At 47.8% G+C, this 56,755-nt stretch carries 58 protein-coding genes (2 of these 58 only partly in view); 24 read left to right on the top strand and 34 right to left on the bottom strand.

The features are described 5' to 3' along the window. The 5 genes from MHM93_RS09755 to ccoG all read left to right on the top strand — a co-directional run. Window positions 1–52, top strand: partial view of a DUF1315 family protein gene (locus MHM93_RS09755; protein WP_022943608.1) — the 3' portion only. Its footprint begins 230 nt before the window's first position; only the last 52 of its 282 coding nucleotides appear in the window; its start codon lies off the left edge, out of view; the stop codon is at window positions 50–52. Further along, window positions 42–2,750 carry a DUF349 domain-containing protein gene (locus MHM93_RS09750; RefSeq protein WP_239448994.1) on the top strand — a complete coding sequence of 903 codons (2,709 nt, stop codon included), beginning with the start codon at window positions 42–44 and terminating at the stop codon, window positions 2,748–2,750. Before MHM93_RS09755 ends, MHM93_RS09750 begins: the two co-directional genes overlap by 11 nt. After that, on the top strand, window positions 2,747–3,310 hold the full coding sequence (locus MHM93_RS09745) for a DUF1439 domain-containing protein (RefSeq protein ID WP_239448992.1): 564 nt from the start codon (window positions 2,747–2,749) through the stop codon (window positions 3,308–3,310). Before MHM93_RS09750 ends, MHM93_RS09745 begins: the two co-directional genes overlap by 4 nt. 73 nt (window positions 3,311–3,383) lie before the next feature. Further along, a complete protein-coding gene (locus MHM93_RS09740; protein WP_239448990.1) occupies window positions 3,384–4,811 on the top strand; it encodes a sigma 54-interacting transcriptional regulator in 1,428 nt (475 codons plus the stop codon). A 164-nt stretch (window positions 4,812–4,975) separates the two neighbouring features. Next, window positions 4,976–6,355 (top strand): cytochrome c oxidase accessory protein CcoG, encoded by a 1,380-nt coding sequence (gene ccoG / locus MHM93_RS09735; protein WP_239448981.1) that lies wholly within the window; start codon window positions 4,976–4,978, stop codon window positions 6,353–6,355. Between the two features lie 83 nt (window positions 6,356–6,438). On the opposite strand, the gene MHM93_RS09730 is transcribed toward ccoG, so the two are convergent. Then, on the bottom strand, window positions 6,439–7,353 hold the full coding sequence (locus MHM93_RS09730; protein ID WP_239448972.1) for a M14 family metallocarboxypeptidase: 915 nt from the start codon (window positions 7,351–7,353) through the stop codon (window positions 6,439–6,441). Window positions 7,354–7,441: 88 nt separating this feature from the next. Beyond that, window positions 7,442–7,861: a hypothetical protein gene (locus MHM93_RS09725; RefSeq protein WP_239448970.1), complete on the bottom strand. Its 420-nt coding sequence runs from the start codon at window positions 7,859–7,861 to the stop codon at window positions 7,442–7,444. A 184-nt stretch (window positions 7,862–8,045) separates the two neighbouring features. On the opposite strand from MHM93_RS09725, the gene MHM93_RS09720 reads away from it, so the two are divergent. The 5 genes from MHM93_RS09720 (at window position 8,046) to MHM93_RS09700 (ending at window position 12,877) form a co-directional block, all read left to right on the top strand. Next, window positions 8,046–8,603 carry a MarR family transcriptional regulator gene (locus MHM93_RS09720; RefSeq protein WP_022943615.1) on the top strand — a complete coding sequence of 186 codons (558 nt, stop codon included), beginning with the start codon at window positions 8,046–8,048 and terminating at the stop codon, window positions 8,601–8,603. 287 nt (window positions 8,604–8,890) lie between these two features. Next, complete coding sequence (locus MHM93_RS09715) at window positions 8,891–11,050, top strand: prolyl oligopeptidase family serine peptidase (RefSeq protein WP_239383868.1); 2,160 nt, start codon at window positions 8,891–8,893, stop codon at window positions 11,048–11,050. 66 nt (window positions 11,051–11,116) lie between these two features. Further along, window positions 11,117–11,644, top strand: coding sequence for a GNAT family N-acetyltransferase (locus MHM93_RS09710; protein ID WP_239448968.1), 528 nt, complete (start codon window positions 11,117–11,119; stop codon window positions 11,642–11,644). Window positions 11,645–11,742: 98 nt separating this feature from the next. Continuing rightward, window positions 11,743–12,306 carry a cytochrome b gene (locus MHM93_RS09705; RefSeq protein ID WP_239448966.1) on the top strand — a complete coding sequence of 188 codons (564 nt, stop codon included), beginning with the start codon at window positions 11,743–11,745 and terminating at the stop codon, window positions 12,304–12,306. Continuing rightward, window positions 12,299–12,877 carry a YceI family protein gene (locus MHM93_RS09700; RefSeq protein ID WP_045978641.1) on the top strand — a complete coding sequence of 193 codons (579 nt, stop codon included), beginning with the start codon at window positions 12,299–12,301 and terminating at the stop codon, window positions 12,875–12,877. Before MHM93_RS09705 ends, MHM93_RS09700 begins: the two co-directional genes overlap by 8 nt. A gap of 10 nt (window positions 12,878–12,887) precedes the next feature. Here the strand turns inward: MHM93_RS09700 and MHM93_RS09695 are convergent, their stop codons facing one another. Continuing rightward, window positions 12,888–13,784, bottom strand: coding sequence for a TIGR02285 family protein (locus MHM93_RS09695; protein ID WP_239448964.1), 897 nt, complete (start codon window positions 13,782–13,784; stop codon window positions 12,888–12,890). A 105-nt stretch (window positions 13,785–13,889) separates the two neighbouring features. Between MHM93_RS09695 and MHM93_RS09690 the strand changes: the two genes are divergently transcribed. Beyond that, on the top strand, window positions 13,890–14,429 hold the full coding sequence (locus MHM93_RS09690) for a dienelactone hydrolase family protein (RefSeq protein ID WP_239448962.1): 540 nt from the start codon (window positions 13,890–13,892) through the stop codon (window positions 14,427–14,429). Here the strand turns inward: MHM93_RS09690 and MHM93_RS09685 are convergent. Beyond that, the gene (locus MHM93_RS09685) at window positions 14,401–15,249 is read right to left on the bottom strand and encodes a hypothetical protein (RefSeq protein ID WP_239448953.1); all 849 of its coding nucleotides are present in this window, start codon (window positions 15,247–15,249) and stop codon (window positions 14,401–14,403) included. The two genes, MHM93_RS09690 and MHM93_RS09685, sit on opposite strands and share 29 nt — an antisense overlap. A 101-nt stretch (window positions 15,250–15,350) precedes the next feature. Between MHM93_RS09685 and MHM93_RS09680 the strand changes: the two genes are divergently transcribed. After that, on the top strand, window positions 15,351–16,550 hold the full coding sequence (locus MHM93_RS09680) for an isocitrate/isopropylmalate family dehydrogenase (RefSeq protein ID WP_239448943.1): 1,200 nt from the start codon (window positions 15,351–15,353) through the stop codon (window positions 16,548–16,550). Here MHM93_RS09680 and MHM93_RS09675 read toward each other — a convergent pair. Together MHM93_RS09675 and MHM93_RS09670 are read right to left on the bottom strand one after the other, a co-directional pair. Further along, window positions 16,524–16,913: a hypothetical protein gene (locus MHM93_RS09675; protein WP_239448941.1), complete on the bottom strand. Its 390-nt coding sequence runs from the start codon at window positions 16,911–16,913 to the stop codon at window positions 16,524–16,526. The two genes, MHM93_RS09680 and MHM93_RS09675, sit on opposite strands and share 27 nt — an antisense overlap. 101 nt (window positions 16,914–17,014) lie before the next feature. Continuing rightward, the gene (locus tag MHM93_RS09670) at window positions 17,015–17,950 is read right to left on the bottom strand and encodes a LysR family transcriptional regulator (protein ID WP_138510187.1); all 936 of its coding nucleotides are present in this window, start codon (window positions 17,948–17,950) and stop codon (window positions 17,015–17,017) included. 163 nt (window positions 17,951–18,113) lie between these two features. Between MHM93_RS09670 and MHM93_RS09665 the strand changes: the two genes are divergently transcribed. Continuing rightward, window positions 18,114–18,512 (top strand): hypothetical protein, encoded by a 399-nt coding sequence (locus MHM93_RS09665; RefSeq protein WP_239448940.1) that lies wholly within the window; start codon window positions 18,114–18,116, stop codon window positions 18,510–18,512. A gap of 34 nt (window positions 18,513–18,546) precedes the next feature. Here MHM93_RS09665 and MHM93_RS09660 read toward each other — a convergent pair whose 3' ends face one another. Beyond that, the gene (locus MHM93_RS09660) at window positions 18,547–19,791 is read right to left on the bottom strand and encodes a DNA-binding protein (protein ID WP_239448938.1); all 1,245 of its coding nucleotides are present in this window, start codon (window positions 19,789–19,791) and stop codon (window positions 18,547–18,549) included. A gap of 175 nt (window positions 19,792–19,966) precedes the next feature. On the opposite strand from MHM93_RS09660, the gene MHM93_RS09655 reads away from it, so the two are divergent. Further along, window positions 19,967–20,950, top strand: coding sequence for an NAD(P)H-quinone oxidoreductase (locus tag MHM93_RS09655; protein ID WP_239448936.1), 984 nt, complete (start codon window positions 19,967–19,969; stop codon window positions 20,948–20,950). Window positions 20,951–20,998: 48 nt separating this feature from the next. Here the strand turns inward: MHM93_RS09655 and metG are convergent, their stop codons facing one another. After that, complete coding sequence (metG, locus tag MHM93_RS09650) at window positions 20,999–23,032, bottom strand: methionine--tRNA ligase (RefSeq protein WP_239448929.1); 2,034 nt, start codon at window positions 23,030–23,032, stop codon at window positions 20,999–21,001. Between the two features lie 172 nt (window positions 23,033–23,204). On the opposite strand from metG, the gene apbC reads away from it, so the two are divergent. The 3 genes from apbC to MHM93_RS09635 all read left to right on the top strand — a co-directional run bounded on the left by apbC (window position 23,205) and on the right by MHM93_RS09635 (window position 27,475). Beyond that, window positions 23,205–24,290: an iron-sulfur cluster carrier protein ApbC gene (gene apbC / locus MHM93_RS09645; RefSeq protein ID WP_239448921.1), complete on the top strand. Its 1,086-nt coding sequence runs from the start codon at window positions 23,205–23,207 to the stop codon at window positions 24,288–24,290. Window positions 24,291–24,292: 2 nt separating this feature from the next. Beyond that, window positions 24,293–24,883 carry a dCTP deaminase gene (gene dcd, locus MHM93_RS09640; protein WP_022943631.1) on the top strand — a complete coding sequence of 197 codons (591 nt, stop codon included), beginning with the start codon at window positions 24,293–24,295 and terminating at the stop codon, window positions 24,881–24,883. 90 nt (window positions 24,884–24,973) lie between these two features. Beyond that, on the top strand, window positions 24,974–27,475 hold the full coding sequence (locus tag MHM93_RS09635) for an EAL domain-containing protein (protein ID WP_239448919.1): 2,502 nt from the start codon (window positions 24,974–24,976) through the stop codon (window positions 27,473–27,475). On the opposite strand, the gene MHM93_RS09630 is transcribed toward MHM93_RS09635, so the two are convergent. Further along, window positions 27,417–28,208, bottom strand: coding sequence for a CLCA_X family protein (locus tag MHM93_RS09630; RefSeq protein WP_239448914.1), 792 nt, complete (start codon window positions 28,206–28,208; stop codon window positions 27,417–27,419). The genes MHM93_RS09635 and MHM93_RS09630 overlap by 59 nt on opposite strands. Further along, complete coding sequence (locus MHM93_RS09625) at window positions 28,205–28,795, bottom strand: tRNA-uridine aminocarboxypropyltransferase (protein WP_239448913.1); 591 nt, start codon at window positions 28,793–28,795, stop codon at window positions 28,205–28,207. Before MHM93_RS09625 ends, MHM93_RS09630 begins: the two co-directional genes overlap by 4 nt. Window positions 28,796–28,911: 116 nt before the next feature. Here MHM93_RS09625 and MHM93_RS09620 point away from each other — a divergent pair, with 116 nt between their 5' ends. The 3 genes from MHM93_RS09620 to MHM93_RS09610 all read left to right on the top strand — a co-directional run bounded on the left by MHM93_RS09620 (window position 28,912) and on the right by MHM93_RS09610 (window position 31,576). Then, on the top strand, window positions 28,912–29,253 hold the full coding sequence (locus MHM93_RS09620) for an Hpt domain-containing protein (RefSeq protein WP_239448912.1): 342 nt from the start codon (window positions 28,912–28,914) through the stop codon (window positions 29,251–29,253). An 88-nt stretch (window positions 29,254–29,341) separates the two neighbouring features. Beyond that, entirely contained in the window at window positions 29,342–30,559 is a 1,218-nt protein-coding gene (locus MHM93_RS09615) for a pyridoxal phosphate-dependent aminotransferase (RefSeq protein WP_239448911.1), read from the top strand. Between the two features lie 126 nt (window positions 30,560–30,685). After that, window positions 30,686–31,576 (top strand): DMT family transporter, encoded by an 891-nt coding sequence (locus MHM93_RS09610; protein ID WP_239448910.1) that lies wholly within the window; start codon window positions 30,686–30,688, stop codon window positions 31,574–31,576. Here the strand turns inward: MHM93_RS09610 and MHM93_RS09605 are convergent. From MHM93_RS09605 to MHM93_RS09575, 7 genes are all read right to left on the bottom strand, one after another. Next, window positions 31,545–32,228, bottom strand: a complete 684-nt coding sequence (locus tag MHM93_RS09605) for a M15 family metallopeptidase (protein ID WP_239448909.1) — start codon at window positions 32,226–32,228, stop codon at window positions 31,545–31,547. The genes MHM93_RS09610 and MHM93_RS09605 overlap by 32 nt on opposite strands. Next, complete coding sequence (gene dapE, locus MHM93_RS09600) at window positions 32,225–33,355, bottom strand: succinyl-diaminopimelate desuccinylase (RefSeq protein ID WP_239449016.1); 1,131 nt, start codon at window positions 33,353–33,355, stop codon at window positions 32,225–32,227. The genes MHM93_RS09605 and dapE overlap by 4 nt, the downstream gene beginning before the upstream one ends. Next, window positions 33,355–33,708 carry an ArsC family reductase gene (locus MHM93_RS09595; protein WP_239448907.1) on the bottom strand — a complete coding sequence of 118 codons (354 nt, stop codon included), beginning with the start codon at window positions 33,706–33,708 and terminating at the stop codon, window positions 33,355–33,357. Before MHM93_RS09595 ends, dapE begins: the two co-directional genes overlap by 1 nt. A 5-nt stretch (window positions 33,709–33,713) precedes the next feature. Then, a complete protein-coding gene (locus MHM93_RS09590) occupies window positions 33,714–34,208 on the bottom strand; it encodes a PTS glucose transporter subunit IIA (protein WP_275444194.1) in 495 nt (164 codons plus the stop codon). Further along, window positions 34,205–34,588 (bottom strand): ACT domain-containing protein, encoded by a 384-nt coding sequence (locus MHM93_RS09585; RefSeq protein WP_022943642.1) that lies wholly within the window; start codon window positions 34,586–34,588, stop codon window positions 34,205–34,207. Before MHM93_RS09585 ends, MHM93_RS09590 begins: the two co-directional genes overlap by 4 nt. 250 nt (window positions 34,589–34,838) lie before the next feature. Next, window positions 34,839–37,004: a phosphate acetyltransferase gene (gene pta, locus MHM93_RS09580; protein ID WP_138510216.1), complete on the bottom strand. Its 2,166-nt coding sequence runs from the start codon at window positions 37,002–37,004 to the stop codon at window positions 34,839–34,841. After that, complete coding sequence (locus MHM93_RS09575) at window positions 37,004–38,206, bottom strand: acetate kinase (protein WP_239448903.1); 1,203 nt, start codon at window positions 38,204–38,206, stop codon at window positions 37,004–37,006. Before MHM93_RS09575 ends, pta begins: the two co-directional genes overlap by 1 nt. Before the next feature lie 177 nt (window positions 38,207–38,383). Here MHM93_RS09575 and yfbV point away from each other — a divergent pair, with 177 nt between their 5' ends. Continuing rightward, window positions 38,384–38,830 carry a terminus macrodomain insulation protein YfbV gene (gene yfbV, locus MHM93_RS09570; RefSeq protein WP_022943645.1) on the top strand — a complete coding sequence of 149 codons (447 nt, stop codon included), beginning with the start codon at window positions 38,384–38,386 and terminating at the stop codon, window positions 38,828–38,830. On the opposite strand, the gene rlmA is transcribed toward yfbV, so the two are convergent. From rlmA to xthA, 3 genes are read right to left on the bottom strand one after another with little or no spacing between them, the layout of a single operon-like run. Further along, a complete protein-coding gene (rlmA, locus tag MHM93_RS09565; RefSeq protein WP_239448902.1) occupies window positions 38,815–39,624 on the bottom strand; it encodes a 23S rRNA (guanine(745)-N(1))-methyltransferase in 810 nt (269 codons plus the stop codon). The two genes, yfbV and rlmA, sit on opposite strands and share 16 nt — an antisense overlap. Then, window positions 39,621–40,244 (bottom strand): energy-coupling factor ABC transporter permease, encoded by a 624-nt coding sequence (locus tag MHM93_RS09560; protein ID WP_130144894.1) that lies wholly within the window; start codon window positions 40,242–40,244, stop codon window positions 39,621–39,623. Before MHM93_RS09560 ends, rlmA begins: the two co-directional genes overlap by 4 nt. Before the next feature lie 8 nt (window positions 40,245–40,252). Then, window positions 40,253–41,056, bottom strand: a complete 804-nt coding sequence (gene xthA / locus MHM93_RS09555; protein WP_045978660.1) for an exodeoxyribonuclease III — start codon at window positions 41,054–41,056, stop codon at window positions 40,253–40,255. A 316-nt stretch (window positions 41,057–41,372) separates the two neighbouring features. On the opposite strand from xthA, the gene MHM93_RS09550 reads away from it, so the two are divergent. Continuing rightward, window positions 41,373–41,810: a hypothetical protein gene (locus tag MHM93_RS09550; RefSeq protein WP_026110933.1), complete on the top strand. Its 438-nt coding sequence runs from the start codon at window positions 41,373–41,375 to the stop codon at window positions 41,808–41,810. 115 nt (window positions 41,811–41,925) lie between these two features. Here the strand turns inward: MHM93_RS09550 and glsA are convergent, their stop codons facing one another. The 4 genes from glsA to MHM93_RS09530 form a co-directional block, all read right to left on the bottom strand. Next, the gene (glsA, locus tag MHM93_RS09545) at window positions 41,926–42,933 is read right to left on the bottom strand and encodes a glutaminase A (RefSeq protein ID WP_130144898.1); all 1,008 of its coding nucleotides are present in this window, start codon (window positions 42,931–42,933) and stop codon (window positions 41,926–41,928) included. Between the two features lie 140 nt (window positions 42,934–43,073). Beyond that, complete coding sequence (locus MHM93_RS09540; RefSeq protein ID WP_239448900.1) at window positions 43,074–44,462, bottom strand: DcaP family trimeric outer membrane transporter; 1,389 nt, start codon at window positions 44,460–44,462, stop codon at window positions 43,074–43,076. 8 nt (window positions 44,463–44,470) lie between these two features. Continuing rightward, on the bottom strand, window positions 44,471–45,562 hold the full coding sequence (locus MHM93_RS09535) for a DUF481 domain-containing protein (RefSeq protein ID WP_239448898.1): 1,092 nt from the start codon (window positions 45,560–45,562) through the stop codon (window positions 44,471–44,473). A gap of 89 nt (window positions 45,563–45,651) precedes the next feature. Continuing rightward, window positions 45,652–46,947 (bottom strand): anti-phage deoxyguanosine triphosphatase, encoded by a 1,296-nt coding sequence (locus MHM93_RS09530; protein WP_239448896.1) that lies wholly within the window; start codon window positions 46,945–46,947, stop codon window positions 45,652–45,654. Between the two features lie 161 nt (window positions 46,948–47,108). Between MHM93_RS09530 and MHM93_RS09525 the strand changes: the two genes are divergently transcribed. Together MHM93_RS09525 and MHM93_RS09520 are read left to right on the top strand one after the other, a co-directional pair. Beyond that, entirely contained in the window at window positions 47,109–47,924 is an 816-nt protein-coding gene (locus MHM93_RS09525) for a glucosaminidase domain-containing protein (protein WP_239448895.1), read from the top strand. Next, a complete protein-coding gene (locus tag MHM93_RS09520) occupies window positions 47,917–48,567 on the top strand; it encodes a DUF2987 domain-containing protein (RefSeq protein WP_239448891.1) in 651 nt (216 codons plus the stop codon). The genes MHM93_RS09525 and MHM93_RS09520 overlap by 8 nt, the downstream gene beginning before the upstream one ends. Before the next feature lie 42 nt (window positions 48,568–48,609). On the opposite strand, the gene ttcA is transcribed toward MHM93_RS09520, so the two are convergent. The 10 genes from ttcA to ccoO all read right to left on the bottom strand — a co-directional run. Then, window positions 48,610–49,521 carry a tRNA 2-thiocytidine(32) synthetase TtcA gene (gene ttcA, locus MHM93_RS09515; RefSeq protein WP_045978666.1) on the bottom strand — a complete coding sequence of 304 codons (912 nt, stop codon included), beginning with the start codon at window positions 49,519–49,521 and terminating at the stop codon, window positions 48,610–48,612. Window positions 49,522–49,642: 121 nt separating this feature from the next. After that, complete coding sequence (gene uspE / locus MHM93_RS09510) at window positions 49,643–50,566, bottom strand: universal stress protein UspE (protein WP_045978667.1); 924 nt, start codon at window positions 50,564–50,566, stop codon at window positions 49,643–49,645. Between the two features lie 103 nt (window positions 50,567–50,669). Further along, the gene (locus tag MHM93_RS09505; RefSeq protein WP_022943658.1) at window positions 50,670–51,425 is read right to left on the bottom strand and encodes an FNR family transcription factor; all 756 of its coding nucleotides are present in this window, start codon (window positions 51,423–51,425) and stop codon (window positions 50,670–50,672) included. Window positions 51,426–51,462: 37 nt separating this feature from the next. Continuing rightward, on the bottom strand, window positions 51,463–52,134 hold the full coding sequence (locus tag MHM93_RS09500) for a sulfite exporter TauE/SafE family protein (RefSeq protein ID WP_239448890.1): 672 nt from the start codon (window positions 52,132–52,134) through the stop codon (window positions 51,463–51,465). Next, window positions 52,121–52,294 (bottom strand): cbb3-type cytochrome oxidase assembly protein CcoS, encoded by a 174-nt coding sequence (gene ccoS / locus MHM93_RS09495; RefSeq protein ID WP_022943660.1) that lies wholly within the window; start codon window positions 52,292–52,294, stop codon window positions 52,121–52,123. Before ccoS ends, MHM93_RS09500 begins: the two co-directional genes overlap by 14 nt. After that, entirely contained in the window at window positions 52,291–54,675 is a 2,385-nt protein-coding gene (locus tag MHM93_RS09490) for a heavy metal translocating P-type ATPase (RefSeq protein ID WP_239448888.1), read from the bottom strand. Before MHM93_RS09490 ends, ccoS begins: the two co-directional genes overlap by 4 nt. Next, window positions 54,676–55,167, bottom strand: coding sequence for a FixH family protein (locus MHM93_RS09485; RefSeq protein WP_026110935.1), 492 nt, complete (start codon window positions 55,165–55,167; stop codon window positions 54,676–54,678). A gap of 121 nt (window positions 55,168–55,288) precedes the next feature. Next, window positions 55,289–56,257: a cytochrome-c oxidase, cbb3-type subunit III gene (ccoP, locus tag MHM93_RS09480; RefSeq protein ID WP_022943663.1), complete on the bottom strand. Its 969-nt coding sequence runs from the start codon at window positions 56,255–56,257 to the stop codon at window positions 55,289–55,291. Continuing rightward, complete coding sequence (locus tag MHM93_RS09475; RefSeq protein ID WP_045978669.1) at window positions 56,254–56,439, bottom strand: CcoQ/FixQ family Cbb3-type cytochrome c oxidase assembly chaperone; 186 nt, start codon at window positions 56,437–56,439, stop codon at window positions 56,254–56,256. Before MHM93_RS09475 ends, ccoP begins: the two co-directional genes overlap by 4 nt. Window positions 56,440–56,444: 5 nt before the next feature. Next, window positions 56,445–56,755, bottom strand: partial view of a cytochrome-c oxidase, cbb3-type subunit II gene (gene ccoO, locus MHM93_RS09470; RefSeq protein ID WP_022943665.1) — the 3' portion only. It continues 310 nt past the right edge of the window; 311 of the gene's 621 nt are visible here — the last part of the coding sequence; its start codon lies beyond the right edge, outside the window; its stop codon occupies window positions 56,445–56,447.

Raw genomic sequence — 56,755 nt, 5'->3', positions numbered from 1 at the left:
GCAGTTCAAAGCAGACAATGAGATAGCCAGGTTTAGTGAAAATGATCTTTAAGCAGTTATTCAAACCAAAGTGGAAGCACCCTAATGAGAGCACGCGCCTAGGGGCATTGTCTCAGCTCGATAATCAACAACACCATGCTATATTGCAGCAATTAGCCAGCCAAGACCCGAGCAGTAAAGTGCGCTCGGCAGCACTAAAAAAACTCAATGACATCGATTTGTGGTGGCAGGCTTGCCAAAGTGACGCCGAGCCGGGTATTAAGCGCTTGGCCAATCAAAAAGTGGCAGAAGTGCTATTGCATTCACCTCAGGCTTTGTCGAGCGCAGATAAAGACCGATACTTAGAGCGTTTCGCCAATGAGAAAACGTTAGAGCAACTAGCATTAGCAGAGAAAACCACAGCAACGAAAGTTAAATTAATTAATCGCCTTAATAAACCGCAGCTCACCGAACAGGTGTTCAGAAGTGCAGACGAAGCCTTGCAGCTGCAGTTGTGTCCGTTAGTGATTAATGCCCAGTTAGCAGATAAGTTGGTTAAGCATGCTCAAGGCGAAGCGAAAACACGGTTGACACAGGCCATTGAAGAGCAGCAATTAGCAGCGCACATGCCACAACAGGTAGCGCAGCAGAGTAAACTCTTGTTGGCGCAGCTGAACGCTTTGCGCGATAAAAACGACTACCAACTGGTCACGACTCAATACACTCAGTTCAGCCATCAGTTTGCTCAACTAGAGACCCAGTGGCTCGATGAAGAATTGCGAGCGCAAAACGATGAGAAATTTGCCGTTTTGAAAAACAAGCTTGAGCGTCATATCGCTATTCTTGGCGAACAATATGAGCGTCAACAGGCGCAACAACAAGCGCAGCAACGCAGTGTGTTGGCATTGGCCAACTTAAGCGCGCTAGCGGAAGAGATCAGCAATGCCATGGCGCTACGTTTCGATGGAAATGAGCAAATTCAAACCGATTGGTTACATGCCAAAGTAGCGCAAGCTGAAGATATGTTGCAAAGCCCCGATTTACAGCCTGGAGCTGAGCTGACTAGTCAGCGCCAAGAGCTCAAGCGTTTATTTAAGCAAGTTGAACAACTTAGTGCCTATGAGCAAGATGTGGAGCAGTTGCGGGAGCGACTAAAGGAATATCAAGCTATGGCGGTTGCTGAAACCTCAGCTCAGCTTGATGCAGCGCTTATGCGTGAGACTGAGCTTGCGAAAGAGGTTCAACAGAGTTTGTCGGCCTTACCTAAAGAGCTTGCTGGCGTATGGCACCAATCATACCAGCAAGCTAAAAAGGCATGGTTTGCGCAGATGCAGCCACTATTAGATGCGCAGCAGCAAACCCTTAACCAAGCGCGCAAAAAGACAAAAGACTTGCGTCGTTTAATTAATCAAGGTCGCTACCGCGTTGCTTTCGGCGTGTTTAATGGGTTAGAGACGCTGTATCAAGAGCTCACCGAGCATTACCGCCAACAAGTCAGCCGAGAATATGAAAGCTTGAAGACAACCTTGAGCGAGGCTGAAGATTGGCATCAGTATGCTGGGCAATCACAGCAGACGCAGTTGCTCGAGGCCGCGCTCAAGCTGGCGCAATCACCTTGTGACGATGCCAATGAGCGTTTAGCCGCAGTGAAAAAGTTACGTAAAAGCTGGCAACTATTGGGCCCGCACGTAGAGGCGCAAGCTAAGCAAGAGTTTGAACAACAAATCGAAACCGCGTTTGCGCCCTGTCGCGACTATTTTGCTGAGCAGCAGGCACAAAAGGAGCAGGCGGTGGCTGAGCGCGAGGCGTTGATTACGCAGATGCAAACTCTCGATGCTCAAGCACAGCAAGCGGATCATGATATTGTGTCTTTAGAAGCCCAATTTAATCAGCTACTAAAGCAGTGGCGCGGTGCTAAACGGTTAGAGAGCAAGCTTTATCATAAGCTCAACAAAGCGTTCAACGAAGCACAAACGGCGATTGCTGAGCGCGTACAAGATTATTACCAGCATAATGCCAGTGCCAAAGAGGCTCTGCTTGAGCAGGCTCATCAGGCACAGCAGCAAGATGTGTTTGCCGCCACCCATACATTGAAAGACTTGCAACAACAATGGCAGCAAGTGGGCTTCGCGGGTAAGAGTAAAGAACGTAAATTATGGTTAGCGTTTCGACGTATAAACGATGCTGTTTTTGCTCAGCGTGATGAGGCCAAAGAACAGCGCCAGCAGGTACATAATGATTTGCTCAATGAGCAACAAACACAGTTATCGCAACTGCAACAACAACTGAGTGCATGTAAGGAAGCTGGGGATTACCAAGAAGTGGTGCATACTGTATCGGCGCTCAACGTAGAGCGGCCGTTGCAGGATATGAAAAAGCAACTACTGGCACAGGCCCAACAGTCGCTACATACACTTCAGGCGGCACAGCGCCATGCGCACTATCGACAGCTACGCAGTGCACTGTCGCAAGGACAGGCGGTTGATAAGCGTTGGTTAAGCGACAGCAAGCTAGCATTATCCGCTGAACAATTACTTGTTCGCCTAGAAGTGACAGCTAATATTGACAGTCCATCCAGTGACGCCAGTTTGCGTATGCAAGAGCAAGTGACCATGCTTGATGAAAAGCACCAAGGTGTGGCTTATGGCCTGGATGATTTGCTTATTGCCTGGCTTAACGCCGTTGGGGTTAATGAGCAACATCAATGTCTAGGGGAACAACAACAGCTTAATCGTATTGTTAGCGTGCTCGAAGCCGTGGAGAGTCAATGAAAAAGTTTTTAATCGTCGCCGTTTGGATACTTAGCTTAGCGGGGTGTGCGTCGCACGCCCCTGTGTCGGTTTATTCGCTCAGTGCAACGCAATTGGAGCAGAACTTGCAATCTAATAGTGAGCGTTTGCAAGGTGAGGTCGAGCTCATGGGCATGCCTATGCGCATGCAAGTGAACGATGTCGGCGTCGATATTGGCCCTAAGCAACACCCCGACAGTGTACAACTCAGTGTTGATAACACTGTATTTGTCCAAGCTTTGGCATTAAAAGTTCCTGTGCGTGTACGCTTGAGTATTGCCGCAAAGCCAGTGTTCAACAATGATGACGACGCGGTTTATCTGCAAGACTTCACTATTATTAACGCCGACGTTGATGCCATGGGGTACCGAGGCAAGCTAGCACCGCTGTCGCAACAGGTGCAAGACATCGTCACGCAAGCACTACGTCAATACCCGGTCTATACCCTCAATAGCCAAGATCCGAAGCAAGCTTTGTTATCGCGCTTTGACCTTGCTCTGGCTGTCAAACCCGGTGAAATTACCCTAACCAGCGGATTATAGTCAGCCGCCTCTGTTTATCTCCTTGCCAAGCGAGTATAGTAACGATATGTCGTTACCTCGCTTGGAATGAGTAATGGACCAATCACTCAAACACTTTCTTCATGATCCTAGACTGCTGCTTGATGCTGCAGGAGAGGGTATTTATGGCTTTGACCGCGATGGTAATGCGGTCTTTATCAATCCGGCAGCAGAGCGTATGACTGGCTGGCAAGCCAGCGAGCTCCTAGGTCAGCAGATCCACCGTTTTCACCACCATAGCCATGCTGATGGCAGTGATTACCCAGCCTGTGAGTGTCCAATCTATCGCACTGTGGTCGACGGCCAACCACGGACGATTAGCAACGAGGTGTTTTGGCGTAAAGATGGCAGTCAATTTCCAGTGGAATATACCTCCACACCTATTTATAAAGATCAACAGCTTATTGGTGCTGTGGCGATATTTCGTGACGTATCTCAGCAGCGCAGCACTGAGCAGGCGTTGCGCGAAGCACTCTCACGAGTAAATGAGCTTAGCGAACAGTTGCAGGCAGAAAATCGCTACTTACTAGAAGAGATCAATGCGCAGTGGCAAGACAGCGATTTAGTGGGTCAATCGGTAATTTTTCAACAAATGATGCAACAGATTGAGCTGGTGGCTAAAACTGACAGTACGGTACTGATCCTCGGTGAAAATGGCACCGGTAAAGAGCTGATTGCGCGACAGCTACACAATCGCTCCCAGCGTTGCAACGCACCCTTGGTTAAGGTGAACTGTGCGGCTTTTAGTGCGAGCTTAATTGAGTCCGAGTTATTTGGTCATGAGAAAGGCGCGTTTACCGGCGCTCAGCAGCGGCGCAAAGGGCGCTTTGAATTGGCGCACAAAGGCACGTTATTCTTAGATGAGGTCGCAGAGCTGCCGTTAGAGGCACAAAGTAAGCTGTTGCGAGTATTACAAGAACAAGAGTTCGAACGGGTCGGTGGGCAGCAAACACTGAAAGTAGATATTCGCCTTATCGCCGCCACTAACCGCGATTTATGGGCCATGGTTGAACATGGCAGCTTCCGCATGGACTTGTATTACCGCCTCAATGTCTTTCCGCTACGGGTGCCAGCGCTGCGCGAACGCATTGAAGATTTAGAGTTATTGGTGGCGCAGTTACTCAGTAAGCTGTCACAGAAGCTGGCCAAGCAATTCACTGGTATCAGTGCGCGCGGTCTTAACCGTCTTAAGTCCTATCACTGGCCGGGCAATGTGCGTGAGCTGCAGAACATTCTCGAACGAGCCGCTATTCTCACGCAAGGCCCTGTTGTGCATATCGATGACATGCAATTATCGGAGGCGGCGCGCGGAGAGGGCACAGAGATAAGAACCCTTGATAGTGAGCAAAAGCGTTATATTGAATATGTGTTATCTATGTGCGGTGGACGTATCAATGGACAGGGCGGAGCCGCGCAACGGCTCGGTTTGGCACCGAGTACACTGCGCTCAAAAATGCAAAAATTGGGCGTCAACCGCGAGTAAAAAATAGGCAGGGGTGTCGATATATCGTCAAAGGTGTCGATATATCGTTATTATGCGTCCAGGCTTTTTTTTAACTAACTGAAATCTATAGATTTTAATACTTATTGTTATGGCACAAGACTTGCGAATACCCGCTTGTTCTCAAGCAATGACAAGCAAGTATTATGAAGTTCGATATTAAAGAAGAAGATCTCATCATTAAGCCCTATAAGCAGTCTGGGCCTATTTATGTTCGTGAACAAAAAGGCCGTTACCAGCGCATTCGTAGGGTTATGAGTTGGGCATTGATGATTGCCTTTATTGCCCTTCCTTGGATTTCTTACCAAGGCCAGCAGGCGGTGTTGCTGGATGTGGCGCAACAACAATTCCGGATATTCTCTATTACGTTCTTTCCCCAAGATTTTATGATCCTAGCTTGGGTATTTATGGCTGGTGCCTTCGCCTTATTTTTTGTGACTAATTGGCTGGGGCGCGTATGGTGCGGCTATATGTGTCCACAAACGGTGTGGATGTTACTGTTTACCTGGGTCGAGCACCGCATTGAGGGAAGCCGTAATCAGCGTATAAAGCTCGATAAACAGCCTTGGGGCTTTAGCAAATTGATGAAAAAAGCAGCCAAACATGCAGCTTGGCTTGGCATTGCATTTTTCACCGCAACCACTTTTATGAGCTACTTTATTCCCGCCAAGGAGCTTTATTCACAGATGTTAGCCTTCACTTGGGGTGGGTTAACCAGCTTTTGGGTGTTTTTATTTGCTTTGTGCACCTATGGTAATGCCGGTTGGCTGCGCGAGAAAATGTGTATTTATATGTGCCCTTATTCGCGTTTCCAATCAGTGATGTTCGATAAAGACACCCTGATCGTCAGTTACGACAGTGAACGCGGTGAAACCCGAGGACCGCGCAAACGTAAAGCTGCACGTGAAGAGCTCGCACTGGGGGATTGTGTTGATTGTAAGCTGTGCGTCGAGGTGTGCCCGGCTGGTATCGATATTCGCAATGGTCTTCAATATGAGTGTATTAACTGTGGTTTATGTATTGATGCCTGCGATCAAACCATGGATAAATTTAACTATCCTCGGGGTCTTATCAGTTACACCAGTGAGCGCCAACAGGAGGAAGGTAAAACCTCTATACTGCGGCTGAAGCTATTGGGCTATGCAGCGATGACGGTGCTGGTATTTGTGGTTATGGCGTGGTGGTTGAGCAGTCGCACACCATTGGAGGTGTACGTTAGTCGTGATAGGGGCGAGTTGTCGCGTACAGATTATCGAGGCTGGGTTGAGAATCCCTACCGTATCTCGGTGGTCAATAAAACCCAACAGCAGCAAGCGTATCAAATCAGTATTGCTGGCTTAGAAGGGGCGAAGCTGGCGGTGCATGGCGGCCTTTCTTTAGCTCCGGGAGAGCAAAAAGAGATCCCCGTGACAGTCAGTATTGATGGCTACGCACTGGCCAAAAAAGTGAGCACTTTGACGTTTGTTGTTGAGCAAGCGAGCGATCCGAGTACGCAGCAGCGCAAAGAAACACGCTTTTACAAATAAGCAGTGTGAGCTACCACGCTTATAAAGGTAAAGAGACAAAAAAGGGTCACTGGATGTGACCCTTTTTTACGCCAAGTGCCAAATTACAATGCGGCAACAAAGGCAATGGCGCTATTGGCCGCCGCCACTTGGGCGTCGATGCAGTTTTGCTCAGTTGCCTGCGGGCTATCTGGGTACACCTCGGTAGTGGTGACGTAGGGCGCTGGCGTTAAGCCCATGCACAAACCTAATTTACGTCCAGCGTATTCAATGACACCAGGTTGCACCAAATCAGCGCCGATAAGCTGGTTATTCTCATCGGCAGGGGCGATGTGTGTGACTTTCGCCACGGCATCGATAATGGCGCGCTGAAAGGACGCTTGCGGACGCTCGCTGTCGGCGACAAGGTAAAAGCCATCAGGGATATTCCAATTGTGATTTACGACTCCTTCGCGTGCGGCAAGTGCTGGACGGAACTCGGAATTATCGCTGTCAGTGGTTTCGTGCAAATCAATATGCAGCAGAATGTCGCTACTAAAAGGAGCGATAAAGTCTAATAACAACTGCGCTTCAGGCACCACGGAGCCCTCAAAGAATGACCGGTTCGGATCATTGGCATCCGGATTCCAGCGATTAATCGTCTCGTAACCCCAAGGGCTGATGCAGGGCACTACGAGAATATTGAAGTTAGCGCTTTGCGCGTGCTCAACCTGCTTGGCAAAGGCGAGAGCGCCGTGAATACCACTGCTTTCATAGCCATGCACGCCACCGGTCACTAAGGCGATAGGGCGGCCTTTTTGCCACTGCTTATGCTTTAGTGCGAACAAGGGGTAACTTTGCTCATAGGGTAACTGCCCATACTCAATGATATCCCAGTTGTCGGCTAGTGCCTTAACTTTCGTTACCACTTCATCGGCGTAGCTGCGCTGCACAGTTTGCTGTGCTTGCCATTGTTGACGGTGTTCGCTCGACCATGGTTGCCCAGCGATACCAATTGGATATGTGTGTTGCTCGCTCATAACCCTTCCTTAAACTCTATGGTGATGAGCGCAGCTTAGAGAGGTGTACATGAAAGTCAACTCTGGCGAGCTGACTTGCACATTCATGTTAACTGCCCAGCCCCAAGGGATTAAGCTGCTGTTTTACATATCGCAGCGCTTCATCATAACAGCTGAAGATGATATCGCGGGTGTTGCCTTCTAAATGCAACGATTGACGTACCTTGTCTAGTTGGCTAATGGCAATCGCCGAGTCAATGACAAAGGCCGAAGCTTGACACCCATGAGCACGCATGTGCTTAGCCAGTGCAATCATCTTTTGCTGCGCATCTGGGGTTGCAGCGCTTAAACGCTGAGAGTTGCTAATGTAACCCCAATGGGTCAACGCGCTGTCGTTGATGATTGATTGCAATTGCGATGCGAATGATTCGAGCATGCGGCTGTTAATCGCGCCGACAAAAGACGCCGTGACGATTTGTTCTTGTAAGCTGAGCTGATACGAACCATTTGTACCGTTGTAGTTAAACATTCACACTCCTTTTTGAAGAGGCGAGATTTTAATCAATCTACTAGTGATGTAAAGAGGAAAAACGACTATTTTGTCTAAAATTAATACGATTTCTTTGTGATTTACTCAGGGTTAACATTCACACTTGCGCTATCCCTTATAAATGCTGATAATTTCAGAAAATACAGAAAATAAGGCAGCGCGCATGGAATTGACTGAAAAGATGCAAGCATTCGTCATGCATTGCGGAGAGATGGGAAGCCGCTGGGGGTTTAATCGCACAATAGGGCAAATGTACGCGCTATTGTTACTCAGTGAACAGCCACTCAGTGCGAATGAACTTTCGCAGACGCTTCATATTTCCCGTGGTAACGTCAGTATGGGCATTAAAGAGCTCAATTCGTGGCAGTTGATCGCCACCAAACATAAGCCAGGGGATCGTAAAGAGTACTATCAACCAGCAGGGACGATTTGGCAAATGGCTAATCGCGTATTTGAGCAGCGCCAAAAACGTGAAATTGACCCAACCTTAAGCCTTTTGCGCGATAACCTTCTTGATGAACCTAATAACCAGGCAGAGCAATACGCCCAGCAGCGTATGCTGGAAATTCATGATTTGTTGGAAATGATCACCCAGTGGGCGGGAGAGCTGCAACGGTTAAGCCCTGAAAAACTCTCAACGTTGATGAAACTGGGAGCGGGGGTTACCAAAATGCTTGATATGCGTGACAAGTTCACTGGTAAATCAACTCCTGAAAGTTAGCTTGATTGAGTCAGCAGAGGGCAAGGCCGACGTACAGGATGATTGTTCAAAATTACTCAACGATATAATTAAATGTCGCTATATAACGAAAAAGTTGAGCAAAAAAGCCAGTTTTGAGTTAATAATAAGTTAACAGGCATGCAACCAGCCAGATAGCCAACCTGAATACTCAGGTTGGTTTTCTTTTTTATAGGGCTTTTAAACGCGAAACTGTCTCGCTTCGCTGGACAATAGACAGCTAGAGCGCTAATTTAACTTCGATTCTAACAACAAAATACGAAAAAATTATGCTTAAAAAATCTCTCGCAGTTGCGGTATGCATTGCCCTAACAGGATGCAGCGAAAAGCCTGCTTCACAACAGCAAAATGAACAACTAGAACAGCCTGAAAAACAGGTCGCCCAGATAAACTACCCGGATACTCGCAAAGGTGACGTAGTCGATAGTTATTTTGGCGAGCAAGTTGCTGACCCCTATCGTTGGTTAGAAGACGATATGAGCGAAGAGACCGCTAAATGGGTTGAGGCACAAAACCAAGTCACTTTTGACTACCTCGAGCAAATTCCTTACCGAGACGAGCTAAAAGAGCGTCTTAAGACGCTAATGGATTACGAAAAAGTCAGCGCCCCCTTTAAAGAAGGTGACTACACCTATTTTTACAAAAATGACGGCTTGCAAAACCAATATGTACTTTATCGTCAAAAAGGAGAGGGTGAGGCAGAAATTTTCTTAGACCCTAACACTTTTAGTGAAGATGGTACGACGTCGCTTGCTGGCATTAGCTTTAGTGAGGATGGCTCTTTAGCAGCGTATCAAATCTCAGAGGGCGGCAGTGATTGGCGTAAAGTGATTGTGCTTGATACCGAGAGCAAAAAGCAGCTTGGTGAAACCTTAGTGGATGTTAAGTTCAGCGGTATTTCTTGGTTAGGCAACGACGGCTTTTATTATTCAAGCTATGACAAGCCAGAGGGCAGTGAACTGTCAGCAAAAACAGACCAGCATAAACTGTATTACCACAAGCTAGGTACGGCGCAAAAAGACGATCAACTCATCTTTGGTGGCACTGAGGCGCAAAAACATCGCTATGTTGGCGCAGCGGTGACCTCGGATGAGCGTTTCTTGGTTATTTCCGCAGCGGTATCAACATCAGGCAACAAGCTCTTTATCAAAGATTTGACAGATGAAAACAGTGAACTGGTCACGGTGATTGATGATATTACCTATGACACCAGTGTCATTGACAACGAAGGTGACACACTGTTTTTAGTAACCAACAAAGATGCGCCGAACAAGCGTGTGGTTACGGTGGATGCGAAGGACCCAGCTCCTGAAAATTGGCAAGACCTGATCCCTGAAACAGACAATGTGCTAAATCTATCAAAGGGCGGCGGTTATTTCTTTGCTCGCTATATGGTCGATGCCATTTCACAAGTTAAACAGTTTGATAAAAGCGGTAAGCTAGTGCGAGAAATCGCGTTACCGGGTGTCGGCACGGCTTCTGGCTTTGGCGGTAAACAAGAGCAACAGACCTTGTATTACACCTTCACTAACTATAAGACTCCGGGCACTATTTTTAGCTTTGACGTACAAAGCGGAGAATCTCAGGTTTATAGAGAGTCAGGTGCTAAATTTGACCCCTCACAGTACGAGTCTAAACAGGTATTCTACACCTCTAAAGACGGCACGAAAGTACCCATGATCATCACCTATAAAAAAGGCACTAAGCTCAACGGTGAGGCGCCTACTATTTTATACGGGTATGGTGGCTTTAATATTAGCTTGACGCCGCGCTTTAGCGCCACAACGGCTGCATGGCTTGAGCAGGGCGGAGTATACGCGGTAGCTAATTTACGCGGTGGCGGCGAATACGGTAAAAAATGGCATAAAGCGGGCACCCAGTTAGAAAAACAAAATGTGTTTGATGACTTTATTGCTGCCGCAGAGTTCCTTATTGATAACGACTACACTTCCAGTGAGCGCCTTGCTGTACGTGGCGGTTCAAATGGTGGCTTGCTAGTGGGGGCGGTAATGACCCAGCGCCCTGATTTATTCAAAGTAGCACTGCCAGCGGTCGGTGTTCTTGATATGCTGCGCTACCATACTTTCACCGCAGGTGCGGGATGGGCGTACGACTATGGTACGGCGCAAGATAGCAAAGAAATGTTTAATTACCTAAAAGGGTACTCACCGGTTCACAATGTAAAACCAGGTGTGCACTATCCTGCAACTTTAATTACCACAGGCGATCACGATGATCGTGTGGTTCCAGCGCACTCATACAAGTTCGCAGCAGAGCTTCAAGATAAGCACCAAGGTGAGAATCCAGTGATGATCCGCATTGAAACCAATGCCGGGCATGGTGCTGGCACACCAACCAGTAAAACCATTGAGCAATACGCTGATATTTATGGCTTTACTCTCTACAACATGGGTATTAAAAAGCTTTAATAATTTATCGCGTTATATACGTATCGAAGCCGAGCTTAGCGCTCGGCTTTTTTGGAGCACTAGAGCATGTCATTAATGGATTTTCACTCGTCTCGATTGCAACATCAGCCATTGCGAGCAGCACATTGGCCAGTATTTTATGCCCTACATCAACATCCCGAGGTGATGCGCTATGTGGCGGATATAGGGGAAATTGATGAGGTGCAAGAACGCTTTCAACAACGTTTAAACCCTACGAGTGCGCAGCCTTGTTGGTATACGTGGGCCATTGCAAAGCGAAGCGGTGAGCTTATCGGGGTCACGGGGTTTTATCGTCACGGTGAGCACCTAGCAGAGTTGGGATTTATGCTCCTACCACAATACCAAGGGCAAGGGTTGGGGAGTGAGTCCCTGCATGCGTTGCTTGAGCATGGGCACAGTCAATTTAGTCTGCGCGAATATACAGCCACAGTTACTGCCGGCAATGAGGCGTCACGAGCGCTTTTATTAAAGCAGGGTTTCACTCAGCACTGCCAAGGCTATAACGGCTATTATATCAATGGCGAAGAAGTGGAGGATTGGCTATTTAAGCGCACTTTCAGCGATGGTGAATAAAGTTTTGTGCATTTACGCACACTTAGCATTGCGCCAGCGCCATGTTTTTTTCGCAACGGCTGATTTAAGCTATTAGCAGTTATTAAGGAGAATGAGCGATGTTAAAAAATACTCAATATGGCTATGGATGGATAGCTATATTTCTGCACTGGTTAGTGGCTATAGCTGTGTTTGGGCTGTTTGGATTGGGCTTGTACATGGTTGATTTGAGTTACTACGACAGCTGGTACAAAGGCTCATTGGATTTGCATAAAAGCATCGGTATTACGCTAGCACTGGTGTTTGTACTGCGCTTAGTGTGGCGTATTACTCAGGTGACTCCGCGCGCGGCTGATCCGACCTTGGTATGGCAAAACCGCCTAGCACACATCGCCCATGGGCTACTCTATGTGTTGCTAGCTGTATTACTGATGACCGGGTATTTAATCTCAACTGCAGATGGGCGCGGTATCGAGGTGTTCTCATTATTCACAGTCCCTTCAATGGGCGAATTCATTGATAACCAAGAGGATATCGCTGGATTAATCCATGAGTATGTGGCTTGGAGCTTAATTATTTTTGCTGCGTTACACGCCCTAGCGGCATTAAAACATCACTTTATTAATCGAGATCGCACTTTGACGCGTATGCTCAAAGCGACAAAAGGAGATAATCATGAATAAATCACTTACTAAACTTGCGCTTGGCGCCGCTTTACTCACATCCAGTTCAGCCGCACTTGCTGCTGATTATGTTATCGATACCAAAGGGGCGCATGCCTTTGTTAACTTTAAAATTCAGCACTTAGGTTATAGTTGGCTATATGGCCGCTTTAATACTTTCTCAGGCGACTTCAGCTATGACGCTGATAAACCTAACGAGTCAAAGATCAATGTGGTGATAGACACCAGCAGTATTGATTCTAACCATGCTGAGCGTGATAAGCACTTGCGTGGTGACGATTTCTTAAATGTTGGTGAGCACCCTAAAGCGACCTTCAAAAGTACCGATATCAGCTTTAGCGATGATACTAATGGTAAAGTAACGGGCGAATTTACCCTCAATGGTGTAACCAAAACCATTAGCTTCGATATAGAAAAAATTGGCGAAGGGGATGATCCATGGGGTGGCTACCGCGTCGGCTTTTTAGGGCACACCCAGCTAGCGCTTAAAGATTACAATATTGATTATAACCTCGGACCAGCATCGACTCATGTTGACATCGAGCTATCGATAGAAGGTGTACGTAAGTAATATTTTCGACTTACTGTGCTTTTAGCCGCGTTTGCAACTGTTGTTGTAAGCGTGGCTTCAATTGTGGTGGCAGCCAGCGCATCATTACTTGCTGGAAGCTATCGGTTGTTGTTATTTTTTCTAACGCGGTGTCGATAATATCAATATGTTCAGATCCCAAGGCGGTATTGCTGCACCCCACGTAGCCGTGACTAATGGGCGCGACCTCGGCGATAGGAAAAATAGCCATTTGCTCTTTCACTCCCATTTTTGATGCCAAGTAATAATGCTCGCTCGGGTAACCAACGAGCATATCGAGCCGTTCTTTGATCAACATATAAGTCAGGCTGGCGAGTACGTCTTTGCCCGGACGAGTGACTAGGCTACCGCGTGGACTGTGGTTGATGATGTGGTCAAGCTCTTTGCCATAAGAGCGGTTCATCGGTAACCCTAACCGCAGGCCTTGTTCAGCGAGCAATTGGCTCAGCGATACCGGCTCACCTTCTACCAACCCTAACGTATTAGCAAGCTCCTTACGCATCACCAATGCAGGAGAAAGTCCCACGGTTGAAGCGTTATTAGTAAACAGCAGCTTGTCCAGGCGACGCTGGGTTTTGTACAAGGATAAGATGCAGTAGGTATTTTGCGGGTTGCTGAGCTCATGGATAGCACGACTGCCTGGGATATGCACATAGTCGAACCGGTAATTAGGCAGTTGTTGCTGCAACAGGGCGATGGTTTGCTCATCTCGCCCTTCACCTTGATGTGTGTCACTCATAATATAATAGGGGGCAAAGTCAAACACCAGCCAGCGTATCGTTTGGCGCTCATTTGCATATGCTGTGAGCGAGTGCACGAAGCCTAAGAGCAATATAAGTGGATACCGACGCAACATAAAGCTTACTGCATTTATTAATACCTTGTTCATTGAGTGTAGCAGCTTTGTTTATGTTTCAGAATCAAGAACATAAATAAATATAAACTTTATCAAGCTTGCTTTATAATCGTCGTTTGCCTAGCAGGGGGGGCGATGATGGCTAAATTACTGTTACTATCCGATATTTTTTCTAAAACGCAGGCGACGCAAGCGCTCGCCAAGAGCCTCGATGCGACATTACTATGTGCCAATGACACAGCGTTGCCAACTACACAGCAACATCAAGCCTATCAGCAGTTCATTGCAAAAGGTGGCCATGATGAGTATTTGCACCGTGTTATGCAGACCCTTGAGCGTTTTAGGCAGGTTGACGTCATTGGTTTTAGTGCGGGGGCAAGTGCCGCATGGCGCGCGATAAGTCAAACTCGAAATGTCTCTCGTGCCCTGTTATTTTACCCAACGCAAATAAGGCACCATGTCGATTTAGTGCCAAGCTGTAACACGGACATTATTTTTGCTCGTCATGAAAGCGCATTTGACGTAAAACAGCTGATGGCGACACTGTCACACCCGCGTATCCATTGCCATCGCAGTGCCTATGAGCATGGCTTTATGAATCCACTTGCATCGAGCTCCAGCGCTCAGGCACGTGATTACGGCAACGCCCTTATTGCCCAGTGGCGGCGCCGAGGTTGACCTCGCTGATGGTTAAGCGCGCTATGTGGGCATGTTTGATAGTAGGAAAGTCATGACGCAGTCGATAGCGACTATACAAATTTGAGAACACTGGTGTCTTTGCGATGCCATCAAGGGCACTGATAAATTCTTTGGCACTGCTGCGTGGGCGAAAGCAACAGTGATTATAACGTGCAATGACATCGCTTAGCCTCAGCTTTTGGCGTGCGAGTTCATTCTCTACTTCAATAAAATAGGCAACGCCAGACCAATAAACACGTTGATAGGCTTGGCGTTGCCACATGGTAGCACTGACTTCACTAAGCGGCCCTTGCTTGATGCGTGTGTTAGCTTCACCGCGTGCTAATCCTGCTTGTAGACGGTGTTCGAATTGCCCGCGATTGTATATGCCTGCATGGAGCATGGTGTAGTTTTGCATCAAAGTGGCAAACCCTTCGCTTAACCACCTATCTTTGGCGGGGAGATAGGGCATGTATAAATGCGCCAACTCATGATAAATAGTCCAGTCTTTGCGTATACGCTTTATATCGGCAAAACGTCCAATTTCGAGCACCACTTGCACCGGTGGCCCGCGTTTTATCTCCCCCCAAGGCACAGCTTCAGTGGTAAACACAGGTTGACTAATGCTCACGTCAACATGCTTATAATTAAGGGCTCCAAGCTGTTTGTAGGTATTGTCTACTGCGGTATTTACCCACGCTTGTAGCTGTTGTTGGCGCTCATCACTTGCGTAGCTTTCGAAGTTCAATTGCCAGTGCGTGTTTGCACTAGTGCAGGGAGTTAGAAAGGCCAAGACTATGATGGCAACATAAATGCGCATATTGATCCTATGAATGCTAAACAAAGTCACGGTTGATTAGCGAATTGTACTACTGATTGTTATAACAAGATCTCTGTAAGCTGAACTTTATTACAATCATTATGATGCATAATTTCGAGGTGGGCTATATTGATGGCGATGGTATCGGCCCGGAGATAATGCCGTATGTACGCGCCGTGATTGATCAGGTGGTTGCGCTTACCTACCATGGTCAGTACGGCATTGACTGGCATGCTTTATTGCTCGGTGAGCAAGCAGCTAGAGAAGGCGATGGCGAGTGGTTTCCGCAGGCCACAATTACGCAGCTAAGAGCGCTCAAAGTAGCCTTAAAAGGGCCGATGAGCAGTGCCATTGGCGGTGGGTTTCGCTCCTTGAACATTGCTTTACGTGAAGAGCTCGATTTATTTTGCAATATGCGTGTGATTAAAGCACTCGATGGTTTGCCAAGCCCTCTGAAAAACAGTGGCGCTATTGATATGGTGGTCTTTCGTGAGTGCAGTGAGGATAGCTTTGCAAGTATTGAATTGGCCGCTCAAAGCAGTGATGCGTCGCGTTTAATCGAGGTATTGGAGCAGGAGTTAGGTTATTACAAGCTTCGCTTTGCTGATAACTGCGCCTTAGCGATCAAGAACTGCTCGCAAGCCGCGACCGAGCGACTAGTCGCGCAAGCACTCAACTATGCCTTAGCGCATCATCGCACAAAGCTCACTATTGTACATAAAAGTAATGCTTGGCAGCTTACTGAAGGGCAATTCCAACGTTGGGCGCTGGCCTACCTGCAGCAGCATCATGAGGTTACATTAAGCACCTGCAAGCAGTATTATCAGCTACGTAGCAACACTGGCCAAAGTATTGAAGTCGAGTTCATGATGCTCGATCGGGTAATGCAACGTTTACCGCAGTACGCATCAGAGTTTGACGTGTTGGTGTGTAATAATCTCGCAGGGGATTTGATTGCTGATTTAGGAGCGGCGCTGGTCGGGGGCGTAGGCATTATTCCCAGCATTAATTGTAATAACGAGATGGCTATCTTTGAGCCCAGTCATGGTCCATTTCGACGAATCGCAGGCCAGGGTGTTGCCAACCCTTGTGCAACGCTATGGGCGGGTGTGTTATTGCTACAACACTTAGGCCTGGAGCAAGCAAGTACGCGGTTATTTCACGCGCTTAAGCATGTCATCAGCCACTACCCGCAGTTGTTTCAACTCGACACCCGTACTCATAAACTGCCACAGGTGTCCACAGACGCGGTGATCACGGCGATTGAGCAATATCTAAGCCGCAATCGCGCCGCGCAGTAACTGTCGTGCCCGTAAGCGAACCGTATCGGTATTGCCTAATTTCGGTGCCAGCCCTAACTCATCAAGCATGACAAATAAAATGCTTACGGGGACCGGACAATTGTCTTCATCGAGAATATCTGCAGCACGTGAGTCGACTAGGGCAGCGTTAGGATAGTGCTCGCGCAGAGCATCCAATGTTAAAGTATTATCGCCACAGGCACGACAATGGCCGCCAAACTCGTCATTCAGTTGTGCCAGTGCTTGGTAAAATTCTTCAATATGGATGGCATTGCCGCAAGCATCTAACTGAGCACGAATAAAGGTATCAAGATCAGCATTAATGTGGATGCAGTCATAGTGGGTGTAGTGTCGTTGTTGCATAGTTGCCTCCGTTATGGCTCATTTTGTCAGCGTCACTATAACTGTATGGGTGAAAGTGCTATTTATGAAATGGGTGGTATCCATTATTAGTATTGATGAAATCAATGTGCAAACTGCAGCAGTTGTTGGCGGAGCCAAACATGGGCATTGTTATGATGGACAAGCGGGCTCCAAAGCATGGATACACTGATGGGCACGATGGGAAAGGGCACCGGGCAAATAGCGAGTTTTTGGCTGCTCGTCGCGACCAGATGTTCAGCTAAGCGTTTCGGTAGCGTAGCAATAAGCTGGGAATGTTCGCACAGGCTCGGTATTAAACTATGTTGACGTGCATACACACGGATATTCCGGCGCTCACCCAGTTGCATGAGCGCCTGATCAACCCAGCCAAGCTTTTGTGGCTCACGATTTTTGACCAAGGGTTCAGGCCCAAAGCCACTGCGGTTAAGCCAAATATGTGGTGCTGATAAGTAGCTCTCCAAACAGGTATCCTGTTGTATTGGGTGTGATTGATCGCTCAGGCAACAGTAATTGTCGCGCCACAAGGTTTTTTGATGGAATGAAGACGGTAGACGCATGAAACGGTCTATAGCGATGTCTACCTGACCTTGCTCTAGTTCACTGAGAGTGACATCACTGGGATTAACTAAGTCTATGTGGATGTCTGCATAATGACAACAGAGCTCTTTGATCAGGGGCACCAACATCGAGCTGACAAGAAATTCATTGGCCATTACTCGGAATGTGTGGCTACTTGTCTTGGCATCAAAAGGCTGCTGTTGTGACGTGATCCCTTGTGCGAGAGCGATGAACTGTTCGAGTTCGGGTTTGAGTGCCAATGCTTTTTGCGTGCAAAGCATGGTGCTGCCGCTGCGCACAAGAAGTGGATCAGCAAATAAGTCACGCAACCGCTTGAGCGCGTTACTCATCGCACTTTGGGTAAGAGCGAGGCGGTTTGCAGCCGCAGACACACTACATTCCTCTATCAACACGTTCAAATAGACCAACAAGTTTAAATCAATTTGTCTTAGGTTCATGCTCAGGTCGCACCCCTTATTACTGCTGTTATTTACTCTAGCTTAGCCTACTGTATATAGCTAACTCACTAGAAAATAACGGCTATTTCCAGCAGTGATAGTGAGCAATTTTCACTTTTACCGACCCTTAAAGCGCCGTATCCTGTAAGAAAAAGGAAGGTTTATGTTGAAATATATTGTTGGAATTACGTGTGTATTCGCGGCTCATGTCACCGAGGCCCACCCGCTAGAGGGGAGCTGGCAATTTGTAAAAGGGGAGTATTACAGTGAGGGACAGGTGTTCTATGCTGAGGCTCCTGATGTGACCTCAGTAAAGGTCCTAAGTGGCGGCCACTTTAATTACATCACGCAAAAAAATGGCGAATTTCATTATGCCGCTGGTGGGCGGTATGAGATTACAGAAGATGCATTCATAGAGCATGTTGATTATGGCAACATTCCCTCTTTGTTAGGCAAAGAATTGGTTTTTGACTATGAGATCAAAGAGCCGTTATGGCATCACACGCTTTATCAAGATGGTGAACTGGTAGAGTATGAAGTATGGCAACGAGTTGCTCAGTGAGCACTAAAAAGGCGCTGTAATAGCGCCTTTTATCCTATGCTGACTGGATGGAGTCCATATCATCATCCGAGTTCTTTTTTGCGCTTTCACCGTCTTCCTCAGAACGCAAGCGTTCAAGTTCAGCGTGAGTTTCGGCTAAGCTCAACTCTAACTCACCTAGGCGGCTTTGAGCCAAGGTTGCACTTTTAGATAGGCGCTCGAGCGTGGAGCTTGAATTTTGCTTAAGAAAGGTGATTTGTTCTTTCAAGCGTTTATTCTCAGCTACGGTGTCTGCAGACTCGCTGTCCTTAGCCACCAGTTGCTCTTCAAGCTCTTTGATCTTGTGCTGATACTGCTCGTTACTTGCAGTAAGGCGCTCAATGGTAGAAGCGGAGTTGGTTTTTAAGAACCGTACTTGCTCGTGTAACTTCTCATTATCTTGCTTGGCCTGTTCTGCTTCACTTTGAATGGTGCTGAGTTGTTCGCCTTGCTCTTTGTTTTGCTCACGCAACTGACGAATATCTTCGCGTTGGCTAGCTTGGTGCTTGGCGGCTACTGCACTTTGTTCTTTCAGCAGGTTGTTTTCATTTTTCAGCTTATCAACAAGTGGCTGTTGCTCTTCGAGTTGCGCCTGTAATTGGGCAACGCTGGCGTCGAGTTGGGCTTTAAGCTCCTCGAGCTGTTGGTGCTGATGGTTTAACTCATCATGTTGGCGTTGAATTTCATCACGCTCTTGCGCCAAAGCCGCATAGTCGTTGTCAAAATTCTCAATACGCTGTTGCAAGCCTGCAAGTTTCTGCTGATGCTCTTGCTCAGTGTCTTGCGCCTGTTGGTGTAGCTGTTCAATATTCTGTGTTTGTTCAGCCAACTGCGCAGCTTGTTCGTCGAGCTGGCTCTGGCGAGCATCGACCTGCTTTTGGAGTTGTTCATTTTGCTCAGCAAGTTGATCGTAATTCTGTTGTAGATCTTCAAGGCTTTGAATGGCTAATTGCTCAGCCTCACGCATCTCGTCAAGCTGTGCTTGCACGGGCTCGACTTGCGCATCAGCAAAGGCCTGCGTTTGCGCCTTGAAGGCATGGATAAACTGTTCAGAAAACTCGATATCTAAGTCGGTCACTTTGGTAGGCTGTTGACTATCTTGTGGCCGGGCCGAGCGATCCTCGCTACGCCACTGACGGTAATGTTCGAGTACGGTAGCGCGATCACCATCCACACGCTCGAGCAATGTTGCTAACGTGATTGGTGTACCGGCTTGGTGCAATTCATCGCACACTGCTTTTATTTCACTATATTGTGTCATCAACCTATCCTCCCAACAGACATTTAGGATAGCATTAAAACGGCCAAGAAAAAGTGCTTCTAATAAAAATATCGGAGCTAAAAGATCGTTGGCTGCTCGTAATTACTATTTTAGTTGTAGGTTTGTCCCTTTAAAATTACGTTTACATCATACTACGATCAAACGGTATTACACAATGCTAACAATTGACTTAAACGAAAATAAACAGCTAGTTATAGCGCAAACGCCCACTGTAGCAGCGGCTCGCGGGCAAGTGTTAATAAAAGTAAACGCAGCGGGAGTGAATCGCGCCGATCTTTTACAGCGTCAAGGAAAATATCCGCCACCGCCAGGTGATAGTGAGATCCTCGGGCTCGAGGTGTGCGGAGAAGTGGTTGCATTGGGTGAAGGCGTAGCGTCGCAATGGTTAGGGCAGCAGGTGATGGCGCTTTGCGCGGGCGGAGGATACGGTGAATTTGTAGCCGTCGATATACGTCATTGTATTGTTAAACCGGCAACATTCTCCCATGCTCAAGGCGCGGCATTTTGTGAGGTGTTTTTGACCGCTTTTGATGCCATTGCACAATACCCTGATTTTGGCGCAGAGCACACGGTTTTAGTACATGCTGGTGCGAGCGGTGTGGGCACTGCGGCTATTAGCCTTGCAAAATATTTGCAAGCGCAGGTGGTCGTGACCGTCGGCAGTGATGACAAGAAACAATTTTGTTTAGCTCATGGCGCAGATAAAGCGATTAATTATCGTCAACACAATTGGCGTGAGGTGATGAAGGCCGAAGGGCTCAGCGCCGATCTCATTATTGATCCTGTTGCCGGTGGGTATTTGAATGACGACTTGTCGGTGCTTAATATGGATGGTCGCATTGTCGTTTTAGCGCTGCTAGGGGGGCGCTATAGTGAGCAATTTGATGGTGCCAAGCTATTGCAAAAGCGAGCTCAGCTGATAGGGTCGACGCTGCGTAATCGTACTCCCGATTATAAGGCGAAACTGGTTGATAACCTAAAGCGTACGTTTGGCGATGCATTAAACAGTGGCCACATCGCGCCAGTCATTGATTCTATCTTCCCTTGGGAAAAGGCCATGTCAGCGCATCAAGTTCTACAAGATAATGCTAATTTAGGCAAAGTGGTGCTTACACATGAATCGTTAGACGAGCGCTAAAGCAGCCCTAAATTGAAAAGGCCAGCATATGCTGGCCTTTTGGCGGTATTACATAACCCGCATACCGGGTTTGGCGCCATCATGGGGCTCAAGAATATATATATCCTCTTTGCCTGGTCCAGCAGCCAACACCATGCCCTCTGATAGGCCAAAGCGCATTTTTCTTGGCTTAAGGTTTGCGACCATGACCGTGTGCTTGCCAATAAGTTGCTCGGGTGCGTACGCTGATTTTATACCAGCAAAAACCTGACGCTGTGGGCCCCCTAAATCAAGGGTTAGCTTGAGCAACTTGTCGGCACCTTCCACATGCTCTGCATTGGCAATTTTCGCGATGCGTAAGTCCACTTTAGCAAAATCATCAAATTCGATTTCATCGGCAATAGGGTCTTTATCAATTTCACCATTATTGGCATCTGGCGCTGGCGTAGCAGCCGCCGGTGCGAGGCTTTCTTTTGATTGCTCAAGCATAGTATTCACTTTGTCCATATCGACACGTTGCATTAAGGCTTTGAACTTATTGATCTTATGATCAACCAAAACGGTGTCTACCTTATCCCATGCTAAGTCGTCGTTGAGGAAGCTGCTCACTTTTGCGGCCATACCAGGTAGGATGGGGCTTAAGTACGTCATCAGTATACGGAATAAGTTGATCCCCACACTGCACACATCATGAGCTTGCTTCGCGGTATTTTCGTCTTTGATTAAGACCCACGGAGCTTGCGCGTCGATGTACTGGTTGGCTTTATCCGCCAGCGCCATGATCACGCGCACAGCGCGGCCATATTCTCTGGCTTCGTAGTGATCAGCGATGCTTTGGCGTGCAGCGGCAAACTCAGCGATAAGCTCAGCTTCAACGTTATCACTAGAGAGTGTACCGTCGAACTTTTTGGTGATAAACCCGGCGCAGCGGCTCGCTATGTTAACTACCTTGCCTACCAAATCAGAATTAACTCGCTGGGCAAAATCTTCGAGATTTAAATCTAAGTCAGTGATGCCACTGCCGAGTTTAGCGGCAAAGTAGTAACGCAGATACTCTGGGTCCAAGTGCTCTAAATAAGTACGCGCTTTAATGAAAGTACCTTTTGACTTAGACATTTTTGCGCCATTGACGGTGACAAAGCCATGAGCAAAGATATTGCTTGGTTTTCTAAACCCTGCACCCTCAAGCATGGCTGGCCAAAATAGGCTGTGGAAATAAATGATGTCCTTACCGATGAAGTGATAGAGTTCGGCGTCGGCACCTTCTTTCCAGAAAGCATCGAAATCTAAGTCGCTTTTATCACAAAGATTTTTAAAGCTGGCCATGTAGCCTATGGGCGCATCCAACCAAACATAGAAATACTTGCCAGGCGCACCGGGGATTTCAAAGCCAAAGTAAGGCGCATCACGACTTATATCCCACTGCTGTAGACCATCGGCAAACCATTCATCCAGCTTATTGGCCATCTCTTGTTGAATTGAGCCGGAGTGCAGCCATTGTTTGAGCATGCCCTCAAACTCGGGTAAATCAAAAAAGTAGTGTTCAGAGTCTTTTAGCACTGGAGTGGCGCCGGACATCACCGAGCGCGGTGACTTCAGTTCGGTGGGTGCGTAGGTCGCTCCACAAACGTCACAGCTATCACCGTTTTGATCTTCGGCATCACAGCTAGGGCAAGTACCGGTAACAAAACGATCTGGAAGAAAAATACCTTTTTCGGGATCGAAAAGTTGTGAGATGGTCCGCTTTTTAATATAGCCCGCAGTATCAAGACGGGTATAAATCAATTCACTCAGCGTTTTATTTTCATCTGAGTGCGTGCTGTGGTAATTATCAAACTCGATGTTAAAGTCAGCAAAGTCACGCTGGCGCTCAACACTGACTTGGGCGACCATTTCCTCAGGGGTAATGCCTTGCTTTTGGGCATTGAGCATAATGGGCGTGCCGTGCGCGTCATCAGCACACACATAGTAGGCGTCATGGCCTTGGGATTTTTGAAAACGGGCCCAGATATCAGTTTGAATATACTCTAACAAATGGCCTAAATGTGTTGGGCCATTGGCGTAAGGCAGGGCGCTTGTTATGAGAATTTTTCTCTTTGCCATAAAGTGCTCATTCCATCTCAGATAGGGTTACTCCCGCTAATATCGGGGCTTATAATGATCATAAGCGCCTCCCGAGCATCAGTGGGGTGAATAGACTGGTGTTAATGCCCCGAATGTTACATAATTTGGCGGCACTTTTCATTACGCTTCGTTAATTATTTATGCAGTTATCATGTTAGGATTTGGTTCAAAAGTGAAATCCGCACTTTTCGGTAGTCACAAGCCAGCAAAATGGCCGTCTCAATATCAACAGTGTTTAGCGTCGTATCGTAGCGCCGCATTTCCAGTAGGGGTTCCCCCAGACGCTATTAGTGGTGACTGTAGCGAGACGCATTGCCACATCAATGTTCCTTTTGCATGCGCTCAAGAGGAACCGGCGTTGCGTCAGTATATCGCCGAGCAACTACAACGTGATGTGCGTGTTGACATCGATGTAACACTGCAAGAATCGCCGCGTCTTAAAGCCATTAAGCACATTATTCTCGTGGCCTCTGGCAAAGGTGGGGTTGGAAAGTCGACCTGTGCTGTCAATATGGCGTTGGCGCTTCGTCGAGAGGGAGCGAAAGTGGGTATTCTCGATGCCGATATATACGGCCCTTCTATCCCGCTTTTATTGGGTTTGCAAGGTGAAAAACCTCAGGCCAAGGATGAAAATACTTTGCTGCCATTTGAAGTTCATGGCATCAAAGCGCAGTCTATCGGCTTTTTGGTAGACCCCGATGATGCCACCGTCTGGCGCGGGCCGATGGCCTCGCAAGCGCTGTCGCAACTGCTCATGGAAACAGATTGGGGCGAGCTTGACTACTTGTTGGTTGACATGCCTCCAGGTACTGGTGACATTCAATTGACTATGTCACAAAAAGTACCGGCCAGCGCAGCCATTATCGTCACAACACCACAAGACCTAGCCCTTGCCGATGCCCACAAGGGCGTGAAGATGTTTGAAAAAGTGAACGTCCCCATTCTCGGTTTGATCGAAAATATGAGTCAGTTCCAATGCCCGCACTGTGGCGAAACCAGCCACATTTTTGGTGCCGATGGAGCGCAACAGCTGGCACAGCGTTATGGCGTGCCTATATTAGCGCAGCTGCCGCTTGAGATGGGCATTCGTCAATGTTCGGAACAAGGCGCGGACTTGGGTGATGAATATCCTGAGCTAGGCCACTACTTTGCTCATGCGGCGCGTATCAGTGCCAGTGAGCTTTATTACCAACAGGGCGCTAAGCAGCGCGTTGAGATTATTTTTACGGACGACTAACCATGCGTTTATCAGATACCCATATAAAACAGTACTTGGCCGAGCAGCGAATTCAAATTACCCCGACGCCAGGTGAGCAAGCCATCTCTGGCGTCAGCGTTGATTTGCGATTGGGTAATAAATTTAGAGTATTTCAAGATCATGCCGCCCCATATGTTGATCTCAGTGGCCCCAAAGCGCAGCTAAACGCGGCTATGGAATCCATTATGAGTGATGAAATCGTGCTGGGTGAAGGAGAAGCCTTTTTCCTTCATCCAGGGGAACTCGCCTTGGCAATTACTTACGAGTCGGTGACCTTACCGGCTGATATTGTTGGTTGGCTCGATGGACGGTCATCGCTCGCACGCTTGGGCTTAATGGTTCATGTGACTGCCCACCGTATTGATCCGGGATGGTCGGGCAATATTGTCCTTGAGTTTTATAATTCAGGAAAGCTGCCGCTGGCGCTGCGCCCGAACATGAAAATTGGTGCCATGAGCTTTGAAACACTCACCAGCCCAGCTGAGAAGCCATATAATGCCCGTGAAGATGCAAAATACAAAGGACAAGACGGCGCCATCGCCAGTCGCATTGGTGATGATGGTCAGCAATAAACTTATGCTGTAATACAAAGTATCTAAATTTCATGGAAAAATCGTGCTCCTCTTCCATACTGTATAAGGAAGACGTTGCACGGGGGCTTAATGGTAAAGCAGCATAAACTGAGCGCACATTTGTGGGTCATGGTTATCGTTATGCTGGGATTTTTGGCTCCAGGGCATAGTGGTGCGCGGGCTGATGACCAACAGCATGTCAGCGTCGAGATGATGCAAAGCGAGCAGCCCCTGTCATTAGCTCAGGTAACTCAACAGCCCTTTGTAGGAAGTCGCATGGTAGCGATGGGCGAAGCAATGCTGCTTAATGCGGGAGGGGATTATTGGTTCAAGATTGCTCTGCCTGCTGATAGCTGTCCCAGTGCAAGCTGTTACTTGCGCGCGCAAAACCCCGCCATTTTTAATATCGACTTTTATCTTTTTGATAATGGCCGGTTGCTGAGTCACAGTGCCGCAGGGTCATTGGCTTGGCCACCGGGGCGTGATGTTGGCGCCTCGATGGCCATTAGTGGTGCACAAGACCGTATTGTGTATGTGCACGTGCAGGCGCAGCGTAATGCGCTTTTTGCACTCGAGCATCAAACAGAACTCGCATTTAATAAAGAGCAACAGCAGCATTGGCTTGGGTGGTCGTCCTTTTCAGGATTGATGCTTGGCTTCGTGATCTACTGCGTCGCTGTGTGGCTTGCCTATCGCGCTGGCTACTATGGATTTTTTGCTTTGTACATCGCCAGTAGCAGCCTATTTCTACTGGCCCAAGTTGGCATTACTAAATTTTTAACTCCCCAGAGTGTGCACAGCTTTTTGGTTCACTACACGGCGCTTAACGGCGTGATTTTATGCATCTCTTTATTACTTTTTTTATCGCGATTACTCAGGCTAGATGAGCGTGCGAAAACCCTGCATAAAGTGTTTATAGCCGCGTTGTGGGTTGGCTGCGTTGCCGCGAGTGTGAGTCCCTTTATGTCCTTGGCTCACCAAGCAGTAATCATGGAGGTGTTGTTTGCCGCAACCTTAGTGTTGGCCATTATTGCTAGTGTCAAATACAGTCCGATGCAGCGCTGGGGCAGGTTATTGGCTTTTAGTTGGCTACCTTTGGCCACAGTGGTCTTGGCGTTAGCGTTATTTTATCTGCGACCTTATGAAGTGGGTATTTATTTGTACGCCGCGTTTGCCTTTGCCTTAGTATTGAACTGTTTGCTGATAGGCTTTGCGATGACGCTGCGAGAGCGTGGGCAAATGATGGCCCATCGCCAGATAGTGTATACAGATTCTGGAACCGGTCTGGCAAATAAGCAATTACTCGATAAAACCTTGAAGAGCGCTCGTCACGAGGCAATCACGCTGGTTATGTTTAAGCCTCGGGGGTTGGTGCAGTCGCGCGCTAATTTCGGTATTAGCCACGCGGACCGTTACATTAAATCGGTGATCCACCATGTTGAACACCAACTTGATGGGTTACCGCTATTGGCGCTGGGGCATCAGAATTCTGCTGTGGTGTGTCGCTTTAGTGACGATATTTTTGCTTTGGGGATTTGTGGCACACTGGAGCTCAGCACTATTGAGCAAGCGGTATGCGTGATCAATTCGGTATTTAATGAGGGCGTCGAGATTGATGATACCCACTTGATAGACCAGGTTGATTTTGGTGTTGCGAATTATCCACTTCATGCCCAATCTCATGAGCAGTTGGTGCGTTACGCAATGCAAGCTTTATATCGTGACCGGTTACCCGGGCAGTTGTGGCACCTGTACTCTTTGGAAGACAGTATTCGCTCGCAGCGGCGCTTAAGCTTAGCCTCAGATTTAAAGACCGCCATCAGCGATAACCAATTTCGTATTTATTTGCAGCCGCAAATATGTCTGCAAGATCAGAGTGTCTATGGTGCCGAGGTGTTACTGCGTTGGCAACACCCTAGCAATGGCTTAATCACCCCCGACCAGTTTATACCCATTGCAGAGTCGGCAGGGCAAATTATGGAAATAACCGAATGGGTGCTAAGCGAATGTATTGCATTGCAGGCTAAACTCCATGAGTTCGCCCCCAAGCATGTTATGTCGATTAATATCTCCGGTCGAGACTTAAGCAATAAGAGTCTGCCGACGCATATTCTCACCTCACTACAAGAGCAGCGGGTCGCACCATCGAGCATTATGTTGGAGCTGACAGAGTCGGCGACAATAGGCGGTCAGCGTAACGCTAAAACGGTGTTTGATGAATTCCGACGCATTGGTGTGAAATTAGCCATTGATGACTTTGGCACCGGCTATTCATCATTGGCATATTTAAGTTACTTAGGCTTTAACGAACTCAAAATCGATAAGCAGTTTGTGCACAATATTGCTGACTCTCCAAAAGATCAGTCAATATGCCAAGCCACCTGCGACCTAGCGCAAAGTCTCCAAGCGATGGTGGTCGCAGAAGGGATTGAGTCACTGAGCGATGCGCAGTACATGCGTAGCTATGGTTGTGACATCGGTCAGGGGTATTATTTTGCTAAGCCTATGCCGGTTGCTCAGTACATGCAATGGCTCAGTCAGCCTCATGACTTCGGCTTAGGGCTTGACCCAAAATCGCAAAGTAACGGCTGAAGTAGGGCGCTAGAAGGCGCGCTTCATCGTCAGTAGGGTAGCCGCCAAGCTTTGCTAACTCACCTTGTTTAGTACCATTGACCAAATACTGGTTTTGCAGCGTATGGCTTTGAATATAATGCTCAAAAGCGCGTGCGCTAAGCTCTTCAGGCATCGCAAAGTAAAGGCGTCCAGCGGAATTATCAAGGTCAATGGCGCGCTTCATGTAATCGGAGCTATGATGCGCGCTGGCATCAAGAAATAAATGCCGGAACAAAGAGTTTAACGCTTGGTTCATGGGGTGTGTATTGATATCTTCGCGCGTCAGCCATAGTTTGCTGGCAAAGGCGAGCCGGCTGACCTGCGAAGTGAACAAAAAGCGGCTAATGTAATGATCAAATGCATGCCACCATTCATGAGCCAATGCACCACAGCCTGCGTTTTTCGCCAATGCCAAGGTCCGGGTGGTACTTTGATAATGGGCTTGAACACCGAGCTGGCCGCCTTGACCGAATGCCAACGTCAAGGTTTGCCGCAGGCCAATCGCTTCGGGAGGGATGGCTAAAATTTGGGTTAGGTCCGCAAGCGCATCGTACACTAAATTAGCGGCGCGCTGACATTCCTCAGTGCTCACCCAGCGGCCAAGAGATATGGCTCGAAAGCCAAACGTGGCACGTACTTCAGCAAAATCGACATCAACACCAAAGCGGTAATCAGGCCCTCGGCGGTACTTTTTTGCCATTAACTGACTCATGATGAGTACCGCTGACGAACATGCGCGGGCATGTTTTTGAGCTGTTCCTGGACGAACCCCGCCAATAGTTGCTTTAGGGGCTGTGTTGATAGGCCTTCAAGCTGAGCCAAACAATAATTTGCCGCTTCCAACGTCGACAGGCTATCGTCACGGTTTGCTTTACGGATCCGATACTCGCTTGCGGGTGGCTGCGCGAAGGTCAGGCTGGGCAGGGCATGGAGCCAGGGGTTCAGCTGCCACAACCGATGTACTTTACTCCAGGTGCCATCGAGTAGAATAATATGCTTGATGGCACCGCGCTGCTCGCTAAGTTGCTCAATGGCATTTGCCTGCTCACTGGGATAGACAACCGCAACGCCCTGATCAAGGATACTTTGCACAGCCAAAAAATCTTCTGGGTTTTCACCGGTACAGACATTCATTCGCTTCAAAGCGAGCTGAAGAAGCGGCGTGGTGCTCTTAGCTTGGCTAAGCTCGTGGGGATGGCGTAAAATCCACACAGTGATGGTATTTTCAACCGCAATAACATATTTACACACGCAGTGAGAGCTTGGGTAGTGACACTGAGCGCACAGATTCCGAGCCATAGATGCCCCATTAAATTGCAAACACCGCTATTGTAATTGCTTTAAGTGCTTGCTCCAAGTTGTCCATTTGCTAATCTCAGCTTATGCTTTAAGAAATAACCTTAGGAATTAGTATCATGGAAATAAAAATAGATGAGAATGCGCTGGTTGCCATGGAAAGTTTATTGGCCGATCAATTTGATGCGACGTTGACCTTTTGCTTTAGTGAATTTACCCGCTTACATGGTGCTTTTTTGCAAAGCTTAGATAGCCAAGATAGTGAAGCGATACGTAACATTCACAGCTTAAAGTCGAATGCGGCGCAATTCGGTGCTGTCACCTTAGCGGATACTGCGCGACGTCTTGAGCAGGGGTTATCTCAAGGTGAGCGCCAGTCACTACAGCAGGATATTGATAGTTTGGATGAGGTCATCGCCAGTAGCGTCGTGCAAATGAAGCAGTGGCAGCAACAGAGTTGAAATTAATTCATTAATAACCCCCTGTCGCTACTGGTAATTTCCCTTTGGGCCCGATAATCTAACTGAGCATTTCGATTAAGGGGGAAGTATGTCCGAGATACTCAAAAGTCAGAAGTTACAGGGTGTGTGTTACGATATTCGTGGTCCGGTTTTACAAGCCGCAAAGGCCATGGAAGATGAAGGGCAAAAAGTCCTGAAGCTCAATATCGGAAACCCTGCGGCGTTTGGCTTTGACATGCCAGAGGACATGCTTCGAGACATTATCCGTAACCTGAGCTCAGCACAAGGTTATTGCGATTCAAAGGGTTTATACTCGGCGCGTGTAGCCGTATATCAGCATTATCAACAACGCGGCCTACACAACCTTAGCGTTGATAATATCTTTATTGGTAACGGGGTCAGCGAGCTCATCCAAATGGTGACGCAAGCGCTGGTTAACAATGACGATGAAATCCTTATTCCTTCCCCTGATTACCCCTTGTGGAGTGCCTGTGTGACGCTATCAGGAGGGAAAGCTGTCCATTATCGCTGTGATGAGCAGGCCGATTGGTTTCCTGATATCGACGATATTCGCAGTAAAATCACCAATAAGACCAAGGCGCTGGTATTAATTAACCCCAATAACCCCACCGGAGCTGTGTATAGCAATGCGCTCTTGCATGAACTTATCGCACTCGCTCGCGAGCACAACTTATTACTTTTAAGTGATGAGATTTACGAGAAAATTCTATTTGATAATACGCCACATAGCTCTATTGCAGCGTTGTGCGACGATGTCCCGGTGATCACCTTTAATGGCTTGGCGAAAACTTATCGCGCAGCGGGTTTACGTATGGGGTGGATGGTACTAAGCGGGCCCACCAAAAGGATGGCAGACTTAATCAAAGGGCTAGAGATGCTTGCCTCGATGCGCTTATGTGCCAATGTGCCAGCACAAAATGCAATTCAACAAGCGTTAGGGGGCGTGCAATCCATTGATGCGTTAATCGAGCCGGGTGGTCGTTTGTACGAGCAGCGTACTATCGCTTGGCAAGGGTTGAACGATATTGACGGCATTAGTTGTGTCAAACCCAAAGGCGCGTTGTATGGCTTTGCTAAGGTCGATACCAAACGCTTTAATATCACCAATGATGAGACCATGGTGTTGGATTTGCTTACGCAAGAGAAAATTCTGTTGGTGCATGGGCGTGGTTTTAACTGGCCTGAGCCGGATCACTTCCGCATTGTGTTCCTGCCGCACAAAGATGAGTTACGACCAGCGATGGAGCGTATCGGGCGCTTTTTCAGTCGGTATCGGCAAAGTTAGTGGGGTTATCACGCCAGCCTATCGTTGGTGTGAAGCACCGTTGGGTTTTTAATGCCTTTAGCCGTGAAAAATTTTACCGTTTTTGCCTGTCTGCTACTAAATAATTAAGCACACATGGAAACCACTATGCCCTCACTCTCTCGGTATGCTCCTTGGTTGTATGCGCTGCTGAGCATGCTCGCATTTGCTGCTAATTCCTTACTCAATCGTGAGGCTTTGGCCATGGTGCATATTGATCCGTTGAGCTTTGCCGCCATTCGCACCGTTAGCGGCGCTTTAATGTTAACACTCCTGGTGATGTGCTCTACGGGTCGGCAAGGGCAAAAGAAATCGGTGCGGGCAACAGGGGGCAGTTGGCTCGGGGCAATAAGCTTAACCGTTTACATGTTTGCTTTTTCGGTTGCATACATTAGCTTAGATGCTGGCCTAGGCGCCTTGCTACTGTTCAGTGCGGTGCAGTTTTGCATGATCTCTTGGGCCCTGTTACACAAAGAGCGCTTCAGCGTTTTGCAATGGGTGATGCTACTGGTGGCGATGACAGCCTTTTTCATTTTGCTGAGCCCACAGGGCACGAATGTGCATCTAGGGTATAGCGGAATTATGATAGTCGCCGGTGTCGCGTGGGGCAGCTACAGTATACTCGGGCAAGGCCGCAAAGACGCGACCTTGGCAAGTGCAGATAATTTTCAACGTGCGGCAATGCTTTCACTGCTAATTATGGTTGGAGTGTTGGTATCACAACAAACATTATTTGCTCACCCCAAAGGGCTTGTGCTTGCTTTCGTCTCGGGCGCTATAACGTCAGCGCTCGGGTATGCCTTGTGGTATCGGGTTATCCAGCGCATTAAAGCCAGTCAAGCGGCGGTGATGCAACTCAGCGTACCGCCGCTGGCTATGGTAGGTGGGGCTGTCTTGCTCGGTGAGCGCATTGATGGCACTGCCATGGTCAGTGCCGCCGTATTAGTGGCTGCAATTGGCGTGTTTATTATCGCGCGGCAAAAACAGGGCCAACATTAGTAACAAACTGCTTACACAGGGTATCGAGGTGCGCCATGATTGTCTCATGGCCAGCCACGCCACTGTCGCGCAGGGCATCGGCGATGGTGCTCGGGTTTTGCCAAGGCAGCAAGATACTGGCGCTGGTTATATGGCTAATGTGCCACGGCTCCGGCGCCACGCCTCCGCGATAACAATCGTACGGTCGGTAAAAGCCGTACTCGGCCATGTGCTCATCCAACCATTGAGATAACTGTGCAAAAGGCCCTGTGGGTGCATATTCTTGCTGCGTTAATGCCAGCGCATAGTCGTCGCTGACAGCGCCACTGTCCCAGACATCAAAGTCAGTACCAAAATGATGCCGACTGGCACCGGGGAGAGCTGAAAATAACATAATAGCTTGGCATCGTTGCAAAGTATTGAGGTGCGACAACTCGACTACCTGCTCATTGATATCTAATACACTGCGGTGGCCATTAAATTTTGCATTCCAAATCGCAGCTTGGCGTGAGAACGAACGAAACGCCGAGGCTACGCGTAAATCAATACCGTCCTTTGCAGCCCCGCGCTGCAACCGCTTCAAATCGTGTAGCGCCTCATGGTGGACAGATTGCTGTTGATAACTGACTAAGTGCTCGTCACTTCGCCCTGTGGCACACATCGCTAGATTCATGTGAGTAAACGTTCCAAAATTCCCTCATAAATGAGCGCAAGGTTGTCTAAATCAGCACAACTTACGCATTCGTTCACTTGGTGAATAGTTGCATTACGCGGCCCAAGCTCGACGACTTTTGCCCCTGTGGGGGCGATAAAGCGGCCATCAGAGGTACCGCCGCTGGTTTGCAACTCGGCTTGATAACCCAATTGGCTATGAATTGCCTGTTGGACAGCGTCAATCAGCTCACCCGGCTCAGTGATAAAGGGTTCACCATTGTGCACCCAACTGAGCTCATAGGGGAGCTGGTGTTGGTGTAACAATTGCACAACGCGTTGCTGTAGTTGTGGTGCCGTCACTTCGGTGCTGTAACGAAAGTTAAATTGCACCTCTAAATCCCCTGGAATTACATTTCCCGCTCCGGTTCCTGCATTGATATTGGAGATTTGCATGCTGGTGGCAGGGAAGTATGCGTTTCCTTCATCCCACTTTTCAGCACACAAAGCGTCTAGAAAACCAGTGGCGCGATGGACGGGGTTATCGGCTAAATGGGGGTAAGCTACGTGCCCTTGTTTACCTTTGACGGTTAAAAACGCAGTTAATGAGCCACGGCGGCCATTTTTAACGACATCAGCTAGTTTATCTGTGGATGAAGGCTCGCCGACAATGCACATGTCTATGTGCTCATTACGTGCTTGCAGTGTATCGATAACCCGAGTGGTGCCATTAATAAAGGGTCCTTCCTCATCAGAGGTGATAAGAAATGAGATTGAACCTTTATGATCAGGATGTTTTTTTACGAAACGCTCGGTTGCTACCACCATCGCTGCCAATGACCCTTTCATATCAGCGGCACCGCGCCCGTGTAAGTAACCATCGTGCTCTGTAGCGGCAAAGGGTGGGAATTGCCATTGGCTCTCATCGCCGGTAGGTACCACATCGGTGTGCCCAGCAAAGCAGACATTGGGGGGCTGATTATTACGTCGTGACCAGGTGTTTAGGGTATCAACAAAGAACATCGGCTCATTGTTAAAGCCCACCTTGGCTAAACGTTCACTGATCACATGCTGGCAACCGGCGTCATCAGGGGTCACCGAGCGCCGGCGCATCAGCTCTTTAGCTAGGTTTATGACATCACTCATAATTAGCTCTTAGCGAACATATTGTCGTAATCGACCGCTTTATAGCCAATTAATGCCTGATCGTCAGTGCGTAGAATAGGGCGCTTGATTAATGCTGGATGTTCAACCATTAATGCCATGGCGCTGTCTTTATCAAGCTGCTGTTTTTGCTCATCACTGAGTTGGCGATAGGTGGTGCCTCGTTTATTGACCATGGTTTGCCAGCCAAACAGGGCTTCGAGTTGTGCCACCAGGTCACTGTCGAGACCGTGTTTGCGATAATCGTGAAATGAATAATCGACGCCCAAATTATCTAAGTGCTTTTTCGCTTTTTTAATGGTGTCGCAATTACTAATGCCGTAAAGAATGATGCTCATGAAATCTACTTCTTGTGATAAATGAATAACAAAGGCTCAGCGCAATGTGCCTGCTTGTGGCTAAATAATATCTCTGCGCTAAAACGTGTGTGGGTCACTATCATAGCGACCCGAGGTGCCGATTTAAACTGGCGTAGGTCAAAGTAAGCGAGTTGCATCCCCTTGCGTACAGGGGTGCAGTTAAGCGCCGATAGTTTTGCCTTATTCGTTAGCGTGGGCTCATCGCTGTGTAAATGCACTAATATATGCACGCCGTTATTGCTTTTAAAGCGCCATTGTTTGGCACCCATATCAACGCTGATTAGCTGACCGTCGCAAGGGGCTACCAACTTATGTGAATGCATCTCGATACACACCCCAGCGCCAAGTAAACCATGTGCCATAAGTGCGCTGGGCAGGCAACTTATAGGGTGCACTTGGCCGCTCACAGGAGCACACAGTGTTAGGGTGGGTGAAGGGGGTAACTGAGCTGGCAAGCAAAATTGACTAACTTGGCTCATGAGCGAACGGTGTAACCTTCTTTTTTAAGTGTCGACATGGCATTTTTTGCCTGTACGCGTTTAACCAAAATATAGTCTGTATCAAAGGTAGATACAGCAAAAATGGAAATGTTCGCTTGTGCCAACACGCCGGAAATATTAGACAATATACCTGTAAGCGAAAAGCCAAGGGGACCGAGTACTTCAAAGGCCACCCAGCCTGGTTCTTGCTCTAAACTATCAAGCTCAATATCGCTGTTGCATACAACGGAAAGCTCTTCAGCTGTTTTGGCAACGAAATAAAACTCGCTTTGGGTAATGGCTTTGGGGATCTCGCTGGTGCTCTCAAAGCTATGAATCGTAAAGTCGTTCGCAAGCAATTGTAGCGTTTGTTTAGCCATAACGATCCCCTTTGAGGTTAAAGTTAACTTATACCGAAAATAACTCGACGGGTCTAGGGACTTTGCTTTTGCTTAGTTAGATTATAAGCAAATCCAACATAAATGGATATTAAGAGTGGGGTCGAGCCGTAAGGGCCATGGCGACAAAATAAGTTGCTAACAAAAGCTGTGGATAAGTTTGGGGGTAGCGTGGTTAATAGTCTATAACTTTATGAAAAGGCAGCACTTATTTGTACTGCCTGATTATTGTTCAGGCGTCGCTCAGTTGCTCAGCTGCTTGTTGTGCTTGAATTGCTGTGAGTGCGATGGTGTAGACGATGTCATCCACTAAGGCACCACGGCTTAAGTCATTCACCGGTTTACGCATGCCTTGAAGCATCGGGCCAATACTCACTAACTCGGCGCTTCGCTGTACAGCTTTATAGGTGGTATTGCCGGTATTCAAGTCAGGAAATATAAACACCGTTGCCTGTCCGGCTACCGGGCTATTTGGGGCCTTTTTGCGCGCTACATTTTCCATGATCGCGGCATCATATTGCAGTGGCCCATCAATGATAAGGTCGGGACGTTTTTGTTGCGCTAATTCAGTGGCGGTCCGTACTTTTTCGACGTCGGCGCCCGCGCCCGAGCTACCGGTGCTGTAGCTGATCATCGCCACCCTGGGTTCAATGCCAAAAGCGGCGGCTGAATCTGCCGACTGGATAGCAATATCTGCCAATTGTTCCGCCGTTGGGTCTGGGTTAATAGCACAATCGCCATAAACCAGTACTTGATCTGGCAGCAACATGAAAAAGACCGATGATACCAGTGATGAGCCTGGCGCCGTTTTAATCAACTGCAGCGGTGGGCGAATGGTGTTGGCTGTGGTATTGACAGCCCCAGATACTAGCCCATCGACTTCGCCTTCGGCTAACATCATGGTGCCCAGCACAACGTTATCTTGCAGCAATTCCTCGGCGACAACATGGGTAAGACCCTTGTTCTTACGCAGCTCAACCATAGGTGCAACGTAGTTAGCGCGGATGCTGTCAGGGTCAACAAGTTGAACATAGTCATTGAGTTCCACGCCTTGTTGCTCAGCGATACGCGCGATCTCTTGAGGGTCGCCCAATAGCACAGTCCGGGCAATGCCGCGCTCACCACAAATAGCCGCAGCCTTGATGGTGCGTGGCTCTTCGCCTTCCGGCAGGACTACGGTTTTGTTGGCTCTACGAGCCTTATCGGTAAGCAAGTAACGAAATGCTGGCGGCGAGAGTTTACGTGTTTTCTGCGAACTTTGCGCCAAGCTATCGAGCCACTGACTATCGATATAGGTGGCTTGGTGCGCCTTAACTTTATCAACGCGCTGTTCATCATCGCAGGGCACTTCAAGGTTAAAGTTATGCAGCAATAATGACGTGCGCCACGTATCGTGCTCGGTAGCTAAAATAGGCAGGCCGGTTTGTTCCATAGCCTGTTGGCACAGCGCCATAATACGGGGCTCAGGTTCAATATCACCGGTGAGCAAAATGGCTCCTATCTTGGTGCCGTTCATCGCCGATAAGCAACCTGCAACTAACACATCTGAACGGTCCCCCGGTGTAACCAGTAACACCCCGGGAGAGATATGGTTAAGTAAGTTAGACACGGTGCGCGCACAAAAGGTTACGCGACGTAAGCGCCGATGCAATAAATCGCCTTGATGAATCACTTTAGCATCAAGATACTGTGCTAAATCGATGGCTCTTGGAGCGACCAGCTCGAAATCCCATGGGATGCTACCGAGCAAGCGAAATGGTTGCCGGCGAAATAGCGGCATCGAGGCTAAACGGTGCAGCTCATTTTCTAGTTGCTCCGGGTTGAATTGCTCAACCAAGTCGGCCCGTGCACGGCCTTGTTCATCAAGCGGCGCATTCACTTTGTTAAAGATACAACCAAGCACACGCGGGTGACTGATGCCACCGTAATTGCCAGCGGCTATCTCAATTTTGTCCTCTAACTCCTCTAAAGAGTCATTACTGGGGGTCACTACAAACACAATATCAGCGCCAAGAGTCTGGGCTATTTCCCGGTTCACACGCCCCGCATAAGGTTGGTTTCTGGTTGGTACCATGCCCTCAATGATGGCAATTTCATCATCATGAATTGCACTTTCAAAACGCTCAACGATCTCTTCAAGCAAGGTATTTCCTTTGCCATCGCCAATCATATTTTCAGCGTAGGTCAAAGAAAATGGCTCCGGTGGATTGATGCTAGAGCCGATTTTCACGATCGCAGTCGATTTCTCAGGTCCACACTCGCCACGACGGGGTTGGGCAATGGGTTTAAAGAAGTTTACTTTGATGGCTTTTTGTTCCAAGGCCCTCACTAAGCCCACGGATACAGAGGTAAGGCCGACCCCCGTGGAGACGGGAATGAGCATAATACGACGTGACATTATGATACTCCTTTTGCTAGGCGAGCGGCATCTTGGCAAATCATCCACTCCTCATTGGTGGGGATCACCACCGCCTGAGCATGGCTGGTTGCCGTGGTAATAACGCCGAGGTTGCCAAAGCGGGCCGCAAGGTTACTCTCTGCATCAACATGGATATCTAAAAAGGCTAAATGGGCGAGCACTTTAGCGCGAATAATGTCTGAGTTTTCGCCAATGCCTCCGGTAAAGATAAGTGCATCGAGACCAGCAAGCGGTACTAAATAAGCAGCAATCTGCTTAGCCAGACGGTAACAGAAAATATCCAGGGCCAGGGTAGCCTTGGCATTGCCAGCTACATGCGCCTCTTCTATGGTGCGACAGTCATTGGATAATTCGCTGATCCCCAACAAGCCACTTTGCTTGTTGAGTATGTCGCTGACTTCTGCACTGGCATAACCTAGTTGGTTAGTCAGAAAGTCAAACAGTCCCGGGTCGATATCACCACTGCGAGTGCCCATCACCACGCCCTCTAAAGGAGTGAGCCCCATGCTGGTGTCAACACTGCGGCCATTTTTTATCGCACACACCGAGCAGCCATTGCCGAGGTGAGCACTAATGATGCGGCTGTTATCTGCATCTAATCCAAGCTCTTTAATAGCCATTAAACTCACATACGCATGACTGGTACCATGAAAGCCGTAACGTCGCACACCATGGCGCTCATATAATGAGTAAGGCAAGGCATATAAATAAGCATGCTCAGGCATCGTTTGATGGAAGGCGGTATCAAATACGGCAACCTGAACGAGCTCAGGAAATGCCGCCTGTGCAGCACGAATGCCCGTTAGGTTTGCTGGGTTATGCAATGGCGCTAATTGTGCCGTTTGAGTAATGGCATCAATAATATGGGGAGTGATAATCTGCGAGCCGGTGAATTGTTCGCCGCCATGCACCACACGATGACCTACGGCGATTAAATGTTGGCTCAAAGAGAAATTACCAATAAGCGTGACCAGGGTATTGATCGCTGTTTGGTGATCGGCGCCCTTAGGTAAGGCGTTAGTATGCTTGTCGCCAGCAAATTTATACTTTAAGGTGGCGTCGTCACTGTGCAGACGTTCTGCTAATCCAGTGAGTAGTTCATCGCCAGAGTTGGCATCCATAACAGCGAACTTCAAACTTGAGCTGCCACAATTGACTACGAGGACGTGTTGTACAGACATTAAATAGACCTGTGGTTGAATGTAGGAACGTGAACCCATCAATGAACTTAGTCGGGCGCCAAAAGATTAGCTATAATCCTTAGGTGAACCTAGTGCAAAACTAGACTAAGGTATAATTGATAGGTGATATATATTTTACCTTAATTTCAGACATAGCGTTAGTTGTTAGAGGCGCAAATGCAAAAAAGTCTTATTTCGCAAATACAGCAAGGTCACCAGTACACTAAAGTGTGGCCGCTACGGCGTGAGCTAGCGCCGCTGTTTATAGAAAACAGGGTGGTGAATGCCACGGCCTTCGCTATCAAAATCATGCCTGCGGTGGCACTGACAAGTTTAGTGATTCAGCTTCAGGTGTTGGGGCAACAGTTTTTGGGGCCCGCTCTTGCATGCGCCTTACTGATCTTGTCTTTACCGGTGCAAGGTTTGTTATGGCTCGGAAAACGTGCTGAGACACCGCTGCCACCAAGTATGGCACTGTGGTATCGTGAACTTCACGAGAAGATGGCGGCACAAGGATATCAAGGAGCACCAGCAAAAACTAAACCTTGCTATATGGAGTTGGCTAAGTTGCTCCGTGATATGTTTGAAAAAATGGACAAAGCCTTTCGTCAGGATATTTTCTGATACACCGTAATGAAAAACTCGGCGTCGATAGTCACCTCATCGGCGCTTGCCAAATCTGCCATTTGAATTTCACTGAACTTCCATGCAAAGGGTGTCATCAGGGCTAAATCTCTGGCATCTTCTCCAGGTAATGAAATTTGCTGTTGTAACAACTGTTGCCGTTGCCGATTGAATCCGGGCGGTGTGTCAGGAGCAGTGTGCTCGCGCACCTGTTGATATATGAGCGCTTTTAACTGCGCTAAGTGTCTTGGCCCTGGCGAAACAACAATAAGGTGGCCGTTGTCCTGTAACAAGCGTGCGCTTTCATCGGCGAAAATAGGGGCAAATACGCTGCTCACCACACTGGCGCAGCCACTGGCCATGGGCATTTGTTTGGTTGACGCCACGGCAAACTGACAACCAGGGTAGCGCTTGGCTCCATAACGCACGGCAGGTTTTGCAATGTCAATGCCATGAACAAGCTCTGGGTCTTGGAGTTGTGCTGCCATCGCTGCGCTATAGTAGCCTTCACCGCAGCCCATATCGACAACATAACCTGTTCCCGAGTAACACGCCGAGACTTCTTTCGCCAGCGCATCACGCATAAATTGGTAGTGGCCCGCATTTAAAAATCGTCTTCGCGCCTGCACCATGCCCTGATTATCTCCAGGTTGTTTGGATTTTTTAAACTGTACCGGGAGCAAGTTGACGTATCCCTCTTTGGCATAATCAAATTGATGGCCCTTGGCGCACACCAATGCTTGGTTTTGACGTTGCAGCGGTTGCTGGCAAAGAGGACAACAGTAAGCACTCATTGAGAGAGGTATTCCTTATCATAAAAGGTGCGCACCCAGTGTGGCCGATAGATCACCATCAATGTCATAGCCATGCCATTTAGCATCGCTTCGGGAAACCAGATCAGGGCGCTTAAAAATAGGTAGTTTTCAGTGAGCGTTACCCAATCATAACTACCGATAAACCAAAAATAGCCGGCACCGACAAAAATTTTCAGGCAATTGGCCAATGCTGCACACAAAAAGCTACAAACAAAAATATAGATGAACAGATGCCGGGGAAGGGCGTGATACACCACAATAAATAACAAATAGCTAAAGTAAATAGGGATCAGCGCCGTCAGTATGATGAAGGTTGCTGCACTTTCAATACTGACCACGGAAAACGCCAGCAACAAGGCCGTTGCTAATACACTGGCCAGTGTCGCTAGGCGCCAGCCTAAGATCAGAGTGACCGCAGTGACGCCAAGAATATGGATATCTAGGCCCGGGAATATACCTGCCTTGATACGCCAAAGTAGTGCCAGTACTAAGGCGCAGGCAAATAAGCCTTTTTGCCGAGCAGGATGCGCTATCAACCCGGTTAAACTGGCTTTATCGATGCTCAGGGCAAGGATAATTGCAAGTATGATATAGCTCATGGCTGCGTTTAAAAAGTGCTCCAAATTGGGGCGTGATCAGAAGGCTTTTCAATGCCTCTTAACTCATAATCAATGCCGCTGTCACTCAGGGTGCTCGCCAATGCCTTGGTCGCCAAAATTACATCAATTCGCAGTCCTCGGTTATCATCGAAGCCTTTCGAACGATAGTCAAACCAAGAAAATTGGTCGTCCGTATCTGGGTGGCATTGGCGATAGGTATCGACCAAGCCCCAGGCCAGCAGTGTATCCAGCCACTCGCGTTCTTGTGGTTGAAATGAGCATTTTCCGGTTTTTAGCCAACGCTTTTTATTCGCTTCACCAATACCGATGTCTAGGTCGGTTGGGGAAATGTTGATATCCCCCATAACGGCTAATTTACTGTCAGCGTGGTAATGGCTATCCAATTCGGTCATCAAATCAGCGTAAAACTGTCGTTTATAAGGGAACTTGGTTTCATGATTGATGTTATCGCCTTGCGGGAAATAACCATTTAGCACCGTAACATCATCACCATGGCTATCTTCCACAGTAACGGCAATCATGCGTTTTTGATGATCATCGGTATCGGTAGAGAAGCCTTTTTTCACCTGCTTAGCGGGGTTTTTGGTTAGCATTGCCACGCCGTAATGACCTTTCTGCCCGTGAAAATACACGTGGTAGCCCATGGCTTCAACATCGGCGACAGGGAATAAGTCGTCATGTACTTTAATCTCCTGAAGGCCAACGACATCAGGGTTGTGTTTTTCCAATAGCGCCTGCAGTTGGTGTAACCTTGCGCGAATGCCATTGATATTAAATGAGATAAGTTTCATGTCCGGAGATCCTTTTGCACTAAATAACGGCGTTGTTGGCAGTATACCAAGCCCGTCGACAAGTAAAAATGGCTACGCTTTTGTTTCGATTAAAAATGCAGTCTTACTGAACGAGTCGACATTTTTAAGATGATTGAATTGTGAGCAAAAAGTACAGCTATTAAGCATTTGTTACATGATAAATGTGATTACGTATATGAATTGTTAATTCTTTAAAATATTTTTAATTGCATAGCTAATGCAGTTGACATCGTATTTTGTGGATATAAAATTCAGTTCAAATTTTGATCACTCGTTCATTTTTGTGGAGTCTTACATGACCAAACTTACTGCCCTTGTTATCCCTTGTTTATTCGCTACTTCAGCTTTTGCCAGCACAGAGCGTGTTTATTTTGCTAAAAACGACAGTATTGAGTCTCAGGTCTGCGTAGCAGCTGCGAACCAAGGTTTAGCGGCAGCAAAAGAGCTAGGTGCAAAACATGGCATTCGTGTAAGCCGCGTGTCTTCTAGCTTGTACTGCAACGGTCAAGATATTCGTGATATCGCTAAAAATGTGACGGTTGAAAACGCAAATAGCGACACTGCAGTGAGCCTTTACGCTAAAAATAATCAGCGAGAAACACAACTATGTTTGGAAGCTGCGCAAAAAGGTTTAAGCACATTAAGCCTACAGAACAAGCGTCTATCTAACCTTCGTTGTAACGGCCAGCCGGTTAAAGAATTTGTTAAGCGTTACCGTAATGCTGCAATCTAATGAGTGATTGAGCTCGCTCAGTCATTTTTCCACAAGTTGGATATCAAAACGCACCTTGAAAAAGGTGCGTTTTTCGTTGCATCGTTGATAACGAAGTCAATGCGGATAGGGACAATTAATCAAGATGACTAAATACATTGGCGTTGGCCTTATCGGCGATATAATCTATCGCCCGCTGAGCGCGCACACTGTTGCCAGCCTCATCAAGTTTTGGTGAAAAAGCAGCAATAGCAAACTTGCCTGGCATCACCGCGATAATGCCACCACCGACACCACTTTTGGCTGGTAAGCCTACCTGAAACGCCCAGTCGCCACTGGTTTCATAAAGCCCTGCGGTAGCCATCACCGCCAGCACACGTTGAACATTTTCTGCTGTCATTAGCGCTTCGCCAGTGACTGGGTGCGTGCCACCATTCGCGAGTACGGAAGCCATCATCGCGAGGTCTTTGGTCGTCACTCCCACTGAGCATTGACGTGTATAGATATCTAAATTCATATCCACATCACCGTAGAAGCGGTCATAAGACTTAAGCAGTTCAGCGATAGCGAGGTTGTGGCCATTGGTTGCCGACTCTGATTGATATACTTCGTTCATCACCGCCAGCTCTCGGCCAGCAAATTGATCATACCAAGTAGCAATCGACTGCCATTTTTGCTGCGTCTTATCACCTTCTAGCAGACTCACTGTGGCCATGGCCCCGGCATTGACCAGTGGATTGACTGAGCGGTCTTGGTTCAGCTCGATGGCAGCAACAGAATTAAATGGTAACCCTGTGGCGTTGACGCCGATTTTATCGACTATTGCTGCGCTGCCTTGCTGCTCCATGGCTAAGGCGAGCGTAAATACCTTCGAAATGGACTGAATTGAAAATGTGGCGTCAATATCACCTTGAGTGAATACTTGACCATCAGCGGTGACGATAGCAATGGCAAATAAACTAGAGTCCACTTTGGCCAGAGCCGGGATATAATCGGCGTTGGCTCCTGCATTGGTATCTTTGTATAAAGCATGAGCAGTATTGAGCACTTGCTCGACCTTCTGTGGGTCATAAGGGCGAGCCAAACAGGCGGTACTGCACAAAATAATGAATGATAAAAAGGCTGAACTTATCCACGTTTTCATTGTTTCACTGTCCTATTAAGGGGTTGAGCACAAACCCGGGCCGATAAAAAGGCCATAACATCAGGGCGGCGATTTAAGCACGCGCCTTATGAACCAAAGATTAAATGCTTGCTAAGCAATAACGCTAGTAAATCATCGCTTCAATACTTAAAGCCAAATGAGGTTTGCAGGCGCAGGTTATCAGCCTGCTCACCGGCAAAACTCTCTACTTCCCCGTATTGTAGCTCCACGCCTAAACGGGACATCATAGTTGGGTTCCAAATAAGGTTAATAGTGCTGTAGAGACTGTTATTAAATGCTCTAGCGTGTTGCGTAGCAAGGTTGTCAACGTCGACGTAGCTTACCCCTAGGCTAGATGTAAAGCGCTCACTCCATTGCTTATCGAGATACACAAACCCGCCACTGATACCAATTGCTTGTAAATCGCCGTTGCTGTTTAAGCCTGCATCGCTGCCCCCGGTGATAGCGCTGTATATACTGCAACACGGGTCATTGATATAGCGGGCGATGCCTTCGCCAGTTGCAAATTGGAACTTCAATAAATGAGTTTTATCAAGGGCATAATTGCCAGTGACATTGATACCCCATCCAGTTACCGAGTCTTCTTGGGTCGATGTTTCAAAGCCTAAGCTACGTAGTAATAGGGCGGCTTTTATGTAGCCATCTGTGAAACGCTGCTGATAACTGAGCGTAGCGTCTGGCCAATCGTTCTGCTCATTGAAAGAAAGGGTCGCGGGGTCGATATCTCGAGGAAATGCCAAGTCGGCGTCAGAGCGCTCCATGGTCACCATCCATGTTGCCCCCGATGCGCTTTGTTCAGTGCGATAGCGGATTTGTGGTTGACGGGTAAACACCATGGCAGTGGGACCCCAATAATCAATGATGTTGGGAAATGAATTGATGTCCATAAACCCGGAAAAGGTTTGTCCTGCTCCCCAATTCCCAAGCTCACCCCACAGGTGAGTCAGGTGAAAATCGGCATTACCTTGGTCATCAAACATATCGAATTCAAAGCGCGTGGTCATATCACCATAGTGGGTGGGCGTATGGCTGCGAAACGACAGCTTAGATTGGCCAGCGCTCAACAGCGTGTTGTCGTTGGTGGTGTTGTCATCATAAGCAATAGAAGAGGTTTGAAAGCCGGCACGATTCGTCATTTCGCCGTGATTATATATAGCATCAAGCCAAATTTGTCCACCTAGTTGCAACGTCGTCGTTGAGTCGCTTAAGCGAATACTTTTGGCGGGGGCGGCAAAACGGTGACTCGGTCGGGTGGTGTCATTAAAGAGCACTTGCTGCGCCTCTATCGCTGAGACCTTGGCATTATTGGCCACTACTTGGGTGCGTTTTTGTTCGCGCTCCAATGCAGCGATTTTTTTATCTTTAGCAGCCAACTGCTTTTCTAGCTCGCTGAGGCGCTGTTCAAGCGCACTGAGACGCTGTTCTATACTTTGTGCATGACTATTGGCGCTATAGCACAGCACAGACAAGAGCGCTGCGGTGACAACATTTAATGGCAGAAATTTCATTGGCTCTCCTAAAGTTCAACACCCAAAGAAACAATCATCTTGTAGTCATCCTGCTTGGGAATACTGCCATCGGCATTAGCCACAGGGGAGGCAAGATGATCCCACACCAATGATAAGTCCAAATCTATGTCGTTAGTTATATCAATAGAAGCGCCAGCAAGAGCATGTTGAGCATTACCACCTGAGGCGTTCTCGGCAAAGGTGAAGCGATAGTCAAACTTTAAATCTACATTGGTGCGCCATTCGTAATCCAAATTTGACTCAAAATAAAAAGAGGTGGAGGAATTACTGGTATCTTGCCCCGCAGCAACATCACTAAACTCGGTTCGTTGATAGGCTGGCCCCGCACCGATATCCCATTCCAGTTTATCTGTGTCTATTAAGTAGTAGCCAAAACCAGCACCCAGGGTGTATTTGTTATCGATATTTTGAAAAGGGTCGCGGTAATACTCAAAAAATACCGGGCGAAAATACAGTGAGCTGGTATAAAACCAATCAAAGGTGCCATTCGCTCGGACATTGTTTTCAGTCACCTTATCGTCGTTTGATGTACGATCTGCCAGCGCGGTAATGAGTAACCGGTTACTGGCCGTCCGACGTTTTATATCAACACTGGCCGAGAGCTCGGTTTGTTCGGTATTCCCTCTGCTTAAATTCGCGCCTACGCCGACCTTAATAGACCAAGCGCTCAGCTCGTCTTCGGCACTAGGCGCAATAGAAACTAAGTCTTGATAGCGATATTGCGAAGGACTGTTTCCCACAACCACATAGCCTCCGGATATATTCAGCGACCCTTGTTGCACTGTGCCGTCATTAAAGCGCACACTGTGAGAGCGCCCAGATATGACCATATAAATATCTTCTTGATCAATGATCAGGGTATCGAGAATATCGCTTTCAAATTCCACTTTTTTGTCATAGAGCGATTTCAGCTCTCCTTTAAGCCACTCTCCGGAATTTAGGCGTAACCAGTCGTATTTATCGGCTTGTTTGATAACGACCTGACGCTCCTCTAGTAAGGTATCAGGCAACGAACTGGTTGTGTTGGCATTATTGCTAGTACTTATGAGCAACGCCAGTAAGCATAAAGGGTAATGCATTGGTGTCGGTCCTTGAATACTCAGACGTTTCGTAATTGCCTCATTAGTTTAGACGAACGTAAAGCAATTGCTGTGTTCCTACTATGTAGCTAAACACCGATGGTCGGCGCAAACAACCGTTGATAAGTTTTGTATGCATACTCATCGGTCATGCCACTGAGGTAATCACATAGCACGCGTAAAGGATTATCGCCCTGTTGCTCGGCTTTACGATAACTCAATGCGGTTGTTTCCGGCAGCAAGCGTAGGGGATCACTGGCAAATGCGGCAAATAATTCCATGATTAGTTTTTGTCCTTTAAATTCAATTTGCTGCATATGTGGGGCGCGAATAAGGCGTTTATAAATAAAGCGTTTGAGCGCGTTTAATAAACTCATGTAAGCGCTGGGCAGGATCACTTGATAGCGCAAAATATCGCACCCAAAACGGGTGTCTGTTTGCTCAAGTCGGGATTGGGTAATGAACAAGTTAACTAACTCACCAATGATGTCTTTACGCTGCGCTTCACAGCCAAAGAAAAGCCGTTCAGTGATGCGGCTGTCATTTAGCCAAGGACAATCGATTTGAGCAAGTGCTGGCTCGCCATGAGCCTGCCAATCGTGGACAGTGATTTGCTCGGTGGCAATCGCATCTTCAAGATCATGCACCGCATAAGCAATGTCATCTGCCAATTCCATAATGGCGGCATCGAGGGATTTATAACGGGTTTTGTGGCGATATGCATCATACTGCTCATGGCTAGTAAAGCGTTGGCGTTGTGAGTCATCGAGCGGCGCCAAAATCCAATCAAGCAAATCTTGGTCATCATTGTATAAGCCTTTCGCCGGGCGCCAATCGTGCGCTTTTATAAATTGTTGTTTGGCGTTTTGCTCTGGGTGAGTGTGCCAAAGTGTATCAATAAGCGCTGGATACTTTATAAACCCCAGTAAAGTGCGTCGGGTTAGGTTCATGCCGTAGCCCTGCGTGTAGGGCTCTAACTTCGCGACGATCCGCAAGGTTTGCGCATTGCCCTCGAAGCCACCGTGTTCGCGCATCATATAATTCAGGGCAATTTCACCGCCATGGCCAAATGGTGGATGACCAATATCATGGGCTAAACACAAGGTTTCAAGTAATGACTCATCAGGAAGACAAGTAATATCTGGATGTTGTCGACTGAGATGACGTAATAGACCGCTGCCAATTTGCGAAACTTCCAAAGAGTGGGTTAAGCGAGTGCGATAAAAGTCATTCAGGCCAATACCCATAATTTGGGTTTTGGCTTGCAGGCGGCGAAACGCTGCGGCATGAATAATACGTGAGCGATCCACTTGCCAGGATGAGCGATTGTCATTAGGGCGGTGTTTGTGTTCATCGGCGCGCCGTTGTTGCCAGATATGCTGCATGGCTTCCTCAATCTGATCCTTTGCACTGTGCAAAGTGTAAACTATAAATAAAACAAAGTCTTTTCAATCACCCGAGTGTTCAGATTGCGTTTTTAAAACAACCATGTTCGCGATATAATGCCGCGTTTTTTGATCTGGCCTTGGGGGCTCGTGGAGGATTCATGATAAAAAAGCTTGGACTGCTAATAACCGTAATAATCTGTGTGACTGCATTGTTATACCCGTTCATATGGGGAACCCGTGTCGCAGACACTCAGCCACGTGAGGAGCAGCCCACTGTAGAAAAGCCAACAGTGCCGGAAAAACCTCTGCACAACGTTAAGCTACCTAATTTTGCTGCGATAAAGGATGTAAAACAGAAAAAGGCGGCGTTCTTTGACTTTATTCGCGAGCCTATTGAAAAAGCGAATGCTAAGTTACGCTCACAGCGTGCAGTGTTAGAAATCGCCCTGATGATGACCCAATTTGATGAGCCACTTACTGAAGTGCAGATTGATAAAGTCAGCGATATTTTCGCTGAATATGGGCTGGGAGATGAACAAATTAGTGAATTATCATTGCGCCAAGCATTGCGCAGAGTGGATGTGATCCCTAAAGAATTAGTCATGATGCAGGCGGCCAATGAGTCGGCATGGGGTACCTCACGTTTTGCCCGCATCGGACTTAACTTTTTTGGGCAATGGTGCTTTAGTAAGGGCTGCGGTATGGTGCCAAAGCGCCGCAACCAAGGGGCAAAGCATGAGGTTGCAGTGTATCAGTCAGTGCAAGAGGCGGTGAATGCCTATTTTTACAATATCAACACCAACAGCGCGTATCGTGAATTACGCGATATTCGCGCCGACTTACGTAAAGCACAACAGCCAATCGATGCCAAGGCGCTGACGTATGGGTTAATGTCTTACTCTGAGCGCGGTGAAGCCTATATTGAAGAGCTGCAAGCGATGATTGACCATAACAGGACTTACTTCGATGAATAAATGCCTTTTTATTGCCACATTAATGTGTTCAATGGCTGTGAATGCGCAGCCAACAGATGAGCCTGTGGTGATGTCTTACGATGGCTTTTTCGACCGTATGGAGGTTGTCAACGAAGGCAATTTCCAACACGCTAAAGTCGGCTTTTACTTAAAAACCTATGAAAATGCAGAAAATTGCGTGCTAAAGGAAGGCAAAATCGTGACCGAGCGCGAACGCTTTCCTTTAACTTATGACGATAACGGGCAACTGTTCTTGCCCTTTGACAAGCAACTAGATACCCATAAAGCTATGGTCATAGCAACGCCACAGTCAGGACAGTGCCAGTTGAGTATGCAAATTGAAGCGCTAGGACCGTTTACACGATTAACCTATGCGCAAGCTTATACCATCGAGCAAGAGTTTGATGATTTAATTGGCGACTTATCTGGCTTTTTTGTCGGTACGCTGATGCCGTTTTTGTTACCTGAACATAAAGGGGTGCAACTACACTTTGCTGATACGCTGCCGGCGAAGGTGCCAGACAGCTGGCAGTGCCAAGGCTTGCAATGTAAGGTGTCGATTGAGCAGCAGTGGCAAGACAATAATAACACCTTAGTAGAAGGCACGCAGATTCACCGAATTACGCCATGGATAGCGCAGTAGAGAAAGGAATAAGGCCGCTTGAAAAGCGGCCTTATTATACTCTTACAGCTCAATGGCTTGAATTTTTACACCACTGTCAGAGTGTTCTTCTTCGGGAACAGTTGGTGTGTCGAACTGGGCTTTATCCAACGCAATATCGCCGCCATCTATTACTTCACCGGTTTGCAGCTGTGCAAAGTTAAACAGCGAAGTATCAGCCATATGTGAGGGCACCACGTTTTGCATGGCGGTAAAGATGCTTTCAATACGCCCAGGTGATTCTTTATGCCACTGCTGCAGCATCGCCTTGATGTTCTGTCTTTGTAAGTTTTCTTGCGAGCCACACAAGTTGCAAGGAATGATTGGAAACTCTTTTTGTTGTGCGTATGCACTGATATCAGCTTCTTTACAATAGGCCAGTGGGCGGATCACCATGTGCTGGCCGTCATCGCTCATTAGCTTGGCTGGCATGCCTTTCATTTTTCCGCCATAGAACATATTTAAAAACAAGGTTTCAATCATGTCATCACGGTGGTGGCCTAAAGCAATTTTAGTTGCTCCGAGCTCTTTAGCGGTGCGATATAAGATACCACGGCGTAAGCGCGAGCACAGCGAGCAGGTGGTTTTACCCTCAGGCACTTTATCTTTAACAATCGAGTACGTGTCTTCTTCAACAATTTTGTACTCAATACCTAAACCATCCAAGTATTCGGGCAGCACATGCTCAGGAAAGCCGGGTTGTTTTTGGTCTAAATTCACCGCAAACAGCTCAAAGCGTACCGGCGCTGAGCGTTGTAGGTTTTGTAAAATATCGAGTAGGGTGTAGCTGTCTTTACCGCCGGATAAGCACACCATGATGCGGTCGCCTTCTTCAATCATATTGAAGTCAGCAATGGCTTGACCTGTATGGCGGCGTAGCCGCTTTTGCAGTTTATTGAAGTTATATTGCGCTTTGGCTTGTGCTGAATGCGACACCTAGACACCCTTGTTACGGCTCATTTTAAAGGCGCGTATTATAGGCATACAGTGCAGCGGCATCAAGAAAAAGGCGGCATTAGCGCCGCCCAAATGACAGATAGTGTGTAATGGTTGCAGATTAGTCCTCAAGCGGGGAGTGATAGCCATCGGGTTTCAGCGCCAAAACATCACAATCAAGACTATCGATAACATGCTCAGCGGTGTTGCCGACAAGAGCCGCACTAAGACCGGTGCGGCCCACAGTGCCCATCACCACAAGTTCACTGTCGAGCTTTTTCGCAATCCGAGGGATCACATCCTCAGGCAAACCTTCCTCCACATGTTGATGGTGCGTGGCGATACCATGTTGAGCGCCTAATTCTCGCGTTGAATTGAGATGGTGCTCTTTCACCGTTTCATTGTACTGTGAGGGATTAAACTCCGGGATCTCAATAGCAATATTCACCGGTGTTGCCGGGTAAGCATTAACTAAATGCAGGTCGCCCTGAGCTAGTTGGGCGATAAATTTAGCGTCTTGAACAATGCGTTGATTAAGCGCTTGGTGTTGCTCATCATCACTGGAAGCATTAACCGCAGCCACCACTGCACCGCCTACTGGCCAATTATGATCTTTAACTAGCAATAAAGGAGCCGGGCATTTACGGATCAAGTGCCAATCGGTAGGCGTAAAGATCACCGATTTTAGCGTGTCATGTTGGTGTGTGCCTTTGACGACTAGATCATAATCATGGCCGAGCACTTCGCGAATAATGGCTTCGAAAGGGCGGTTATGCCACACCACTTTGGTGTCAAATTGCACATCTTGGTATTGGTGAGTGAGGGTTTTCAACCACTGCTCTTTTTCACTGAGCACCGCTTTGCGCATGGCTTCGCGCTCTTCGGCACTGAGCATTGTGGTCATTTCATAAGAAAAATCATAGATGGACAGGAACGCGGTGATTTGCGCACCGCTTTTTCGCGCCAGTTCGATAGACCGAGACAAACTCTGTTGCTGCTCCACGGTGGGATCAACCACAGCTAAAATACGTTTAATTTTATCCATTGTGCGCCTCCTGCATTACCAAGCGAATTGTAATATACACCATTTCAGTGTAACGCAATTAACGCAATTGAAAAGGGGGCGCAGTCTGTGAGTTTGAGTTAGATCAATCGCTTGGCAAACTTATCGCAGCCGTGTGGGCCAGGGTTTCATGATCTTCAATGGTGATGAACTTACCGTCTACACGGATGAACCCCCCTTTTTGGAAGCGGCTTAATAAGCGGCTGATGGTCTCAACTGTGAGGCCTAGGTAATTACCAATTTCACCGCGCGTCATAGTGAGACGAAACTCTCTGGCTGAGAACCCACGCTCGCTGAAGCGGCGTGATAAGGTGAACAAGAAAGAGGCTAGGCGCTGCTCAGCGGTTTTTTTGTTTAGCAGCAATAACATTTCTTGGTCGTAGTTAATTTCGTTACTCATTAAGCGCATAATCTGCTGGCGCAGCTTCGGTAACTTCCCTGCTAATTCGTCGAGCGTAGCGAAGGGGATCTCGCACACCATAGATGTTTCTAAGGCTTGGGCAAAGCTTTGATGTTTCATGGTTTGAATACCATCAAAACCAACTAAGTCGCCCGCTAAGTGGAATCCGGTGATTTGTTCCTCACCTTGCTCTGATAGAGTAAAGGATTTAAACGAGCCACTGCGCACGGCAAAAATGGACTTCAGTTCGTCTCCAGATTCAAACAGGAAATCCCCTTTGTGCAACGGTTTTTTGCGCTCAATGATATCGTCGAGACGATCCATTTCATCGCCATTGAGGCTATACGGCAGACACAGTTGGGAAATAGAGCAGTTTGTGCAACTAATGGCACAGTTTGACTTACCTGCGTATTTACCTGAAAGGGTTGGTTTTACGTCCATTTTACTATCCAAGGTGAACTGAATGTTTGTGTTAAATCTACGTCAGTAGAGGTTGGCTTGCAACAATAAGGCTATACAACCCATACCAAAGTAATAGATTACCAAGTGCTAGGCGCACCCATGGGTGATTGAGGCCACGCTTTATAAATTGGGCGCCTAATCCTAATGCCAACATGGCAGGGAGTGTCCCAAGCGCAAAGCATAACATAAATAGTGCGCCATTAATCGCGCTTTGGCTGGTGATAGCCCAAGTTAGCGCGCTGTAAACTAAACCACATGGCAGCCACCCCCAAAGTGCACCATAACCCAGGGCCTTGGGATAGGTATTAATTGGCATTAGGTAGCGGTTTAGTTTTACGATATGGCGCCACAAAGCCCATTGTCCGGCTTTTTCCACTGGGCCAAGGGCATTAAATAGCCGCATCACGTACAGGCCAACCAACACCATAAAGACTGCGCTGAATAAGCTTAATACTTGGCTGAGGATGTTACTCTGCTTGGCAAAGGCAGCACTTAGCCCTCCTACAAGGGCACCCGCTAGGGTGTAGCTAAATAGCCGACCTATGTTGTAAGCACTGGCTGCACCGACGGCGTTAAGGTCTTTACTGGCCAATTGAAAACTACCGGCGATACCGCCACACATAGCAACGCAGTGGCCGCTGCCGGCAAGGCCCATAAGCAAAGCAGCGATAAAGTTAATCTCGCTCATTGCTCTTGTCGTGCTCTTCTTTGTCGTCCTCAAAGAGAATGCTGTGGCCTTGTTTATCTAAGTCGGAAAATTGCTCGCTTTTGACTGCCCAAAAGAAAATGCCGATGGCAATAATCACGAACAAAATAGCGATAGGGATTAACACATAAATAATGCTCATAGGCGTAATAGTCGCAACGAGTTGGTAATAACAATAATGGAGCTGGCAGACATACCTATGACCGCCATCCACGGCGCCACGAGGCCCATCGCTGCCAAAGGCAAGATAGCGCCGTTATAACACAGCGACAGTGCCAAGTTTTGACGAACAATTCGGCGTGTTTTTTTGGCAATGGTGATAAGCTTAGACACCGAACGTAAATCGCTGTTTAACAATACCACATCGGCGGTGTTCTTCGAAATATCGGCGCCGCTATCCATCGCAATCGATAAATGTGCGGCGTTAAATACCGGACTGTCATTGACGCCGTCGCCAACCATGGCACAGATATCTCCTTGATTATGCCACAATTGCATCAGTGCTAATTTGTCTTGTGGCAGCAGCGCACTGTGACATGCATCTAATTGCAGTTGCTGGCTTAATTGGGCACCTTTATCAGAGGGGTCGCCAGTAAGCATCACGCGCTCAATGCCTTGATGTTTTAACTCCTGTTGCAGCTCTTGTGCATATTCTCTTACTTTATCTTGTAAAAAGAATGCGGCCACGGCGGATTCGTTTACATATAACACCGCCTGCGCATTTTTAGGTTGCGGGCCTGCAAACCAGCTCGCTTTACCAATGTGCACACGCTGACCTTGCCAAATACCAGCCACCCCATAACCTGTGTGTACTTGGGCATCGGTGATGACTAGTTGGGTAGCAGCACTCGCACTCTCGGTAAACGCTTTGGCTATGGGGTGCTCGGAATACGCTTCTAAAGCGCTGGCCAATGTATGTATTTGCTGCTCGTCGTAGGCGTTATCTAGTATTTCCGTGTGGTCAATAACAAAGCGCCCTAACGTCAGGGTACCCGTTTTATCAAAGCCCACCTTGGTGAGCTTGGTGGCTGTCTCTAACACATGAGACTGTTTGATTAACACCCCGCGCTTGGTGAGGTTGGCCACAGCACAGGTTAGTGCGGTGGGGATGGCCAAACTCAGTGCACATGGGCAAGTTGCAACTAACACCGCAATGGTGATCCAAAAGGCGTGCTCGGGAGCAATACTGTACCAAGCTGCTGCGGTAATCGAGGCAAAAATGAGTAAGCAGGCAACAAACCACTGGGCAACCTTGTCGGTTACTTGGGCTGTGCGCGGGCGTTGGCTTAATGCTGAGTGTTGCAGTCTGATGATTTGGTTGACCAAGGTATTTTGGCCCACTTTATTGATCTCTATCGTCAGTATGCCGTCATGGTTGAGAGTGCCAGCATGGACTTGGTCGCCTACACGCTTAGTCACAGGGTGGTGCTCGCCGGTCATCATTGACTCATCAACACTGGAATGCCCCGCAATCACCACGCCGTCAGCGGCAATGGTTTCGCCGGCTTTGACGCGTACAATATCGCCTAAGACGAGTAATTTAGCGCTAGTTATATGCTCTTCATTATTCTCTACTTTGCGCGCTGTTAGGGGCAGTAATTTTTGCAAATTAGCGGTAAATTCACTGGCTTTAAGGCGAGCGCGAAACTCTAAATACTTACCCAGTAACAGCAAGAAGGTAAACATACAAATGGATTCGAAATACACTTCGCCTTGCTCGGTCAGTGTGGCAAAGCAGCTGGCAAAGTAAGCACCGAATATTGCCAGCGATACCGGCACATCCATATTTAATTGTTTAGCGCGAAGACCACTGATGGCATTGGTTAAAAAGGGCAGTGCAGAGTAAAAAATTACGGGCGTAGCAAGGGTTAAACTGATCCAGCGGAAGTATTGCTCAAAGTTCTCCTCCATGCCCGAGAACATGCCAAAGTACATGGCAAAGGCGAACATCATCACCTGCATGGTCATCAGGCCCGCGACGCCAAGGCGACGGATAAAGCTCTTGGCTGTTGCCTGTTTTTGTGCTGCTTCACTATCAGCTTGAAAAGGGTAACTCTTATAACCGATCTCAGCGAGACTGGTGATCAAGGTGCTGAGCTTGACCTGTTCGTCGTTCCACACCACCATGGCGCGATGAGTGGAGGTATTAACATCAACACGTTTTACACCCTGATGGGCGAGCAGTTGCCTTTCAATCAGCCAAGCGCAGGCAGCACAACTGATCCCTTCGACACTGAGCAGTACCTCTTTATCGTCGCCTTGATGAGCCACAAACTCTTGCTGAATACTTTCTTGGTCGTAGCTTTTTATAAGTGCAAGTTGCTCTGGCACGAGCTGTTCGACTTTACCGGCAGACTCTGTGCGATACTTATAATAATCGGTCATGCCTTGGTCAACGATGGTCTGGGCGACAGCTTTACAGCCAATGCAACACATGGGCTGCGCATGACCTTGAATGGTGACCGATTCATTAAAGCCAGCCGGAACTGGCTCAAGACAGTGAAAACACGTCTTTGCGCTCATTTACTTATACTCAGGGTCAACTTTTACGGTGCCGTTCAAGGGCAGCTGAATATTTTCTTTTAGCTTCCAGCTGTCATCAAAAGGAGTAATAAACACAGTGTAAGCACCCTGTGGGATAGGGGAGTCTAATAGCGCCGTGAATTCACCACGGGCATTTTGCGTGAGTCTAAAACGAATATCTTTTTCTTCAATGGTGCGGTGATACAGGCCGATATTGAGCGCTGCAACTTTTGATGCGTCGCCTTTGGTAAAGCGGAACACCACACGCTCTTGGTCAATATCAAGGTCGCCGTGTAAGTAGAGCGCTTTGGCTTTATTAAACTTGCTCAGCTCGAGGTTGATGGCCTTGCCTTTTTTGTAATAATCATCCACTACCATATCAGGGCCGTTGCCAACAGCGAAGGTGATAAGACCGATGCAGGCTATTATTGTCACTAGTGGGAAAAACAACAGAAACCAAGGCCAAAACTGCTTATACCAAGGGGGAGACACTGCTTTCATAACGCACTTCATATTGCCGAATAGTGGCTGCTATTTTACGGTATTAGAACAAAAATTCCCAAAAAAAAGCCTCCAAATTAGGAGGCTTTTTGATTTCAATTAATCTAAGCGATTATTTTTCCTGAGACAGGCTGTATACGTATGCCGTTAACAGGTGAACTTTGTCCTCGCCAAGAATTTCTTTCCAAGCGGGCATGACACCGGCGCGACCGTTACGTAGCGTTTCTTCAACTGAACGCTTTGAGCCACTACCGTATAACCAAATGTTATCGGTAAGGTTAGGCGCCCCAAACGGTAGGTTGTGAGCAACAGAGCCTTTACCATCAGCACCGTGACAGGCAGCACACATAGCGAACTTAGCGGCACCGGCCTCAGCGTCTTTTTGGTTAACTGTACGCCCAGAAAGGCTAAGTACATAGGCGGTCATCTCTTTGATACCTTGGTCACCCAATGCAGCTTCCCAGCTCGGCATGGCAGCTACACGACCATGCAGTAATGTTTCTTTGATCTTATCTGGCGAGCCACCATATAACCAATCATTATCGGTCAGATTAGGGAAGCCGTCACCGCCACGCGCATCAGAGCCGTGACATTGTGCGCAGTTTTGTAAGAACAAACGTTGACCAATTTCTAACGCCTTTTCATCCGCTGCTAAGTCAAGTACATCACGCTTGGCAAAAGACTCAAAGATAGGGCCATAGCGTTTTTCAGCGGCACGAATTTCATCGTCAAGCTGAATACGGTAGCCGTTTTCTTCGGCTTCACTGACGGCTTGCTTTGACTCTTCTAAAGACGTAATGCCTTGGTTCGAGCTTTTCCACTTAAATAGGCCTTCAAAGTTACCTAAACCAGGGTAAGCAGCAAGGTAAAACACTGCCCAAATAAAGGTGGCGAAGAACATGTATGTCCACCATTTTGGTAGTGGGTTGTTCACCTCTTCAATGCCATCAAATTCGTGGCCACAACTTTCACCCTCTTTTACACCCACATAGTTTTTCAAGTTCCAAACTAGTAGAGCAAAAATGAGAGCTAGACAGGCCACTGTTAACACGATGACCCAAATACTCCAAAAGCTAGTCATTTCTCAGACTCCTTTTCCTCATGTGTGATTGTGTTTTGGTGTTTCTTTTCGTCTTCAAACACCGAGTTGGCTGCGTCGTCGAAGCGCTTCTTACTGCGCTTACTGAATGCCCACAACACAATCACGATAAAAAGTACCATTATTACCAGAGTTAAAATGCCTCTGAACGTGCCGTAATCCATAATAATTACTTCAAGTGTGTGCCAAGTTGTTGCAAGTAGGCGATTAAGGCTTCCATTTCGGTTTTGCCTTGCACCGCTTCTTTGGCGCCTTGAATGTCTTCATCCGTATAAGGCACGCCAAAATCCTGGAATACTTCCATTTTCTTAGCCGTTAACTCGCCATCAAGTACGTTTTCATCCAACCAAGGAAAAGCTGGCATGTTTGACTCTGGAACCACAGCGCGTGGGTCCATAAGGTGGGCGTAGTGCCAATCGTCAGAGTAGCGCTCGCCTACACGTGCAAGGTCAGGACCGGTACGTTTTGAGCCCCATTGGA

This window comes from Pseudoalteromonas sp. MM17-2, assembly GCF_022347945.1.
Lineage (GTDB): Bacteria > Pseudomonadota > Gammaproteobacteria > Enterobacterales > Alteromonadaceae > Pseudoalteromonas > Pseudoalteromonas ruthenica.
Note: the sequence above shows the minus strand (reverse complement) of the source record. Positions and strands in the feature narration are given on the sequence as shown.

Coding starts and splice junctions, on each gene's coding strand:
- MHM93_RS09750 (WP_239448994.1), top strand. CDS start 42: ATGATCTTTAAGCAGTTATTCAAACCAAAGTGGAAGCACCCTAATGAG.
- MHM93_RS09745 (WP_239448992.1), top strand. CDS start 2,747: ATGAAAAAGTTTTTAATCGTCGCCGTTTGGATACTTAGCTTAGCGGGG.
- MHM93_RS09740 (WP_239448990.1), top strand. CDS start 3,384: ATGGACCAATCACTCAAACACTTTCTTCATGATCCTAGACTGCTGCTT.
- ccoG (WP_239448981.1), top strand. CDS start 4,976: ATGAAGTTCGATATTAAAGAAGAAGATCTCATCATTAAGCCCTATAAG.
- MHM93_RS09730 (WP_239448972.1), bottom strand. CDS start 7,353: ATGAGCGAGCAACACACATATCCAATTGGTATCGCTGGGCAACCATGG.
- MHM93_RS09725 (WP_239448970.1), bottom strand. CDS start 7,861: ATGTTTAACTACAACGGTACAAATGGTTCGTATCAGCTCAGCTTACAA.
- MHM93_RS09720 (WP_022943615.1), top strand. CDS start 8,046: ATGGAATTGACTGAAAAGATGCAAGCATTCGTCATGCATTGCGGAGAG.
- MHM93_RS09715 (WP_239383868.1), top strand. CDS start 8,891: ATGCTTAAAAAATCTCTCGCAGTTGCGGTATGCATTGCCCTAACAGGA.
- MHM93_RS09710 (WP_239448968.1), top strand. CDS start 11,117: ATGTCATTAATGGATTTTCACTCGTCTCGATTGCAACATCAGCCATTG.
- MHM93_RS09705 (WP_239448966.1), top strand. CDS start 11,743: ATGTTAAAAAATACTCAATATGGCTATGGATGGATAGCTATATTTCTG.
- MHM93_RS09700 (WP_045978641.1), top strand. CDS start 12,299: ATGAATAAATCACTTACTAAACTTGCGCTTGGCGCCGCTTTACTCACA.
- MHM93_RS09695 (WP_239448964.1), bottom strand. CDS start 13,784: ATGAACAAGGTATTAATAAATGCAGTAAGCTTTATGTTGCGTCGGTAT.
- MHM93_RS09690 (WP_239448962.1), top strand. CDS start 13,890: ATGGCTAAATTACTGTTACTATCCGATATTTTTTCTAAAACGCAGGCG.
- MHM93_RS09685 (WP_239448953.1), bottom strand. CDS start 15,249: ATGCGCATTTATGTTGCCATCATAGTCTTGGCCTTTCTAACTCCCTGC.
- MHM93_RS09680 (WP_239448943.1), top strand. CDS start 15,351: ATGATGCATAATTTCGAGGTGGGCTATATTGATGGCGATGGTATCGGC.
- MHM93_RS09675 (WP_239448941.1), bottom strand. CDS start 16,913: ATGCAACAACGACACTACACCCACTATGACTGCATCCACATTAATGCT.
- MHM93_RS09670 (WP_138510187.1), bottom strand. CDS start 17,950: ATGAACCTAAGACAAATTGATTTAAACTTGTTGGTCTATTTGAACGTG.
- MHM93_RS09665 (WP_239448940.1), top strand. CDS start 18,114: ATGTTGAAATATATTGTTGGAATTACGTGTGTATTCGCGGCTCATGTC.
- MHM93_RS09660 (WP_239448938.1), bottom strand. CDS start 19,791: ATGACACAATATAGTGAAATAAAAGCAGTGTGCGATGAATTGCACCAA.
- MHM93_RS09655 (WP_239448936.1), top strand. CDS start 19,967: ATGCTAACAATTGACTTAAACGAAAATAAACAGCTAGTTATAGCGCAA.
- metG (WP_239448929.1), bottom strand. CDS start 23,032: ATGGCAAAGAGAAAAATTCTCATAACAAGCGCCCTGCCTTACGCCAAT.
- apbC (WP_239448921.1), top strand. CDS start 23,205: ATGTTAGGATTTGGTTCAAAAGTGAAATCCGCACTTTTCGGTAGTCAC.
- dcd (WP_022943631.1), top strand. CDS start 24,293: ATGCGTTTATCAGATACCCATATAAAACAGTACTTGGCCGAGCAGCGA.
- MHM93_RS09635 (WP_239448919.1), top strand. CDS start 24,974: ATGGTAAAGCAGCATAAACTGAGCGCACATTTGTGGGTCATGGTTATC.
- MHM93_RS09630 (WP_239448914.1), bottom strand. CDS start 28,208: ATGAGTCAGTTAATGGCAAAAAAGTACCGCCGAGGGCCTGATTACCGC.
- MHM93_RS09625 (WP_239448913.1), bottom strand. CDS start 28,795: ATGGCTCGGAATCTGTGCGCTCAGTGTCACTACCCAAGCTCTCACTGC.
- MHM93_RS09620 (WP_239448912.1), top strand. CDS start 28,912: ATGGAAATAAAAATAGATGAGAATGCGCTGGTTGCCATGGAAAGTTTA.
- MHM93_RS09615 (WP_239448911.1), top strand. CDS start 29,342: ATGTCCGAGATACTCAAAAGTCAGAAGTTACAGGGTGTGTGTTACGAT.
- MHM93_RS09610 (WP_239448910.1), top strand. CDS start 30,686: ATGCCCTCACTCTCTCGGTATGCTCCTTGGTTGTATGCGCTGCTGAGC.
- MHM93_RS09605 (WP_239448909.1), bottom strand. CDS start 32,228: ATGAATCTAGCGATGTGTGCCACAGGGCGAAGTGACGAGCACTTAGTC.
- MHM93_RS09595 (WP_239448907.1), bottom strand. CDS start 33,708: ATGAGCATCATTCTTTACGGCATTAGTAATTGCGACACCATTAAAAAA.
- MHM93_RS09590 (WP_275444194.1), bottom strand. CDS start 34,208: ATGAGCCAAGTTAGTCAATTTTGCTTGCCAGCTCAGTTACCCCCTTCA.
- MHM93_RS09585 (WP_022943642.1), bottom strand. CDS start 34,588: ATGGCTAAACAAACGCTACAATTGCTTGCGAACGACTTTACGATTCAT.
- pta (WP_138510216.1), bottom strand. CDS start 37,004: ATGTCACGTCGTATTATGCTCATTCCCGTCTCCACGGGGGTCGGCCTT.
- MHM93_RS09575 (WP_239448903.1), bottom strand. CDS start 38,206: ATGTCTGTACAACACGTCCTCGTAGTCAATTGTGGCAGCTCAAGTTTG.
- yfbV (WP_022943645.1), top strand. CDS start 38,384: ATGCAAAAAAGTCTTATTTCGCAAATACAGCAAGGTCACCAGTACACT.
- rlmA (WP_239448902.1), bottom strand. CDS start 39,624: ATGAGTGCTTACTGTTGTCCTCTTTGCCAGCAACCGCTGCAACGTCAA.
- MHM93_RS09560 (WP_130144894.1), bottom strand. CDS start 40,244: ATGAGCTATATCATACTTGCAATTATCCTTGCCCTGAGCATCGATAAA.
- xthA (WP_045978660.1), bottom strand. CDS start 41,056: ATGAAACTTATCTCATTTAATATCAATGGCATTCGCGCAAGGTTACAC.
- MHM93_RS09550 (WP_026110933.1), top strand. CDS start 41,373: ATGACCAAACTTACTGCCCTTGTTATCCCTTGTTTATTCGCTACTTCA.
- glsA (WP_130144898.1), bottom strand. CDS start 42,933: ATGAAAACGTGGATAAGTTCAGCCTTTTTATCATTCATTATTTTGTGC.
- MHM93_RS09540 (WP_239448900.1), bottom strand. CDS start 44,462: ATGAAATTTCTGCCATTAAATGTTGTCACCGCAGCGCTCTTGTCTGTG.
- MHM93_RS09535 (WP_239448898.1), bottom strand. CDS start 45,562: ATGCATTACCCTTTATGCTTACTGGCGTTGCTCATAAGTACTAGCAAT.
- MHM93_RS09530 (WP_239448896.1), bottom strand. CDS start 46,947: ATGCAGCATATCTGGCAACAACGGCGCGCCGATGAACACAAACACCGC.
- MHM93_RS09525 (WP_239448895.1), top strand. CDS start 47,109: ATGATAAAAAAGCTTGGACTGCTAATAACCGTAATAATCTGTGTGACT.
- MHM93_RS09520 (WP_239448891.1), top strand. CDS start 47,917: ATGAATAAATGCCTTTTTATTGCCACATTAATGTGTTCAATGGCTGTG.
- uspE (WP_045978667.1), bottom strand. CDS start 50,566: ATGGATAAAATTAAACGTATTTTAGCTGTGGTTGATCCCACCGTGGAG.
- MHM93_RS09505 (WP_022943658.1), bottom strand. CDS start 51,425: ATGGACGTAAAACCAACCCTTTCAGGTAAATACGCAGGTAAGTCAAAC.
- MHM93_RS09500 (WP_239448890.1), bottom strand. CDS start 52,134: ATGAGCGAGATTAACTTTATCGCTGCTTTGCTTATGGGCCTTGCCGGC.
- ccoS (WP_022943660.1), bottom strand. CDS start 52,294: ATGAGCATTATTTATGTGTTAATCCCTATCGCTATTTTGTTCGTGATT.
- MHM93_RS09490 (WP_239448888.1), bottom strand. CDS start 54,675: ATGAGCGCAAAGACGTGTTTTCACTGTCTTGAGCCAGTTCCGGCTGGC.
- ccoP (WP_022943663.1), bottom strand. CDS start 56,257: ATGACTAGCTTTTGGAGTATTTGGGTCATCGTGTTAACAGTGGCCTGT.
- MHM93_RS09475 (WP_045978669.1), bottom strand. CDS start 56,439: ATGGATTACGGCACGTTCAGAGGCATTTTAACTCTGGTAATAATGGTA.